50 protein-coding genes and 1 tRNA gene (1 of these 51 running past the window's edge) are annotated in these 57671 nt (G+C 33.0%); 18 read left to right on the forward strand and 33 right to left on the reverse strand.

Going from position 1 to position 57671, the window contains the following annotated elements; genetic code table 11:
* The first annotated feature begins 166 nt into the window (after positions 1-166).
* The gene (locus tag ACYSNM_RS07885; RefSeq protein ID WP_461756393.1) at positions 167-844 is read left to right on the forward strand and encodes a transposase; all 678 of its coding nucleotides are present in this window, start codon (positions 167-169) and stop codon (positions 842-844) included.
* A 22-nt stretch (positions 845-866) separates the two neighbouring features.
* On the forward strand, positions 867-1397 hold the full coding sequence (locus tag ACYSNM_RS07890) for a hypothetical protein (RefSeq protein ID WP_461756394.1): 531 nt from the start codon (positions 867-869) through the stop codon (positions 1395-1397).
* Between the two features lie 130 nt (positions 1398-1527).
* Here ACYSNM_RS07890 and ACYSNM_RS07895 read toward each other — a convergent pair whose 3' ends face one another.
* Positions 1528-2718: a S41 family peptidase gene (locus ACYSNM_RS07895; protein WP_461756395.1), complete on the reverse strand. Its 1191-nt coding sequence runs from the start codon at positions 2716-2718 to the stop codon at positions 1528-1530.
* Between the two features lie 325 nt (positions 2719-3043).
* On the opposite strand from ACYSNM_RS07895, the gene ACYSNM_RS07900 reads away from it, so the two are divergent.
* Positions 3044-3268, forward strand: a complete 225-nt coding sequence (locus tag ACYSNM_RS07900; protein ID WP_461756396.1) for a hypothetical protein — start codon at positions 3044-3046, stop codon at positions 3266-3268.
* Positions 3269-4975: 1707 nt separating this feature from the next.
* Here the strand turns inward: ACYSNM_RS07900 and ACYSNM_RS07905 are convergent.
* From ACYSNM_RS07905 to ACYSNM_RS07940, 8 genes are all read right to left on the reverse strand, one after another.
* Positions 4976-5527, reverse strand: coding sequence for a DUF6934 family protein (locus tag ACYSNM_RS07905; protein WP_461756397.1), 552 nt, complete (start codon positions 5525-5527; stop codon positions 4976-4978).
* A 1073-nt stretch (positions 5528-6600) separates the two neighbouring features.
* Positions 6601-7542, reverse strand: coding sequence for a hypothetical protein (locus ACYSNM_RS07910; RefSeq protein WP_461756398.1), 942 nt, complete (start codon positions 7540-7542; stop codon positions 6601-6603).
* A gap of 613 nt (positions 7543-8155) precedes the next feature.
* A complete protein-coding gene (locus ACYSNM_RS07915; protein WP_461756399.1) occupies positions 8156-9295 on the reverse strand; it encodes a zinc-dependent alcohol dehydrogenase family protein in 1140 nt (379 codons plus the stop codon).
* A 12-nt stretch (positions 9296-9307) separates the two neighbouring features.
* A complete protein-coding gene (attM, locus tag ACYSNM_RS07920) occupies positions 9308-10102 on the reverse strand; it encodes an AttM family quorum-quenching N-acyl homoserine lactonase (RefSeq protein ID WP_461756400.1) in 795 nt (264 codons plus the stop codon).
* A 549-nt stretch (positions 10103-10651) separates the two neighbouring features.
* Positions 10652-11113, reverse strand: coding sequence for a hypothetical protein (locus tag ACYSNM_RS07925; RefSeq protein WP_461756401.1), 462 nt, complete (start codon positions 11111-11113; stop codon positions 10652-10654).
* On the reverse strand, positions 11113-11601 hold the full coding sequence (locus ACYSNM_RS07930) for a helix-turn-helix transcriptional regulator (RefSeq protein WP_461756402.1): 489 nt from the start codon (positions 11599-11601) through the stop codon (positions 11113-11115). Before ACYSNM_RS07930 ends, ACYSNM_RS07925 begins: the two co-directional genes overlap by 1 nt.
* A gap of 154 nt (positions 11602-11755) precedes the next feature.
* Positions 11756-12358: a hypothetical protein gene (locus ACYSNM_RS07935; RefSeq protein WP_461756403.1), complete on the reverse strand. Its 603-nt coding sequence runs from the start codon at positions 12356-12358 to the stop codon at positions 11756-11758.
* Positions 12359-12989: 631 nt separating this feature from the next.
* Positions 12990-13074: transfer RNA gene (locus ACYSNM_RS07940), tRNA-Ser, on the reverse strand.
* A gap of 490 nt (positions 13075-13564) precedes the next feature.
* On the opposite strand from ACYSNM_RS07940, the gene ACYSNM_RS07945 reads away from it, so the two are divergent.
* Entirely contained in the window at positions 13565-13858 is a 294-nt protein-coding gene (locus ACYSNM_RS07945; protein ID WP_461753432.1) for a VF530 family protein, read from the forward strand.
* Positions 13859-13988: 130 nt separating this feature from the next.
* Here the strand turns inward: ACYSNM_RS07945 and ACYSNM_RS07950 are convergent, their stop codons facing one another.
* The 3 genes from ACYSNM_RS07950 to ACYSNM_RS07960 form a co-directional block, all read right to left on the reverse strand.
* Positions 13989-14651, reverse strand: coding sequence for an ankyrin repeat domain-containing protein (locus ACYSNM_RS07950; RefSeq protein ID WP_461756404.1), 663 nt, complete (start codon positions 14649-14651; stop codon positions 13989-13991).
* 22 nt (positions 14652-14673) lie between these two features.
* Positions 14674-16023, reverse strand: a complete 1350-nt coding sequence (locus ACYSNM_RS07955) for an amidohydrolase (RefSeq protein WP_461756405.1) — start codon at positions 16021-16023, stop codon at positions 14674-14676.
* Positions 16024-16102: 79 nt separating this feature from the next.
* On the reverse strand, positions 16103-16972 hold the full coding sequence (locus tag ACYSNM_RS07960; RefSeq protein WP_461756406.1) for a helix-turn-helix domain-containing protein: 870 nt from the start codon (positions 16970-16972) through the stop codon (positions 16103-16105).
* 291 nt (positions 16973-17263) lie between these two features.
* Here ACYSNM_RS07960 and ACYSNM_RS07965 point away from each other — a divergent pair, with 291 nt between their 5' ends.
* The gene (locus tag ACYSNM_RS07965; protein ID WP_461756407.1) at positions 17264-17599 is read left to right on the forward strand and encodes a hypothetical protein; all 336 of its coding nucleotides are present in this window, start codon (positions 17264-17266) and stop codon (positions 17597-17599) included.
* Between the two features lie 58 nt (positions 17600-17657).
* Complete coding sequence (locus ACYSNM_RS07970; protein ID WP_461756408.1) at positions 17658-17951, forward strand: cupin domain-containing protein; 294 nt, start codon at positions 17658-17660, stop codon at positions 17949-17951.
* Positions 17952-18155: 204 nt separating this feature from the next.
* Here ACYSNM_RS07970 and ACYSNM_RS07975 read toward each other — a convergent pair whose 3' ends face one another.
* From ACYSNM_RS07975 to ACYSNM_RS08020, 10 genes are all read right to left on the reverse strand, one after another.
* A complete protein-coding gene (locus ACYSNM_RS07975; RefSeq protein WP_461756409.1) occupies positions 18156-19613 on the reverse strand; it encodes an amino acid permease in 1458 nt (485 codons plus the stop codon).
* Between the two features lie 551 nt (positions 19614-20164).
* Positions 20165-21592 carry an amino acid permease gene (locus ACYSNM_RS07980; RefSeq protein ID WP_461756410.1) on the reverse strand — a complete coding sequence of 476 codons (1428 nt, stop codon included), beginning with the start codon at positions 21590-21592 and terminating at the stop codon, positions 20165-20167.
* A gap of 182 nt (positions 21593-21774) precedes the next feature.
* Complete coding sequence (locus ACYSNM_RS07985; protein WP_461756411.1) at positions 21775-23049, reverse strand: ABC transporter permease; 1275 nt, start codon at positions 23047-23049, stop codon at positions 21775-21777.
* Entirely contained in the window at positions 23039-24208 is a 1170-nt protein-coding gene (locus ACYSNM_RS07990) for an ABC transporter permease (RefSeq protein WP_461756412.1), read from the reverse strand. Before ACYSNM_RS07990 ends, ACYSNM_RS07985 begins: the two co-directional genes overlap by 11 nt.
* A gap of 12 nt (positions 24209-24220) precedes the next feature.
* Positions 24221-25207: an HlyD family secretion protein gene (locus tag ACYSNM_RS07995; RefSeq protein WP_461756413.1), complete on the reverse strand. Its 987-nt coding sequence runs from the start codon at positions 25205-25207 to the stop codon at positions 24221-24223.
* A 10-nt stretch (positions 25208-25217) separates the two neighbouring features.
* Positions 25218-26612: a TolC family protein gene (locus tag ACYSNM_RS08000; RefSeq protein WP_461756414.1), complete on the reverse strand. Its 1395-nt coding sequence runs from the start codon at positions 26610-26612 to the stop codon at positions 25218-25220.
* A 170-nt stretch (positions 26613-26782) separates the two neighbouring features.
* The gene (locus ACYSNM_RS08005; protein WP_461756415.1) at positions 26783-27871 is read right to left on the reverse strand and encodes a porin; all 1089 of its coding nucleotides are present in this window, start codon (positions 27869-27871) and stop codon (positions 26783-26785) included.
* A 97-nt stretch (positions 27872-27968) separates the two neighbouring features.
* Positions 27969-29363: a glutamate decarboxylase gene (locus ACYSNM_RS08010; protein WP_461756416.1), complete on the reverse strand. Its 1395-nt coding sequence runs from the start codon at positions 29361-29363 to the stop codon at positions 27969-27971.
* Between the two features lie 388 nt (positions 29364-29751).
* The gene (locus ACYSNM_RS08015) at positions 29752-30885 is read right to left on the reverse strand and encodes a linear amide C-N hydrolase (protein WP_461756417.1); all 1134 of its coding nucleotides are present in this window, start codon (positions 30883-30885) and stop codon (positions 29752-29754) included.
* A 19-nt stretch (positions 30886-30904) separates the two neighbouring features.
* The gene (locus tag ACYSNM_RS08020; protein WP_461756418.1) at positions 30905-31957 is read right to left on the reverse strand and encodes a linear amide C-N hydrolase; all 1053 of its coding nucleotides are present in this window, start codon (positions 31955-31957) and stop codon (positions 30905-30907) included.
* 470 nt (positions 31958-32427) lie between these two features.
* Between ACYSNM_RS08020 and ACYSNM_RS08025 the strand changes: the two genes are divergently transcribed.
* The 3 genes from ACYSNM_RS08025 to ACYSNM_RS08035 all read left to right on the forward strand — a co-directional run bounded on the left by ACYSNM_RS08025 (position 32428) and on the right by ACYSNM_RS08035 (position 35217).
* A complete protein-coding gene (locus tag ACYSNM_RS08025; RefSeq protein WP_461756419.1) occupies positions 32428-33321 on the forward strand; it encodes an ion transporter in 894 nt (297 codons plus the stop codon).
* A 384-nt stretch (positions 33322-33705) separates the two neighbouring features.
* Positions 33706-34278, forward strand: coding sequence for a DUF4136 domain-containing protein (locus ACYSNM_RS08030; protein ID WP_461756420.1), 573 nt, complete (start codon positions 33706-33708; stop codon positions 34276-34278).
* A gap of 243 nt (positions 34279-34521) precedes the next feature.
* Positions 34522-35217 (forward strand): hypothetical protein, encoded by a 696-nt coding sequence (locus ACYSNM_RS08035; RefSeq protein ID WP_461756421.1) that lies wholly within the window; start codon positions 34522-34524, stop codon positions 35215-35217.
* A 63-nt stretch (positions 35218-35280) separates the two neighbouring features.
* Here the strand turns inward: ACYSNM_RS08035 and ACYSNM_RS08040 are convergent, their stop codons facing one another.
* From ACYSNM_RS08040 to ACYSNM_RS08085, 10 genes are all read right to left on the reverse strand, one after another.
* On the reverse strand, positions 35281-35946 hold the full coding sequence (locus ACYSNM_RS08040; protein ID WP_461756422.1) for a DUF421 domain-containing protein: 666 nt from the start codon (positions 35944-35946) through the stop codon (positions 35281-35283).
* Between the two features lie 215 nt (positions 35947-36161).
* Positions 36162-37862: an alpha/beta hydrolase-fold protein gene (locus ACYSNM_RS08045; RefSeq protein ID WP_461756423.1), complete on the reverse strand. Its 1701-nt coding sequence runs from the start codon at positions 37860-37862 to the stop codon at positions 36162-36164.
* Between the two features lie 85 nt (positions 37863-37947).
* On the reverse strand, positions 37948-38763 hold the full coding sequence (locus ACYSNM_RS08050; protein WP_461756424.1) for a helix-turn-helix domain-containing protein: 816 nt from the start codon (positions 38761-38763) through the stop codon (positions 37948-37950).
* Between the two features lie 403 nt (positions 38764-39166).
* Positions 39167-40978, reverse strand: coding sequence for a carbohydrate binding domain-containing protein (locus tag ACYSNM_RS08055; protein ID WP_461756425.1), 1812 nt, complete (start codon positions 40976-40978; stop codon positions 39167-39169).
* Between the two features lie 556 nt (positions 40979-41534).
* Positions 41535-42803 (reverse strand): hypothetical protein, encoded by a 1269-nt coding sequence (locus ACYSNM_RS08060; protein WP_461756426.1) that lies wholly within the window; start codon positions 42801-42803, stop codon positions 41535-41537.
* A 24-nt stretch (positions 42804-42827) separates the two neighbouring features.
* Positions 42828-44855, reverse strand: a complete 2028-nt coding sequence (locus ACYSNM_RS08065) for a hypothetical protein (protein WP_461756427.1) — start codon at positions 44853-44855, stop codon at positions 42828-42830.
* Positions 44856-44860: 5 nt separating this feature from the next.
* The gene (locus tag ACYSNM_RS08070) at positions 44861-45550 is read right to left on the reverse strand and encodes a hypothetical protein (RefSeq protein WP_461756428.1); all 690 of its coding nucleotides are present in this window, start codon (positions 45548-45550) and stop codon (positions 44861-44863) included.
* 167 nt (positions 45551-45717) lie between these two features.
* A complete protein-coding gene (locus ACYSNM_RS08075; protein ID WP_461756429.1) occupies positions 45718-46344 on the reverse strand; it encodes a response regulator in 627 nt (208 codons plus the stop codon).
* A gap of 11 nt (positions 46345-46355) precedes the next feature.
* Entirely contained in the window at positions 46356-48572 is a 2217-nt protein-coding gene (locus ACYSNM_RS08080; protein WP_461756430.1) for a sensor histidine kinase, read from the reverse strand.
* Positions 48573-49055: 483 nt separating this feature from the next.
* Positions 49056-49292 carry a hypothetical protein gene (locus ACYSNM_RS08085; protein WP_461756431.1) on the reverse strand — a complete coding sequence of 79 codons (237 nt, stop codon included), beginning with the start codon at positions 49290-49292 and terminating at the stop codon, positions 49056-49058.
* Between the two features lie 1097 nt (positions 49293-50389).
* Between ACYSNM_RS08085 and ACYSNM_RS08090 the strand changes: the two genes are divergently transcribed.
* The 4 genes from ACYSNM_RS08090 (at position 50390) to ACYSNM_RS08105 (ending at position 52341) form a co-directional block, all read left to right on the forward strand.
* Positions 50390-50518 (forward strand): hypothetical protein, encoded by a 129-nt coding sequence (locus ACYSNM_RS08090; protein ID WP_461756432.1) that lies wholly within the window; start codon positions 50390-50392, stop codon positions 50516-50518.
* Positions 50519-50697: 179 nt separating this feature from the next.
* Positions 50698-51042: a DUF4870 domain-containing protein gene (locus ACYSNM_RS08095; protein WP_461756433.1), complete on the forward strand. Its 345-nt coding sequence runs from the start codon at positions 50698-50700 to the stop codon at positions 51040-51042.
* Between the two features lie 557 nt (positions 51043-51599).
* On the forward strand, positions 51600-51893 hold the full coding sequence (locus ACYSNM_RS08100) for a hypothetical protein (RefSeq protein ID WP_461756434.1): 294 nt from the start codon (positions 51600-51602) through the stop codon (positions 51891-51893).
* A 157-nt stretch (positions 51894-52050) separates the two neighbouring features.
* On the forward strand, positions 52051-52341 hold the full coding sequence (locus ACYSNM_RS08105) for a cyclic-phosphate processing receiver domain-containing protein (RefSeq protein ID WP_461756435.1): 291 nt from the start codon (positions 52051-52053) through the stop codon (positions 52339-52341).
* A gap of 258 nt (positions 52342-52599) precedes the next feature.
* Here the strand turns inward: ACYSNM_RS08105 and ACYSNM_RS08110 are convergent, their stop codons facing one another.
* The gene (locus ACYSNM_RS08110; RefSeq protein WP_461756436.1) at positions 52600-53664 is read right to left on the reverse strand and encodes a 2,3-butanediol dehydrogenase; all 1065 of its coding nucleotides are present in this window, start codon (positions 53662-53664) and stop codon (positions 52600-52602) included.
* Positions 53665-54075: 411 nt separating this feature from the next.
* On the opposite strand from ACYSNM_RS08110, the gene ACYSNM_RS08115 reads away from it, so the two are divergent.
* The 5 genes from ACYSNM_RS08115 to ACYSNM_RS08135 form a co-directional block, all read left to right on the forward strand.
* Positions 54076-54777, forward strand: coding sequence for a phosphatase PAP2 family protein (locus tag ACYSNM_RS08115; protein WP_461756437.1), 702 nt, complete (start codon positions 54076-54078; stop codon positions 54775-54777).
* A 384-nt stretch (positions 54778-55161) separates the two neighbouring features.
* Positions 55162-55863 carry a uracil-DNA glycosylase family protein gene (locus tag ACYSNM_RS08120; protein ID WP_461756438.1) on the forward strand — a complete coding sequence of 234 codons (702 nt, stop codon included), beginning with the start codon at positions 55162-55164 and terminating at the stop codon, positions 55861-55863.
* A gap of 29 nt (positions 55864-55892) precedes the next feature.
* Positions 55893-56429 (forward strand): DUF488 domain-containing protein, encoded by a 537-nt coding sequence (locus ACYSNM_RS08125; protein ID WP_461756439.1) that lies wholly within the window; start codon positions 55893-55895, stop codon positions 56427-56429.
* Positions 56430-56449: 20 nt separating this feature from the next.
* Positions 56450-56659 carry a hypervirulence associated TUDOR domain-containing protein gene (locus ACYSNM_RS08130; RefSeq protein WP_461756440.1) on the forward strand — a complete coding sequence of 70 codons (210 nt, stop codon included), beginning with the start codon at positions 56450-56452 and terminating at the stop codon, positions 56657-56659.
* Positions 56660-56987: 328 nt separating this feature from the next.
* Positions 56988-57671, forward strand: partial view of an AAA family ATPase gene (locus tag ACYSNM_RS08135; protein WP_461756441.1) — the 5' portion only. It continues 432 nt past the right edge of the window; only the first 684 of its 1116 coding nucleotides appear in the window; the start codon lies at positions 56988-56990; its stop codon lies beyond the right edge, outside the window.

The following is a 57671-nucleotide window of genomic DNA, read 5'->3' on the forward strand; positions in this document are numbered from 1 at the left end:
TGTAATCGGTAAATAAGAATACACAATTTTTGGCAATTAGAAATGCAGCATTTTTGGCAACAAGACTGCACAACTTTTGCAAGAATAATTACATAGTTCATCTTTTGGGGCTTACGCCCCAAAAGAAAATATAATCTTTGTTTTAAACCAAAAAGACAAAGAAAATATGAACCAATATTATTCTAAAATTATTATGTACAAAGAAGTTCATCAAATGAAACGAGAAGGATTTTCCATCCGTTTCATTGCAAAACACTTAGAGCTCAATTGGCGTACTACCAAACGATTACTAACTCTAAATGAACAAGAGTTTGAGCACGAATTAGAAAACTCTAAAAATCGAAAGAGATCTTTAGAAGTTTACACTGAGTTCGTAAAAGAAAAACTCACTACTTTTAGTGATACTTCTGCTGCTCAAATGCATGACTGGCTCAAAGAGCATTATAGCGACTTTCCTAAAGTAAATCAAAAAACAGTCTACAATTTTATAATGTGGGTTCGCGCCACTTATAATATTCCAAAAGTAAAAATAATTAGACAATATACAATGGTCCAAGAAGTATCTTATGGATCTCAAGCACAAGTTGATTTTGGATTTTATAATATGAGAACTACTAGTGGAAGAGTTGTAAAAGTACAGTTCTTCTGCATGGTATTATCGAGATCGCGTTATAAGTATATAGAGTTTAGCGACATACCTTATAACTGCACTAGAGTTATTCAGGCTCATGAAAACGCCTTTTCTTTCTTTGAAGGAATCCCAGGTCAAATAGTTTATGATCAAGATAGGCTATTTATGGTAGATGAAAATTACGGCGAACCTAATATTGACCAAAGAATTTAGTTCTAATGTGAAGTCCCGTAAAATGGATACTCATTTTTGTCGCAAAGCAGATCCAGAAAGTAAAGGTAAAATCGAAAATGTAGTGAAGTATGTAAAACAAAACTTCTTGTACAACCGCATGTTTACTACCTTAAATGATTTAAATAAAGCAGCCTTACTATGGTTAGAACGCACTGCTAATGCAAATGAACACGGTACAACAAAAAAATCACCACAAGATGAATTTGTTATAGAGAAGGAATTTCTCTTTCCTTGGTATGCTTTAGAATTACTAGTTAAAGCTCAATACCCGAGTTATACTGTTCACAAAGACAATAAGATATCTTACAAAAGCAACTTATATAGTCTTCCAATTGGAACTTACCAAGGTCCTCAAACGAAAGTTCTTGTCAAGATAGATAATGAATATTTAGTCCTTTTAACTTTAGAAGAACAGGAAATATGCAGACACGTTTTATCCGCCTTAAGAGGGCAGAAAATTATAGCTAGGAACCACAAAAGAGATCTGCGCTATACTCTGGAGCAAATGATGGAGAGCTTTGTCAAGTCCTGAAATAACGATACAGGATTAATATTATAAAAACACTAAAAAATGGTAGTAGACATCTTAATTTACTACCATTTTTTTTAGGTTTTAAACTTTATTTACACAACTTTATTCATCTAATGTCATTCCATTTCTACTAGATTTCATTTGTCTTTTGTATAGTTTGCTCGATATTTTCTGTTAATATTTCGGGTAGAAAGTTTTCTCTCGGTGTTCCGTTTACATGATACAGTCTTTCACCCGGAAACTGAAAACCTATTTTAGTTTGGGAAAGCTGAAAACTCCAAATTGCTCCAATAAGTCCAGCCATTTGAGTTCCGATAATTCTCCCCCGATTCATCCCGTCAAATCCGATAGCAATCCCCTCCCCCATACTGCCAGTCCAACGTCCGACAAGTATGTAAACATTCCCTTTATAAGTCTCATTTCTTGATGTTACATATTCAACCCAATGTCTTTTAGTTTGATATTCTTCTTCGTCAAACTCGTGCACTTGATACGGCAAAGGTTTATCGATAAATCTTCCCATTATTGCCCTAGCAACAGTTGTATTTCCACCTCCAGGTGTTTCTGTCAAGTCAATAACTATATTTTCATATTGAAACAAACTATCTAATGTTTTGTCAAACTCCGCGATTAAATGATTATTTCCTAAAGAATTATTGATCTTAATGTAAGCTGTTTTTTTGTTCAATACTTCACTATGAAGTAATTCATTGCTGTTTTGGCAAGCTACTGGGAAATAAGTTTTCTCTTTTCCGTTTTCAATAACTGTTATTTCTCTTTTTCTATCGTGAGTTCCTGCAAACAACATATTAAGAGCATATTGATACATTTTTTGGTTTGGATTATTAGTATACTTTGGCAGAAATTCTTTTAGTTGACTTTCAATAGCCTGTCCGTTGAAAAGCTTTACTTCCATTCCTATTTCTAATCCCGATAAATCTGCTCCAAACCCCTTTCGTAAATCTTTAATATAGAATGCATTGTTGGATTTTTCAACATACAAGTCTAAACCGGAAGGAATCAATCGATTTGATGAGTCTAAGTTAGTATTTAAAGAAGAATGCCCATTATGAAGTTCATTTAATACGTTTTCGAGGAATTGAATAAATTCATCATCGCTTGATATTTTTTCAGTCCTCGGCTCATAAATTTCTCTTACTTTCTCCCAATCAATATCTTGCTGTTCTAAATAGGCATAATGATTATTTAAATTTGTCCAAAATTCTATAAAGTCCTTTTGGTATTTAGTTTGAGCAACAACAGTATTTCCAGCGAGAAACAAGATAAGTAAAACTGTTCTTATAAAAATTTTAATATTCATAGTAGAATTGAGTTCCGAAAGAGCCATTAATACAGATATTTCACGAAACAAAACACAATATAGTTTCATAAAAAACACCTATGAAGGGCTTTCATTTAATTTGCTCCTAATATAATTATTCTTATTTAACATACAGATAATTACAAGGTTATTTTTTATGGACAGTGAAATAGATTAAGATAAAGTCATTGTATTCAAGTATAAATAGCTGGAAAAAGATATTGAAGTTAAACCTACGATTAATAAACAGGGGAATATTCAAGGGTATCGTTTTATTCATTTACCAACACATACAAATTTAAAAGCAAGTGAAATTGACAGAAATATGAAGTTGAATGATTTATTTAAAAATACAGTAAGTACAGATTCTAAGGATGAAGTAAACAAGCTATTTAAAAGTCAAGAATCATCCGATTCACAAATGCACAATTGGAAAACAGATGTGTCTGTTTTATTTAGTATGTTATCTGCCTTACAGTTTAGTGGTAACGATGAAGACTATGAACAAAAAAAACGCAAACGAAGAACATTAAAAAGTAAACAATGGTAATAAATAAACCTAAACTAACCGATATAACAGAAATATTACTTCAACAAGTCATACATAAGTATTCCGGTCCAAAGTGAACCTTAAGAAAAAAGATGAGAAAATAACCTAATTTTTTGCTATATTTATACTACTAAAAACAAACCTCACAAACTGTTCAGTTTGCCACCGGAATTACCTGTCCACTTTCACCGGAATACATAATATTATAAAAAATATTAATCAAAATCATATTTAACATTACAGGCAAAAGCGTTAACACACCTAATAAAAGAGTACGTCTAAATAATAAAAAAACACTGCCAATTATTTGGAAAAATGCCACAATCACAGATAGTCCATAGGAGAACCCATAATATTTCCACGTTAGTTCTTGTCCCGTTAATACGCTTGCTAAAGAATCATTGATATGCTAGGAATAATTGAAATTAACTTCAAATATTTTTTGAAATCCAAAATCCAAGAGTAAAAATGCAATCCAATAACGCAATAAGACAGAAAGCCAAGCCATACATTTTATCGAATTAAAGGTCTTGTTCTTCTCCTTTTTATGCCAATAAAAAGAAAATCCTATACAGAAAAGAACAGACAAAGCTAAAGCCGAAAAGCCCAAAGGAAGTATAAGCTGTGAAAGCTTATAAGGTAAAAGGGGGGCAATGATAAAAAGTGCTGTATTTATACTACCGACGATCGCTAAGAAGGATAACGAAAATTTAGAAAACCAGTTGGTGGTGTTTCATTCTTCCATTGTACGCATAAGTTTAATTCATTAAGATTTACTTTTTCTGCTTGTACAATAGAATACTCAGCAGTGTTTTATTATAAAATAAAAGACGTAAGAGTTTCATTAAAACACTTGTATTCGTACGACGTTAGATTTGATGCTAATATAGATTATTTTTTGTCTAATTGTATACTTAGTGAAAACATAAAAAAAAGTCAGACTAATAAATACAGAACTTCAATTCTCATATATTGCTGTTGGAATACACCTTGGAATAAATGACTTATAGCTTATATAATTATTCAGTGACTTGAGAATTTAAATGAAAGGTAAAAGCCTAAGATCTTAAAAGATAAAGTTAAGCACCAGGAAGAGTTTTTGAACATGGTAATACACGCAAAGAGCTTTTAACGTAGAAGAAGGTATATATTTATTAAAGCATAAGTAAAAAAGTTATTCCCTTAGACTATGGAAGCTTTAGATATTCTAATCTAACAGGGGAAAATACGTGCTGATGGAGTAAGTAACTGCAACTTGAAACAAGTCAAAGAAGCGAAAGTATAACATACAAGCAAGTATAATAATTCAACTATAAATATATCTTGTATCACAATTAATTGCTTAACATAGATCCAATTCATCAGTATCACCACCTATAAGTTAACTTTAAACTATATCTAATATTTTCACTTCTTTCTGTAAATAACTTCCTACCATAAGACGTTGTCACAAAATTATTTTTATTTATGGAAGTAGAATTTGAGTAAAAAAATAATGCCATATTTCTATGGCACTATTATATTCTTTTCTAAAACTCACATAGTTTTAGATTATAATTTATTCAAAAAATTTTTTGCAGACTCTACTTTTTTAGGAAATAAAACTCTTTCCTTCAATTTAGAAGAAACTAATGATAAAAGTGTAGTTTCACTAACTTTTACATATTTACTGTTTTTATTTTTTTTGTTTTCCATAGTACAAATATATTACTTTTTCTGCACAACTACACAAAAATAATCCTTAAATTTCTCGTAACACTCTAAATATGAGTTACCATCATCATCTTTCATACCCCCGAAAAAAATGTATTCCTTAATCAAATCATCATAATTTTTATCAACATAACTTTTGTAAATTCTTAAGCGTTGATTATATTTTCGACAATTTCCATTTTTACATTTTGCACAATTTGCTTTGCATTCTTCTAAAAATTCATCTCTACTATCACTTCCTTGAATAATAACTTTATCGTTAGGAAACTTTTTAAAAAAAAGCGGTATACTACTCAAAACCGTATTAAAAACTTGATATGGGTCACCATTATTCGAGTTTGCATCATCAATAATTGAGTCCTCATCTAGATCATAGTTACCAAAAGCAAGGTTATATATATCGTGATCTTGAAATTCTTGTAAATATTGGAAATCAATAACTTTAATGATTTTCTCTTGACCATTACTAATAAATAAAAACCTCAAATACTTATCATCTTCAGAGTCGCTTTCTTCTAAATTATAAACGTTTGTATTTAAATTCATTAAAATATTTTATTATTTACTTATATTTTCAGTTTTGGTTTTATTACAATTACCACTAACAACTCTCTTATTAACTATAATCACAGTTTAAAATGTAAAAATCTCCATTTACACCAACTTTGACATTTCGTAATATTTGTATTTACTAATATATGAAAAAAGAGAATATAAAAACTTTTAAGAGAAAAAAACACTCTTTCAAAATCCCTTTAACCTGAAATTTCGTCACTTTGATATTGAAAAATACCTACAGCAGCCTTCTTTGCAATGATCTTCTACCTTTAAACGATCTAAAAATTATTACACCCAAGATAATGATACTTCTATTTTCTAAACGTAGCCATGTGAATAGGTATATATAGCTTTTTCCTGACCTTTGCTAAAATAAAAAAATGATACGCCATGAGCTATTCCATCTTTAAAGCTTCGTTCATGTTCAATAACCCCATTATACCCATAAGTGAAACCAACACCAGTGAAAGGTCATTATTATAGTAAATAATCCCATTTTCTAATGAAAGATCATCAAAATTTATTACTTGCGAGAGAACAGCTAAAGGAGGTAATAAGGATAAGAATTGTATAGTACTAAAAAACACTCTTCTTCATATAGATTTTTGTTAATTATTGAAAACAAATTTAGTTCTTATTTTTGCAAGATCTACATATAGATAAAACAACTTTTACTAAAGACCGCATGGACGCCACTGTTTTGTACCACTCAAAATCCCTTAAATAGCTTATACCATTTTAAAATCTTCTAATGCATCTAAATCACTATACTACTTGACACATACCCTTCATTTTCTATGGTTTTCAACTATAAAAAGGTTTTTGTTTTATTTATTCAGAAGTAAAAATCTTTATAAATAAAAAAACCGATAACTCTAGTTATCGGTTTCTTAGCCAAGAAAGAGCATTACTTCCTTTTATTTTGTATGCTTATAAACGATGATGGTTCCCGTTTTGAATTGTTTTGGATAGTTTATTAGAAAAATTTCATGTTTCCTTTAAAAACGGATGTAATTGATTTTGCAATTAAATCCACTTTTTTAAATTAGAACGAAACAGTATTAGTATGTATTAGTATAGTGTAGTTTCTCTGTACTAATCAACTTATTGTTGTGGTCGTATTTTCTACGTTCTTGTTCTTGATTATCCTGTACTTCATAATAATCTAACTTTCCGTTTGTGTAATAATACTCGATATCTTGTATTCGATTGGTACATTCTTTTTTCCTAATAAGCCCTTCGCTATAATATTCTCTACACCATGAATTCTCTTCAAAAGGGTAAGAATGATAAGTTTTTACTCCTTGCTCATCATAATCAATAGCTTCGCGAGTTATTGTCTGTGTATAGGATCTCAGTATTCCATTTTCATAAAACATCTTTTCAGATTTGTTTTCCCCATCTCTTTCTACCTTAATATTTCCGTTTTCGTAATATTCGCTTACCACAGAATTGTGCCAATCTCCACCTTTTTTAATGATACGCTGTGTAATTATACTCCCACTTTTTGGATTAAAATCCTGAATTACGGAACGCTCATCATTAGCTTCAATTTTCGTTGAAGGATTATCATCTCCCTCCAAAGTTACACTCACAGCAGATACATTTCCGTTCTCAAACTCCAAATTCCAAATCTCTTTTTGACCTTGTTCAGAGTTTTCAAAATAGGCAGTGTCCGTAAATTGTCCGTCTTGATCAATGGTAAACCAAAAATTTTGATAGTTATTTTTTAAATAATATTTTCCTTCTTTGGGTGTGAATTTTATGTTTTCTAGTGATTTTCTATAATCTTCTACAGAAGGTCTCATCCCTCTTATATTTATTTTATCCCAAACTACCCAGTATAAAGAACTATTAACGAGTTCTAGTATTTCCAGAGATTGTGAACCGTTACGCAACTGATTAGCTTGAAGAATATATTTATCCTCTAGTGTGATTTCTTCTTGCCCAAAGGCAAAAACGCAGACAAAAAGAAGCGCTGAAAGTGTAAGTAATTTTTTCATATAATTTAATAGGATTTTTTTAACGCGAAATACTGCTTTTTGTCGATCCTACAACTCAAATTACCTTGACCAAATAGCCAATAAAATAGCACAAGCTTCAAAATTCGCCAAAAAAAGGAATAACGCTTTTTTATTTTAGCAAACTTATAAAATTATAATAGAGATTACTATAAAAAAACATAGGTAATATTTTACCTTAAGAGGGCGTTTTAAAAAGCCCGATGATAAACTAAATCACTGATAGAATACCTTGCTATTTGCAATGAAGACAATACAGCGCAACAGCCCACTTGATAATTTTTGGCTTTATACTCTGCCCAGTGATAAGTTGCTAACTACCTGATTTGCCATGGTGTATAAATACCTGCTTATTTATACCTCTATGGAAAACCAGAGACTAAAATCTACTTATTTTACACAATCATTTTCCTAATAGTAGTAGTTAAAACAGGCTATGCTTAAATACAATACTCCAATTATATTACAAACTAAAGCAGAATGTATTTTGCACGCGTAGCAAAAAGGGTTGTTTTTTAAAGAACTGGAAGTATAGACTATTAAAAACCCCTTAGTTAACTATATTCTAGTTAACTAAGGGGCGTTTATGTAGAGGTTAATCAAATACAATTATTTGCCTGATAGCTTCTCCACTTGCTAATCTTTCAAAGCCTTCATTGATATCTTCTAATTTAAGTCGATGGGTTATTAATTTATCCACTGGTAAACTTCCATTTTTATATAATTCAAGAAAGTTTGGAATATCAATTTTAGGTACGCAGCTACCTAAATAACATCCTTTCAACGTTTTTTCTTGGCCTACTAAAGTAAGTGGATTTAAACTTAATCTTGCCTTTGGATTAGGAAGAGCACCTGTCACGGTAACACCACCTTTTTTTGTTGCATTAAAAGCGAAATCTAATGCTGGCATTGCCCCAGCGAATTCAATGGATTTATCCACTCCCTCAGATGGTTTTACCTGATCTTTTAAATCATTTAGAGCATCTTCACTGCCGGAGTTCAAAATATGAGTTGCCCCAAAGTCTTTAGCCATAGCTAGTTTAGAATCGCTTATATCTGCGGCAATAATCTTAGAAGCCCCCGCTGCTTTAGCTCCTAAAATAGCAGATAACCCTACCCCTCCTAAGCCAACAACAAGTAAAGATTCTCCTGCTTGTAGTTTAGCAGTATGTACTACAGCACCAACACCAGTCATCACAGCGCAACCAAATAAAGCAGCTATCTCAAAGCTATATGCTTTATCTATTTTGACTAGAGAGTAAATAGAGGCAATACTATACTGTGCAAAACCTGAAACCCCTAAGTGATGATAATATTTCTCTCCTTTGTCGTTTACTATTTTTCGTGTACCATTTAATAATACCCCTTCGTTATTGGCTTTTGCACCTTCGGAGCAAAGTGCAGCCCTGCCAGAGACACAATATTCACAATGTCCACAAGAGGGTAAAAAAGCAAAAACCACATGATCTCCCACTTCAAATCCTTTTACATCCTGTCCAAGCTTTACAATGATACCTGAGGCTTCATGTCCTAGAACCATAGGGGTTTGTCTTGGGCGATTACCATCAATGACTGACAAATCCGAATGACATAACCCAGCTGCTTTTATTTGAACTATAACTTCCTCCTTTCCAGGCTCTCTGAGAGTTACCTCTTCTATCTTTAAAGGTTTAGAAGTTGTATATGGCCTTTGATGACCACCTATTTGATGAAGTACTGCTGCTTTAGTTTTCATAACAAATACGATTTAATTATAAAATTCATTAGGTCCCTTTTTAAACTCTTTCCATTTTTCAGGGTCATGTCCCGTAACAACAAGAGAGTTATGTTTATCGGCAAGCTCACGCAACTTTTTAACTGAGCGAACTGCATCTACTGTGGAGGCTAAGAAACCTGGAAGAGCTTTTTCATCCCAATGATCGGTTGTATAAGCAGCATCTACAGCTAAAATTATACTACCAGTATTGGGTAAATTAATTAAAAAGCTGCAATGCCCAGGTGAATGTCCAGGAGTTGGGATCATTTGAATTACTCCATCCCCATAGACATCAAAACTATCATTATAATTAAGTTCTAAAAATTGCCATTTTAATCCTGGCTTGTCAAAATCCTTTCTAATATATCCTCCATCTGCAAACCAATCTGGAGTAAAAGCATATTCATATTCTTTTCTCTGCACAATATGAGTTGCATTTGGGAAATGTCCTATGGCTCCTGTATGGTCTAGATGTAAATGAGATTGTAAAACATATCTAATACTTGAGGGATCTACTCCTAGGCTTTTAATTACGTTCAAACAACCTTCTGACTCTTGCATCACTGGCCAGTATACCTCTGTAATACCTCCCCAGTGAGCCACAGGATCCTTGGCACAAAGCACAGAGTTTCCTCCATCTATAATAATGTTTCCTTTAGGGTGAATTAGTAAATACCAAGGCACAGGTATTTCATAAGGGTCCAAAGAAGCATTCATTTTAATGTTGTTTTCCTTACATTTCAAAACTCCTGTTTGGAACATAAAAAGCTTAATTTGATTCTCCATAATTACTTGATTTTTGGTTAGTTGCTGTAATTTATGGATTTTTTTTCATAGAATAGGGAACTTGTTTTTTTTTAACAACTAATACAAATAGTAAAAATTACTATAAAAACATTTGAATAATGTAAGATAACTTTGTCTAAGTTTTGGGGTGCAGTCTAGAATAGTGGCGCACATTCATCGGAATGTCCAATTTTTAATGTATTAGATATTTATCTCAATAATACCTATCAATTAATAAGACAAGATCATAAAAATGGAAAGAGGATTACACCTTGGATCATCCTCATAAGGTATTAGAAAATAATCCAGATTTGATAAAAGTTTTAAACTCTTCATCAAATCTGAACATAATGAGTATTATTTGCCGAATTTAGAAGTGTCCTAAAATGGGGAAGCCTACAAAAGCTCAACACAAAAAAGTGAAAGAACACTTATGCCTAAATTTACTTTGACGTGATCTTCTATGTAAGTACAACCTATGTATTTAGTTACAAATAAAATGCTCTAAAGGATAAATTGCTTAGCTTAGAAAAGTAAAAAACAACCTACTTAGGTTGTTTTTAAAATTGTATCATTTGTCTTTATAACAATATCCTCTTTCACTAATTCAATAACATTAATGGTAGGCAAAATAAACATGTTAAAAGGCGTATTTTCTACTTTGGCATGCAAAACTCCTCTCAAGGTGCCCACAGCAAGTACTACAAAATGTCTTGCAACTTCAATAGGAAGATTAATTTCCCCTAAGTCAGCAGTACATATACTTTTCCAATGCTCTTCAGAAATTTCAAAATGACATCCTATTTCTAATATAAGAAAAGGTCCTTTGTCTTGACTGAAATTTACTGCTAACAACACAGTAATTCTTCTTTGTTCTAAATTATATCCGAAACGTAAGCTATTGTTTAATTCTACATTTTCAATGCTTTTGTTAAAGGCACTTTCAATTATCGCAAACTGTTCAGTTGTAATAGAACGTAGTGCAAATTTAATTTGATTTATATTTTCCATTATGCAGCTGATGCGTAATTATTTCCAACACCTGTTTTAATCTCTAAGTTAGCATATAAATTATGACTATAAGCAACTGGACTAGATAAAATTACAGGTGATGATATTGTATTTTCTACTGTAATAAAACTACTTATAACATCATAAGAAATTGTTTGTCTTAATTCAACTTCAGGTACCTCAATCAATTTAGTTGCTAGTATCTTACTAATTTTACAAATAGTATCAATCTGAAGATTCTCCTCCCCTTTCAACAATTTGTTTACATATTGAGGTGAACAGTCCATTAACTCTGCTAATTCAACTTGAGTTTTCGGATAAGTATTTGTTTTTTTGTTCGCACTTAAAATAGATCCAATTTTAACAGCTATGTTAAAAGAAATATCTAACCAATGTTCATTCTCTTTACGCCATTTAGCTTTTTCAAGCCATTTAGAATCTTTGATAGAGTTTTGAACTAATTTTTGTTTTATTTTATTTATACTCATAATAACATTTTTTTGTGTAACTAGAGACTATGATAGGCAAAAATATAAGTATAGCCCTAACATAAAATAAGCTAGTCGAAATATCCTTCTATAGCTATATCCTCTACTGCAAGTAATTATTTCTAAAATCATTGCAAGTCATACATTTCAAATTTTAATGACTTATTTCATATAGATCAAATGTATCCGTACTATCATCTTTTAGGTAATTACAAGTTATATCTAATTTTTTTAATTCTTTCAATAAATACTCCCTGTCATTAAGCGTTTCACGAAGTTTAATAGCTCCTCCACAAACTACAAAAAAATTGACATCTACTCTAATAGCATATAATCTCAACCAAGTTTTCCTACCTTTCACCTTTACTTTATCTTTTTCAAATTCTTTGTCAAACCTGCCGTTTGATAAAGGTTTAAAAAGTGTAGATAAAGTTTCAAAGCGATTGGTTTTACCTGCTTCTGCATACTCTAAAAGAATTGCTTCTAATTGTTTTGCTTCTTCTCTAGTCTTCTCAATAGCTTGATCTATTGTGATACCCTCCCAATAATTGTCTTCTAAATCCTGCTGATGTTCTTCAAAAAATAAACGTAATTGAAATGGGTCATTCCAAAAATCAAACAATCTTCTGAATTCGTGTAATTGCTCTCCTACTATATGAAGCCTAGAATTACTATATCCAATAGTTTTAAACTCTTCTTCAAATAAAACAGAAAACAAACTTCCTTCTACGACTTCAAATATATCAACTATTCGCATATAATCAACCTACAGGTTTATTTTTTAATTTACTTTTAATCATACCGAGGTTATCAATAACTACTTAGAAGTTATATTTTTTTATTTCTATTCTCATAAAGACTTCTATAAAGATACGTTTTTCTTTTCAAAAATCAACCTGTAAGTTTATTTTCAACATTACTTAGAGTATTTAAATGCTTGCTATAAATAAAAAATCTCGAAATACCCACTGATCCATTAAATAGAACAATTCCAGTATTAAAAATATGAAATTATTAATCGGTCTTTTTTTACAAAACCTTAAACAAAAAGTTTCTTAAACACAGTTTTAAACCCTATTCCAGCCTTTACACAGCTGACAGGTGTACACTACTTGGATATTTTAGGTATACTTAGTCTGACTAGCCTTTCAATGCTAAAATCAAAGCTTTGCGAACACAGTTTAGAGAAGTAAGCGAAGTGAATATCTTTCTTATTGATTAACCAAATTATTTGCATAAAGAAAGGTTTAGAGGTTAATCCAAACTAATCCCGAATCTTCAATAGAATAATAGGATATCCCTAAAAAAGAAAAAACCTATGACTTATAATAAGTCATAGGTTTTTTCTTTTCTTAATAACTTTTTAAAAGTTATTATTTATAATTTCGCGGAGAAAGAGGGATTCGAACCCCCGGACCTGTTACAGTCAATAGTTTTCAAGACTACCGCAATCGACCACTCTGCCATTTCTCCAAGGCTATACCTTTGGTATTGCGAGTGCAAAAATACAATTATTACTTATACTTCCAAACGATTTTTATCCTTTTTTTACTGTATTTTACAAACCAACTATTATCTACCTACAACTCAATACCTTATATTACAAAAAAAAATATAACCTTTTTACACTCCCCTATCTCAAACTACTATTGAACTGAAGAGAACTTCTTCAGACCTAAAAACAAAAGAGGTAGAAGTTTTCGAATTTAAAAGAAACGACTCAACCAAACTGGTAAACTCAGCTTTAGGCAGAGTGCGGTATAATAAAGAATTTTGGGATAATTATACGCCAGATCCTAGTCTAGAAGTCATCTTCAATTAATTTGCCTATTAAACTAAAGAATAAAACGGATCCAAATAGCTTATAAAATATAGACAAAAAGAATATTTTCTGTAAATTACATATAGATTACTACATTTGCTAACTTGTTATATCCATAGCAAAATAAACAAATAACTTCTTATGCAAAGCAACAACCCATTACACGGAAAAAAACTAGTAGATATTTTAGAAGAACTAGTAGACTATTACCAAGGTTTTGAGCAATTGTCTCAGCAAATAAATATTCGCTGTTTTACCCATGATCCTAGTATAAAATCAAGCTTAACCTTCTTGAGAAGAACTCCTTGGGCAAGGGAAAAAACAGAAAGCTTATACCTTTATGTACTTCGTCAAAAAGCAAAAGAAGCTAAAAAACAAAACCTTTTACAACAGCAAAAAGACACTCTTGATTCACCAGAGGCTTCTAAGGAATAAACCCTCAGTGAAGACTTGTATAAAAAATAAAACTCTAGTTACAAGTTTTGTTTACCTTATAACTAGAGTTTTTTATTTTATTTATACAATTATTACTTACAAAAAGGCAAACAAGCCTACCTCTAAGTGCCTAATCCTCTAACATTTGAGCTATTTTAGTGTACCCCATTCTTTTGGCATGGGTTAAAGCGCTCACTCCCTTAGAGTCCGGAATATTTTTATCCGCAGATGCATCTAATAGAATTTGAATAACATCCTGGTATGTTTTTGAACCATCTCCTAAGACAACTGCCTCCATTAGCGCTGTCCATCCTAGACGATTAACGTGGTTCACTGGGTACCCTGGCCAATTTGCTAAAAGCTTTACGGTTTCTATATGTCCTTTTTCACTTGCGGGAATTAAAGCAGAGCCATTATAGCGATTAAAGACATCAAACTTAGCCCCATTGTTTAAATACAGTTCTACTAACTGGGTTTGTCCACTAGCTCCAGCGTACAAAAATGCGCTATCCAAATTATTGCCCTGTAAGTTGACATCTGCTTTATAGTCTACTAATAGATTAGCCATAGCATTATCTTTATTTAAGGTTGCTATAAGTATTAATGGGTTATTGCTGGAATCTGTACTATTAACATTAGCCCCTTGTTCTAAAGCGAGTTTAACCTTATCTAACTGTCTGTTTTTTACTAAACCAACTATATCCATATCTACCGTATTTTCTATTGTTTCATTTTGACTTTGACAACTAGTACTTATGAAGACTAGTGTAAACAAAAAGAGTAATTTTCTCATAATACAATCGTTTTAAACTTTATTAATACACTACTTTTCCTTTGTGAATCAAGCTCTTTACAGGCGATATTCTAGATACTGCCTCTGCAGAACAGCTTGCATCTAAAAAGGCAATATTTGCCTGTGAACCTTTTTGCGGCCATTGTACTTGTCCTTTATCATCTAATGGAGTAATCCCCTGTGTAGCCAAAGCAAGATTCCTGGACAATCCAAATTCATCTACCTGATTGTAAAGGGCGCTAGCTAAATTGGCTTTTTGCAACACACTTCCCGTTCCCATGGTATTCCAATGATCCACTATACTATCATTTCCAGCGCTCACTCTTACTCCATGCTCTTTCAACAGTGGAATTGGCATAATTAGTTTACCCATTGGAATAGTAGACATAATACCAATATCATTAGCCGCTAAGCCTTGGGCCAGCTCCTTTTGTTTCTCTGGGGAGGCAACTGCTAAAGCAAAAGCATGACTTAGATAGGTTCTTCCTTTTAATTCAGGGTTTTTATCTACTTGGTCTATTAAATATTCAATGGTCTTAATTCCTGAATCGCCTGTTTCATGTAAGTGGATATCTATTCCCTTATTGTAATCTAAGGCCAATTGCAAAGTTGCATCCATGCTCTTTTGTAAATCCCCATCGATGCTTGTGGGATCAAGACCTCCAATAAAATCGATATCCATTTTTGCAGCTTCCACCATATAAGGCATGGAATCGGTATAAAACAATCCATGTTGGGGGAAGGCTACTAATTCACTTGAAAAAACATCTTTATTGTTCTCTAGTACCTCTTGTAAATTAGTCAAGGACTTTAATTTAGAAGTAGGCTCAATATTGACATGACTACGCGCAAAATAACTCCCCTTACTATGTAAAAGCTCGATTAAGCTTTGAGCATTATCTTTAGAGTGCTCTAGCATTTGTCCTAGGGTCTGCTGCTCTAAAGCAATCATTTGCTTTACACCTCCCTTTCTTGGGCGAACAGCTTGCCACTTCTGGCCATAGAATGTTTTATCTAAGTGAATATGCATATCCTTAAAAGCTGGTAGGGCCAATAAGCCGTTGGCATCTATACAATCTTCACTTGGGTTATTTTCTCTCACATTTACAATCTGATCCCCTTGTATATCTAAGGTAAATAGATCTGTCTTTGTAGCAATTACCTGATTGTCTTCATACTCAAATCCCGTCTCTAAACGGACGTTTTTTATACTATAGTTCTCTGAGGAGTTTTTTGTTTGTACTTGAGTCATCGTTTTGCTATTACTATTATTACCCTTAGCATATAATAGACCTGGTGCAAGAGAAATACTTGCCATACCCAAGATAGAATTTCTTAAAAAATCTTTACGTGATATATTATCTTTATTCATATAAGTGTTTTATTGAAATACAAAATTGCAAAATAAAGAAAGAAACCATCTTTAGAAATCCATCTGAAATTTGTAATTTTTATCTATTTATGCGAAAATCACTTGGGGACATAGAGGTGTGGTTTTTAAATACATGGGAGAAATAGGCCTGATCTATAAACCCCAGCTCCTGAGAAATCTCTTTAATAGATAGATCTGTATTCTCTAATAAACGCTTTGCTTGAAGCACCACCCTATTGGTTATTAAACTATTAGCAGATAACTTTAAATGTTTTTTACAAAGCACATTTAAATAATTAGCTGTAATATGCAGCTCTTTGGCATAAAAGCCAACATTTTTATGCTCTTTGTAAAACTTATCGATTAGCATGTTAAACTCCGCCAAACGGGTATTACTCTGATAGACTTTAAATTCCGAAAAGCATCCTTGGGCTTGTTTGCTTAATATAGCGGCAATTACCCCAGCTCTAGCCCTTATTATATCCAATAGGATATCCCTATTTTCTAGTTCATTTAAAATAGCCTCAAACTCATAATGCAATAAGTCATAAGTAGATGGGTCTAACTTTATTACGGGATTATTTTGATAATTGGTAAAGGAAAAACGAAAATAAGGAGCAAAACGCTCAAAGAAACTTCTCTCTACCATAAGCTGATAGGCTTTAGTACAGGCGTTTATCTCCCATTTGTGTAACTGATCAGGGAAAAGTACATGTATCTCTTTATCGCCAATGGTATAATCCACTGCATCGATGGTGTGCACTCCACTTCCTTTATCAAAGAGAATGATAACGAAAAAATCATGGCTATGGGCTTTTTTAATACTTCTTTGCCCATCTAAAGTATTGAAAATAACCTGTTGATTACCCGCCTTTTGCTCCGAGCGAAACGCTTGCATTTGAAGTAATTCTTTGGAGGTTAAATCCATATTGCCTTGTTTGTTATTCATTCTATAAAAGTTTTAAATAGTTTGCTTGTCATTTGGGGCTATAACAAAGTAAAAATACAAAAACCTTGTGAGAAACCACTCTGCAAACCAATACTCTTATAAGCATTGCTTTACAAGATAAACTCCTACCTAGTAGGATTACCGCCTAAAGTGTATAGAGTATTTTTTGTTCTAAAAATGAACCAACAAAAGAAGGTAAAAGTGACTAAAGTGCGAACATTTAACCAAATATTTTTTTATAACCCGCTTAATATGCTTAAATTTAAGCAAGTAACCAAAAACCATACAATCATGATACACACAGAAAAAACCTTGTCTCAAGTGATTAATATCTTAAAGAAAAGAGGATACACAGCGGACTTTAACTTACTGGAGGTACAAGAAAGGGATCAAAACAACCATGACCTAGGAGAAATTAAAGACTTAGTGATTGATAAGATCTACCGTTTTGCACCACAAAATGATGCCGATGATGAGTCCATCTTGTATGCTATTACCAATAGAAAAAATAGCGTTAAAGGTGTATTTGTAAATGGTTATGGTATTTCCTCTAGCGATAGAGCCTCTGCAATTGTAGATCAGATCACTGTTGAGATTATTGACCAAAAAGATGATTGGACAAAATAACATCCAAAGATTAAAGGTTGTCCCATTATCGCATAACTATATACCTTATTAGATAACTATGGCTAAGAATTTAAAAGACTTCCATGAAAAAGAAAGCGAATTTTCAGCAAAACTTCTCTTTGAAGGACAAAGTGGTAAAACCGTTAGTATTTACCTGCAAAAAGACGCTATTATAAAAGAACATACTACTGCTGTAAAGGCGCTACTTATTTGTGTGCAGGGTCATTTGGTTTACCATCAAAAGGACCAATCCCCTATATCTTTACAGCAAGGACAATATGTAAATATACCACAGGATGTACCCCATTGGGTAGAAGCACTTAAAGATAGTGAGGCCCTATTATTGAAATAACATAGACACCAATAAAATTTCTAATTTTAAAGCAAAAGCTAGTACTAAAAGTAAAGAGTACTAGCTTTTGTTTTTTGTAGTCAACCCATTATACAAGCAGGACTATTACTTATTAAAAAACCCCTTTTAAGCTAGGTTAATAACTCAAAGGGGCTTTTGACTATAAAAAAATGAATTCGTTTACTTATTTGAAAAACTAAATATTTACATTTTAGAATCTTTTCCTTTATTAAATATCCAATAGATAATAAATGGCGCTATAATAGTACCTATAAAACTACATATTAGAATAACCATATAGGTTTCTCCTTCGGCTTTACTCATAGAAGAAGGTATAGAGAATGCTGCTGAAATAGCCAATACAGACATAATTAAACCGGCTCCACCAAATAGTATTTTACCTATTTTCCCACCTGGAACAGCATAAGCTCTTGGCGCATCACTATGCCAGAAAACAACTACAAAATAGGCAATGAAAAATAAGATATAAGCACTTAAATAAATTAGCACCGTTAAAGAGATGGCAGTTTGGAAAGAAATGTTGGCACTTTTATCTCCAGATCCAAAAGTAAGTACTGCAGCCCAAATAGTAACAATAACACCTTGAATAATAAGGATAAAAGTAGGTACACCTTTACTATTTTTTTGAGCAAAACGAGCTGGAAGATAACCTTGCTCTGCTACATATTGTAATCCAGAAGTAGGTCCAACTACCCAAGAGGAAACTTGTCCAAAAATTCCAAAACAAATCAATAACCCAATCAGTATTACAGCCCATGAGTTTTTCCCTGGAGAAATTAATACTCTAAATGCATCAATCAACCCCTCGTTAGAGGAAATATCTCCAGTAAGTACCATAGCTACAATACTTCCACCAAGCGTACATAAAACAACTCCAACTACCACACATCCAAGCATGATCAAAGGATATGTTTTCTGGAAGTTCTTTAAACCTGTTGCATGTGGAGCAGAGGCCTCAATTCCCATATAAGTTAGAACAAAAGCCGTCATTGCAGCAATGTTTCCATCTTTTGGAATAAAAGGAACGCCTGTGAAATCGGTAGATATCGTATGCCCATTATTAAAGTAGATGATAGCCAAAATAGTCAAAGCACCAACTGGTAAAACAATTCCCAAAGAGAAGGCGTATTTGGCAATTTTTGCGGTGAAATCAGTACCTCTAAACTGTATAAATGTGGTACACCAAAATAATACCAATACTACAGAGAATTTAACCCAAGGTACTTCATTAATAACGGGTACATCCAAAATAGAGGCAAGTACTCCAATAATAAAATAAAACATAGTTACAAAACCTACCGTTATTTGGAACCACTGAAAAAATATTGCAGCAAATCCAACAGGAGCACCCAAAGGTTTACCTACCCAAGAGAAGATTCCTCCATCTGAATAACCTTTGACTGTTGCTAATTCCCCAGCACATAGAGCTACGGGCAAAAACCAAAAAAGTCCACAAACGATAAGGTAAAAAATTAATGTCTGCCCACTTTGAGCAAAAGTAGGATACTCATAAACGGTTAAAAATAAAGAAGCCGTCATTGCAAAGAATGCGAACTTCCCCATAGAACCAGGTACTGCTAAGGAGCTAGATGCTGCTGAAGCAGGTGCTGAGCTAGCACTTGAATTACTTGTTTCTGCCATTGCGTATAATTATAGTTAATAAAATGTTTCATCGTTATACCAAAAATACCTTAAGTAAATTCAAAGAGAGATTTGGTCATAGAGCACTTGTGAAATAATGGTTGAAGCTAAATAGTAAAAGAAAATAACCTTGAAAACAATCAAGGTTATTTTCTAACTCAACACTTAACCTTAAAAAATACATAATTTATAAAGAGCACAGCCCCTCATGACAATAACCAAATATAATAATTTTTAACATTCTTTTATACACAAAAGCCTATTATTTTTATAATTAATTCACAATACTAGATTTACATTAACAATATTAACTATACAATTTCTCAAAAAACGATAAAACCCCCACATATAGTAGTAAACCTACTACATGTGCGACTAAATCCAAAAGAGCAATCTTTAAACAAAGTAGTATGCCTTTAAAAATTTACTCAAAGTCATAGTACACAAACACACCGCCCCCTAGTTTATTTGACTACAAAGAATAAAAAAAGCTTCCAAAAACAAGCAAATGTTTCTGGAAGCTTTTTAATTAATAAACTACTTATTAATTACTAATTCCATTTTTTATTATAAATATAAAAAAGAATCAAGGGAGCTAGTAAAGTGATGGCAAAACAAACAAGTAGTAAACCAATATAAGTCTTTGCTTCAACTGGGGACATAGTGCTAGGAACAACAAAAGCACATACTAAAGCCACTAAAGATAATAATAACCCTATAGAAGCGATAGTTACTTTCCCAAACATTCCTCCTGGTACTTCATATGCCCTTGGGATATCCTTATGGCGAAATAACACCGCAAAATAGGATATAAAAAATATAATATAAGCGCTTAAATAAATTAACACGGTTAATGAAATCGCAGTTTCGAAGGACATATTACTTCCATTACCACTAGATCCAAAGGTTAAAATAGCAGCCCAAGCCGTAACAACTAAACCTTGAACAAATAAAATATAGGTAGGTACGCCATTCTTATTTTGTCTTTGGAATCGCTTAGGTAATAATCCCTTACTGGCCACATACTGCAAGCCTGCTGTTGGACTAACAATCCAAGAACACACCTGGCCTATGATACCAAAGCAAATTAAACCTCCTAATAGCATTACCATCCAAGACATTTCACCTGGAGATATAAGAGCGCTAAAAGCATCTATTAATCCCTCATTAGAAGAAATTGGTCCTACTAGTACCATAGAGACTATACTCCCTCCAATAGTGCTTAAACTAATTCCAACTACCACAAGGGCAATCATAATTAGTGGATAACTCTTTTTAAAGTTGTTTAAAGAAGTAGCATGTGGAGCAGAGGCCTCTACCCCCATATACGCAAGAACAAAGGCAGTAATAGCCGAGAAATCGCTCCATTTAGGAAGTAGATTACTCCTAGTAAAATCGGGAGACACTGGATGTCCTTTACCAATGTAGATAAATGCCAATACCAACATAACACCAACAGGTAAAATAATACCTATTGTAAAGGCGTACTTAGCAAAGCCAGCAGTAAAGCTTGTCCCTTTAAATTGCAATAAGGTAAAGAGCCAAAACATCCCAACTACCATGGAGAACTTTATCCATGGATTATCATTTAAAGCAGGAATATCAAAAATTGCCGATAGAGTACCTATAACAAAATAAAGCATCGTTACAAAACCTACCGTAACTTGGAACCACTGGAAAAACAAGGCTGCAAATCCAGCTTTTGTCCCTAGGGTATTACCTACCCAGGAGAAAATCCCTCCGCTTTGATCGCCTTTCAAAGTCGCCATCTCTGCTGAGCATAATGCCACTGGTAAAAACCAAAAGAGTCCACAAGTTACTAAAAAGAAAATCAGTGTTTTTCCACTTTGTGCGAAGGTAGGATATTCATAAACCGTTACGAACAAGGAAGCAGTCATGGCGAAAAAAGCAAACTTACTAATGTTCTTAACCCCAATTACCCTAATGGGTAAATTATTATTATTTGGCTTATCAATCATATGATTCTATGGATTATTTATAAAAATAAAAAATGTTAAAGCTCAGTGCAATACCATTCCAATATACTAAATTAAAGCGAATTACAATAAATTTTTGTTAAAAAAAAGTCCAAAACAATCTTATGTTTTGGACTTTTGAATTTTCATTAAACTTTTTGATACCCTAAAAGTATACGTCTATTCTAATACCCATCTTGCGAAGCTTGGGCTTGATCTTCTTTGGTTATTTCTTGAGTATGCTCATTAGCCTGTATTACTGTTGTATCTCCTTTATCATCATCTTGTAATAAACGACGGTTGGTCCAACAAGCTAAGATAAAATAAAAGATAGCTAATGCCCATATTTGAAAATACAATTCTTTTATTTCACTTAATTTAGCACCAAATTGAGACAAGGCCACAAAACCTTGCACCCCAAAGGTGGTTGGAACAAACTTAGCTAAAATAGCCAGCCAAGCTGGAAAGGAAATCGTTGGCCAAGAAAGCCCACATAAAGCTAAGCTTGGAATAGAGAATATGGTTATAGTCATAATAGCATCCTCTCTTCGTCTAAACCAATTGGTTAAAAACATACCTAAAAAGGTAATAGCTAAAATAATTGGAGTAGCGAAGACCATTATCTCCCATAAATTACCTCGTTGTGGAAATCGGTTAATATGCGTTACCACCAATAATTCAAATAATAATACAGCTGAGGAAAGGATTAAATAAGGTATTGCTCTTCCTAAGGTAAGGAAAATACTACCAAACCTTCTTCTAGCAAAACTAAAAGTAGAGGCAAAAATACCCTTCTCCCTTAAAGTTCCATATAAAATTCCTTGCCCTGTTAATTGAAGAGTTTGAATAGCAATAATAAATACTACTGGTAAAACAAAAGTTCCATAACCATCAGCAATATTAAAAAGTGGAATTGCATTTACATCAAATGGCCTACGGGTGGCAACTGCCTGTGATTCAGGAATACCACTACTCATCATTTTACTTAATTCAAGCCCCCCTCCATAGGTTTGTACAACGGTCATAATGGTGGCTAAACTCTCTTTATAATATAAAATATTGGCTGTATCCAAATAACTTACAACAGTAGGAATATTTCCATTTTGAATATCTCTTGTAAATCCTTTTTCTATAACAACAATCGCCCTTACCTTTTCTTGATTAAAAAGCTGTCGTGCTTCTACTAAAGAAGTACTTTGAGCATGAACTTCTAATTCTTGAGAAGCATCTAACATTCTAGTTACTTGCCTACTCATAGAAGTCTGATCGTTATCAACCACTGCAATCGGGAGGTTGACAAAAATCTCATTGGTATAAATATAGGAATACAAAAGAGAAACCGCCATAATAGCAAGTATATAAATACTATATACAGCAAAATCTCTAAAAATTAACTTTGTTTCAACTATAGCTGCAGTTATCACTGAAGCCCAGTTTTCTATTATTCTTTTAATAAGCATTATAACCTCCTCTTTGTAATTTTTTTACGTAAAATGGTATTCCAATCATACCAAAACAAGTAAAGATAGCAAAAGCTATAGCATAATTATATTGATTGGAATCAAACATAATTCCCCTTAGAGAATAATCTACAATAAACCTCATGTACGAGGTAAAAGGAAAGATGTAATTAATAGCCTGGATAAAACCACTCATACCATTTGCTGGGAAAGTATAACCTGCGAAAGAGAAAGCTAAAGCAGCGTAATCCGCCCCTACTTCCATTCCAAGCCTTAAACTATTCATAGTGGAAGCCAAGAAAAAGGCCATAGACTGAATAGCTATCACAAAACTTATAAAAATAAGATTTACTACCAAGAAATTACCATTTAAGGTTACTTCAATACCATAGTATAATAACAAATTCATTAAAAAACCAAGAATAGAAAATATAATGGTATAAGGCAACAAAGTTCCAAGCATTGCCACAACTGCATTGCCATTTGCTTTATCCAATAACTCTTTACCTCTTTGGTATTTTAAAGTTCTTCCAATTGCATATACACTTACAATCATGATTATGATTTGAAAAGCCATAGGCATAAAGGACAAATTCAGGTAAATAGCATAACTGGTATAGGGATTAAATAAAATATGAAAATTTGTATTTATGGGATTAACCATGGCCATGGCTTGATCAGGAGTTAATCCTCCTTGCTCTAAAGTTTGAATTCTAGCCCCAGCTGCAAACATCATTCCAAGGGTCTGAAATTTTTCCATGATCAAACCTCCAGGTAAAATATACTCCCCGTTATAATAACAAGTTACACTTGTATAATCATTCTTTTGTATCTTCTTTTGAAAATCTTTAGGTATAATTACAAAAGCATATGCATCTCCTTTTCTCACTAGTTTTTCCCCTGCCAATTCATCATTTACCTCCTCTAGTATAGTTAAGGTAGAGGTAGATTCAATCATCATTTTAAATTGGCGGGAAAGCTGACTCTTATCACTATCTAGTACAACTATAGGTAAATTGGAAGGTACACCTTGATTAAATAAAGAGGCATAAAAAATAAAAAGAAATAAAGGTACCCCAAAGGTTAATAAAACTAACCTAGGAGTTTTAAAGAGCCTATAAATTTCATCTTTAAAAATTGCTAAAAATCCTTTTTTCACTATAGTATCCTTTTACTTCAAATTTTTTTGATCCACTAAAGCGCTCATCCCCGGGCGTAAACCTTCAACTTTAGTTGTAGGATAAGCTTTAATTAGAAAAGTCTTCATATCAAAGTCTCCTAGTGTTTTAGTAGCACTCCATGTAGCATAATCTCCTTGAGCTGCAATATAACGCACCTCTAACATAACCTCTTGATTACCCAATCCAGGAATAATAGCAGGTAATTGTGTATGCATTTTAAAATGTGGCATCAAATCCTCTCTTACATTAAAAAACACCCATACATCATCTAAATCTACTAAATTCACAAGAGGATAACCAGAGTTAACAATCTCTCCAGCATTTGGCATAATAGTAAGTACTTGACCATCACGAGGAGCCTTAACTTGTCCTTCTGACTTATAAAGATCCGCTTCTTTTACTGCCCCTTGTGTTTGTTGAACAATTGCTAATGCAGCTTGTTTATCTTCCTCTCTAGCACCTTCTTTAACCATAGTATAATTGGATAAAGCTACTTTCTCCATCTCCATGGAAGCTTTATACTGTGCATAAGCTTCGTCCCTTTTTTGAGCTGGAATAACTTTTTCATCATATAAATTTTGTACTCTATCGTAAGTACTTTTTGCTAAATCCATACCAGTTTTAGCTTGTTGCCACATATTATAAGCTGCCTGTACCTCTTCTTTTCTAGCTCCAGCCTTTACTTTGTTATCTACCGCTTGAGCAGCTCTTTCCAAAGCCTCGGCCTGAGATAACTGAGCATCAATTTCTGGTGTACCAATTTGCATTAAGATATCTCCCTTTTTTACATCTTGCCCTTCGATAACGAAAATCTCATCCACTCTTCCAGGAATTTTTGAAGCTACATTAATTTGAGTTGCATCTACTTGACCTTGCATATAAGACTGATCCGGAGCTGCCATATACCATAAAGTAACACCTAAAACTACTCCTATTATTAGTATACCGATTAATGCATTTATAATATTATTTTTCATTGTCTTGAATTTAATTTGTGTATTGTAAAAAGTTCTTACTCATTCCAGCTAATTCTAATAAAGCAGCTAATTCTACTGCATATTGAAAATGAGACTCAAGGGTTAAAAGTTGTACTACAGATAAAGCAACTTCAGCGTCTACTACATCGGAAGATGTAGCAAATCCTTCTGCAAAGGCTCTTGTTCTAACGCGTACAAACTCTTGGGCTAAATCTAACTGTACTTTAAGGTTAGTGATTTGCTCTTGTTGCTTTTCTAAATCTTGGTATAATTTAGCTACAAGCATTCTAACATCACTAATAGCCTTTGTTTGCAAGTATTCTACTCCTTCAACAGTTGCTTTAGCAGCTTTTATTTCGTTTTTAGTTTTGAATCCTTCAAATAAAGAGTAACTCACCCCTACACCAATGGTCCAAGGTTTATTGTTATTATATAAAATGTCTAAACCGCTTATTGGATTATTATGTGCTAAAATAGTCTGACCAAAAGCAACAACAGTGGGTAGCCTACCACTTCTTGCTACTTTAACCCCTTGTTGAGCTAACTGTTTTTCTAATTCAATTTTTTGAAGTAAAGGATAGTTCTCTTGAGCAGCATTACGGTAGAACTCCATTGTCTCAAGGTTATCTACTTGAAAAAATTCACTAGATAAATCTTCTTCTACACTATCTACCTCTAGAGTATTAGCTAAAGCAATACGAGCCAAGCTAGCATCTTTTATACCTGCTTCCAATTCTCTATTAGCCTCGGAAACGGCAACCTCAGCTACTAATTTCTCTACAGGAGCAATCATTCCATGTGCTTCTAATTTTGTAGCATCTGAAAGGTGTTTTTCCATAGCTTTAAGCACTTGTCTTTTCACCTGCACAGCTTGCTCGGCTAGCTTAACCATAAAGTAACGTTCAGCTAGTTCGGTTACTAAAGCACTTTGCACATTGTCTAATTCGGTTGCCGCAATTTCACTTTGGATTTTCTCTGCATCAATAGCTGCGTTTATTTTACCACCCGTATAAAGTGGCATTGTAGCTAAAAAGCCTCCTAAAACCATATCGCGTTTATTGAAATCCATTTTCCAATCCCCTAGCGCATTAGCATCTGGAATTTGGATAAAATCTGCTACGCCATTGCGAAGCCCATTTAAATTGATTCCTAAAGAACGGTCCGTCCAAAGGCCCATACCATAAGCTTTGATACTTGGATAGCGCAAACCTTTAACGGCTTTTTCCTTAAAACTTTGTACTTGCTCCATTTTCTCCGAAGCCTTCAAACTACTATTATCCTTATTCATTTGCTGATAAGCCTGTGAAAAGGTCATACTTTGGCTATAGGCAGTACTCGAGAAAAACAAACAAGTAGCCCCTATTATTGTGAATAAAAGGTAGCTCCTTAACTCTAAAATTTTCATTAAATTAAATTCTTGTTTATAGTTTCAAATATAAGTACTTTTTAACAATTAAACTCTATTAAATTCCAGTATTTTTAACTTATCGTTACCATAATTAATGTAAAAAGCACCATTATTAGTGGTGCTTTTTATATTTTTTAAACTTCATTATAGTACAAATAATCCCTTAACTATTTAACTTTAAACAGCCAACGAATCCCCACTAGTATTCGAGTTTCGTTTTTAGTAGGTAAACTTTCATACTCATTTTTGAACTCCGTTGCCGTATAAGAATAAGCAGTGTGAAAACGCAAGTCTTTCAATAGCTCACTAGTAAATGGATAAAACTCCACTACAGCTTCCCCTCCTTTTACGTTATAAGCTTGGGCATTTAACTCTTTATCAAAACGTTGGCTATACACACCTTTGATAAATGGACGCCATTTTCCAAAATTATATTCGAATTTGGCAGATACTGCTTGATCTTCTACTAAACGCAACTCATTAGGAGCTATAGAAACAATAGAATTATAATCCATTTGTCTATCTCCTATATAGTAATCTAATTCGGTTGTGAATTTCCCAACGTTTATTTGATTACCAACGGTAAACCAATTGTAGAACTGACTATCTGTATGCTCAAAAAGTCCATATCCCCAACGCGTTTTATAGACTCCATCAAAAAGACTTCCTACCCATAAAACATTATATGCTAAAGTTTTATCCTCGTCCTTTTTATCAGAGAATTCACTATATGGAGAGTTGATAATTTGAGCGTTGAACACTTGATTCTTCCATTGATAGGATACATTAACCCCTACAGCCGAAGAAGTTAAGTCATTGTAAATAGTAGTTGGAGTATATACATCAGCAGAGTTGTAATTATACTCAAAGGTTCCAAACTGAATGGATTGCATCCCTACTTTAACATTCCAATTCGGGGCAAAATCAAAACTAATCCAAGCCTGATCTGTAGCCGAAGATAATCCATCGCGGTTATCTGGTGATTGGTCTTTATTTAAACGCTGGCGAAGGCGATAATGTACCTTAGGTGTAATATCCCCAACAAAGAGCACCTTTAATATATCGGCATGAAACCCTTTATTATCATTTTTACCATTATCTAAGATATAGCGAAAATCATAACGAGTATCTAGCATAATATTTAGCATCTCATCGTCCCACTGCAGTTTTTTATTTAAATCTTCGTCTTCCCTATGTTGAGCATATCCTGCTGTGGAAAGACAGATAAAAGCAACAAAAAATATTATTTTTCTCATAGGCCTAGTTTAAAATTTGCAATTAAAAAGCCAAGCTATTTTAAAAACAACTTGGCTTTTATGTTTACATTAATTCATTACAATAACAAACTTCTTCCTAGTGGTGGAAACTTGATCCTTCATCAGAAGTTAAGGGAACCGAAATTGGATGCTTCTCAAAATATTCGATACAACGTTTAAGATCACTTAAAAGTAAATCCGCCATATCCCTTGAGAATCCATGACGTACTAAAACACGTTGAACCACCATATCCTCACAGTCACTTGGTAAGCTATAAGAAGCAACTTGCCAACCGCGTGAACGCATACGATCAGTTAAATCAAAGAGAGAAAACCCTGGGTTTACACCTTTTTTCATTACCCAACATGCACCAGGAACACCTCCTTTTCCATCGTAAATGATATCAAAAAGTCCTATTTTAGCGATTTCTTGTGCAATATATTGTCCGTGATCAGCACAAGCTTGCTGAATTTTTCTATATCCTTCATGTCCGTGTGTTAAAAAATTATGGTATTGAGCCATAATTTGCCCACCTGGACGAGAGAAGTTAAGTGCAAAAGTTGGCATATTCCCTCCTAAGTAGTTTACATTGAAAATTAAATCTTCTGGAAGATCTGATTTTTCACGCCAAATAACCCATCCAATACCAATAGGCGAAAGTCCAAATTTATGACCTGAAGTATTAATAGACTTGACTCTTGGAAGTCTAAAGTCCCATACTAAGTCCCTATGAATAAAAGGCGCTAAGAAACCTCCCGAAGCTCCATCCACGTGCATTGGGATATCTAAACCTGTATCTTTTTGTAACTTATCTAAGCAATCATGGATAAGCTTAACATCCTCATATTGTAAAGTAAAAGTAACTCCTAAAGTAGGTACTACCCCAATAGTATTTTCATCCACTCTTTTTAAAACCTCCTCTGGAGTCATTAAAAGTCTTCCGTGCTCCATTGGAATCTGGCGAATTTCCACATCAAAATAACGTGCGAATTTTTCCCAACACACCTGCACTGGACCAGTGACAATATTTGGTTTGTCCGTTGGTTTACCAGCTTTTTTCATTTTTTCTCTCCACTTCCATTTCAAAGCTAATCCTCCAAGCATAGCTGCTTCTGAAGATCCTGTGGTAGAACAACCAATAGTTTCAGATGCCTCTGGAGAATTCCATAAATCTGCCAAAATATGTACGCAACGCTCTTCAATTTCAGCAGTTTGAGGGTATTCATCTTTATCAATAGCATTCTTATTGATACATTTATCCATGAGAATATGCAAATCCTCACTTACATCTGTCTGACAAAATGTACTAAGATTTTGTTTTGCATTTCCATCTAATAACATTTCATCTAAAATTAAATCGCGAACTGTAGCAGAATCATTTGATTTTTCATTCAATTTGTACTTTGCAAGTCCTTTTAGGGAAATCTCTTGAGAATATTCATCCGAATATTGTCCATCTTTTCCGCCAGGGTTAACAACGTGTAATGCCATAATTTTTTATTTTTTGTGTTAATTTACATACCTAATCAAGACCTAAATCTTAATTACAATACAATATAAAACTTTTTAACATAATTTCAAGATTAAATTACAACTATTTTAGATATTTTTTACTCTTTCTAGAAATAGCAAATCTTTAATAACATTACAGCTAATACATTTTTTACAAACTATACTCCTATCAAACTATACATATTGCCATATTTTCAACATTTAAACAGATTATACCTACAAAACGAAAGAAATAGTATCTACCTTATTATTCTTTTAGATTGTTTAAACTAAACAAGAATTTCAACGGAATGCGGTACAAAAAAAGCTCCTTGTTTAAAACAAAGAGCTTCTTTTATTTAAATTATTCTTGTTAACTATTGATCTATTAATATAATGGTACACTTACCATTTGAGTACTTTGAGCATATTGAGCAAAAGTAAACTTAGTATAGTTAATATCTGCATAAGATCTTACGTATAATTCCCCTTGACTTAAATCTGTTAGTACAGTCCAAATTGTAAATTCTGTCAAATAGGTTGTTTTAGTAGGGTCACCAGGTGTAGGAACATTCATTGCAGAGATGTTCTTTGGTCTATCAAAATTATTCATCACGTGAGCAAGTTCAACAACTTGTTTTTGTGGAGTATCTACTACATTGGCAAAAGTGGAAAAGAAGAATGCTTTAACAAAACGCCCTACTGAAGTACTTGAAGAAGGCAATACAGAAGTAGCTGTTCCACTATCCGGCTGCATTAAGGTCATTTTTCCAATCTTACTTGCATTAACCTCCATATTATTCATATTGGAATAGTTATTCAAGTTTGTAAGATGCCAAGGAAAAGCAGGACCGTTAGTCATCACCCCTGTAGGGTTATCATAGATAGTTAATGCTCCCTGACTTACCTCTACCACTACACTTTGTCCTGATTTATCGTATAAAGCAAAGTGGAAAGGAGCTTTTAATCCTCCAATTAAAGCAATAGACTCACTCCAAAAGCTAGCATTATTAATACCTTGCTTTAACTCTGTTATATTAGCAAAGCTTGCAATGGCCCATTCTCCAAAAGAAGTGAAAGGAACACTATTTGGATAAGCAGAACTTGGTAGGTCTTTTAAATCTGAATCTGTCATCATATTCAAGCTAAAAGACAACCCCTGGTCGTTCACTCCTTGCATAGCTCCCATTGGATCTATCTTGCTTACAGGCACTGTTAATGCCATCATTGGATATTTTGCCTGGTAGGCAAGACCTGGAGTATTATCTGGAGCTGGGTGTTGAAACTTCTGTCCTTTTGGGTAGTAAGTTAAATTAGTTACAATTTGATCGGTTGTAAATTCCATTGTTCTACCATGGTAGACATTATTTTGCTTATCCTTAATCATTAAAGAAGTACAAGCAAAAGGAATATTACATTGAATTTGCTCTTGGCTAAATGGTGTATACTCTACAAATTTAACTTCTTGCCCCTTTTGGGTATCTTGGTTTACATTGTTTGGTAAATGATTTGATGTATTCATCCTATTTTAAGGTTATTAGTTAGTCTAAATTAATATATACAGGTGTTGTACTTGAAGTGAAATCAGAAATACTGTGATCGACAAAGTTAAAACTGTTATAGCTGCGCACTAATAAACGACCATTTTTTAAATCCGTTAAACTCGTCCATAAAGTGTATTCACATATAATTTGTCCATTTGGACTTTTTGGATCACTTTCTGAAACGCTCATGTTTTTAGGTCTATCGAACTTATTCATAATATGAGAAAGCTCTAAAAGGGCACCTTGCGCGCTAGAGGCTTGCTTAGCGAAACTACTATAGAATGCAGCTCTAACAAATCGATCTACAGAGGTATCTGAAGAAGGTAAACTTGCTAAGGCAATACCTGAATCAGGTTGTTTTATAGTCATATTACCTAAAGAACCCTGATTTACATCTAAATTGGTTAAATGGGTATAATTATTAAGATTGGTCAAATGCCATGGAAGCTCAGGTCCATTGGTCATTACCCTTGTTGGGTTATCGTAAATGCAAACTTTACCAAAATTTATCTCCACCACTAAACACTCCCCTTTAGTATCGTAAAATGCAAAGTGAAATGGAGCGCTCATACCACCTACCTCATCTAATTCTCTACAGTAGAAAACTTGGTCTTTTACAGCTTCTTTGACTTGAGCTACATTGGCAAAACTAGCCAGAGCCCAATGTCCTAAACAATCAAAGGATACCACTTTGGAATAATCTGTTATTACCTGGGCATCTAACTCTGAATTAGTTTTCATATTTAAACTAAAAGATAACCCCTCGGAGTTAACTCCTTCTAGTAATTGTTTTTCAAGTCCTTTACCATTGTTTTCTACCGGCATACCCATACCAAGCATAGCGTACTTACACTCAAAGGCCATTAAAGATGTATGGTCCTTCGTAATGGGAGCGAAACTAGTGCCCTTTGGATAATAACAAATACTAGATGGAATTGCCGAGGTTGAAAATTCCAAGGTGCGTCCATGATAGATATTTTTATCTTGATCCGTTATTGCTAAAGAAGTACAATAAAAAAGCGTATTACTCATGGTGGGAGTTGTTTTCATACAAGTATAATTTTTAATGGATAGTTTTAATATAACATAAAGCCTAGGGAAAAAAATCAACCTTTATAATTTTTTATTCTAAATCTCAAATTAAACCATTAGACTTTAGTATAAAGATATAACAATTATATAAACTTTTATAAAAATGGCCAACAATCTTCCATAACCACTGATAAAAACCTTTAACACTTCTACTATCTGCTATTCTACCTTATACAAAGGCTTCCCTAATTAGACCTTGGTTATTACTTTTGACTACTTACTCTTGAGTATAAGTAGAATACAGCTTTTGGTTAAAACATGACTATAGACAAACAAAAAGACTAGCAAAATAAAAAAATTGCGACTAATTTTGATAAAATTTACAAAAAAGCTTTTACATTTGAAGGTAAAGGCTATTAACTTGTTTATTGGTATCTAAAAACTTAACATTCTGTGCATTTTTTGGAGACTTATAACAAAATAATGCCTTGACTTGTCGAATAATTGACCTAATTAATATGGACTCTTACAATCAAAAACATCCTATTAGGTATAAAATATATACCTTATTAAATATTGACTCTAAAACATTAGCTAGTAAAATAACAATGGGAATTATTGTTATAGTTATCTTGGCTAATGCAACTGTTTTAATCCTTCAATCGGTAAATAGTTTACAAGAAGAATTTGGAGACTTTTTCAATACCTTTTCTTTGTACTCTGTATTATTTTTTACCGTAGAGTATATATTACGCATGTGGAGTATTACCTGTGATCCAGCCTATAGAAAACCTATTATAGGTCGTTTGCGCTACGGAATCACTGCCATGCAAATTATTGACCTTTTGGCTATCGCTCCATTTTTTCTGTCCTTTGTTTATTTTGATTTACGCATCTTACGCCTTCTAAGAATCTTTAGATTATTGCGTATCTTTAAGGTAGCCCGTTATGTAACGGCATTAAATCTATTAGTTAGAGTACTTAGAAGAAAAAGAGATGAACTTATATTAACTTTTGTGATATTGATTTTTCTACTAATCATCTCCTCCACGGCTATGTATTATGCAGAAAACGCAGCACAACCAACAAAATTCTCAAGTATCCCTGAATCCATGTGGTGGGCTATTATCACCTTAACTACTGTTGGATATGGAGATGTTGTTCCTGTTACAGTGATAGGCCGTCTTTTAGGAGGCTTAATATCTGTTATAGGGGTAGGTTTCTTTGCTGTACCAACTGGGGTTTTAGCATCTGGGTTTTCAGAAGAGTTTTCACTAGCCCAGAACAATCTAAGTCAGTTAAATCCAAATGCAGTACCTCTGCAAGATAGCTTTGCAGGTAGCGCGCCAAAACCTAATCAAAGTCCACAGATTCCAAAATAATTCTCCTTTACTCTAGGGGATAATTTCCTATAAACAAAGAGGTGTTTTTTACTTAAAAAAGCACCTCTTTGTTCTTTATAAGCCTTTTGATAAGCTTTGCATCTATGGTTTCACTAAGAAAATATCTACCAAAAAACTTCTATGAAGTATTTTTTTGTTTGTTGATAGTGAAAATGACCTCAATAAAAAATCCTTGAAAAACCCTGAAAACAAAACACTTAGCAGTATAACTCCTACCTAATTACCCCCCTTTAAAACAAAGATAATTGGAAGAATTTCACTCTTAAAAAAAGGGGCAAAAAAAATACTTTAACTATACTTTATATAAAATATCTTTAGTACCTTAACATTAATTAAGAATCACTAATATTAAAACGTTAAATTATGAAATTATTTAAATTTTTACCCTTCTTAGCTCTTGTGCTTTTTATGGGATCTTGTGGAATTCAAGTATCCTCTAATTATGACCAAGCAGTAAACTTCAATCAATTTAAAACCTATAATTTCTTTGAAGAAGGAATTGAAAAATGTAAATTAGATGATATCACTAAACAAGCAGTATTAAGTGCTATTGAGGCAGATTTACAAAGTAAAGGATATACAAAATCAGCTACTAATCCACAGGTCTTAGTAAACATCTTTACTAAAACACAACAGGAGTTAGATGTTCAAAACAACTACAACTATCCTGATTTCTATGAGCCATACGGATACTATGGTGGATGGGGATATACTCCTTACTGGAATCCACAAGAAACAACAACAGTTACAACTGAACTAGAAGGAAAATTATATATCGATATCTTAAATCCTGCTACTAAGTCAATAGTTTGGCAAGGTGTTGGTACAGGTTTATTAGGTGGGGCAAATACCCAAGCTAAAGTGGAAGCATTAGTACAAAAATATGTAACAAGCATATTGGCGAACTATCCTCCAGGAGCTTCAAACAAAAAATAACAACAAAACTCCTTTTAAGTAAGATAGTGTGTTGTAAAGCCCCTATTAAGCCTTGTCTTAATAGGGGCTTTATATTTTAAATTAAAATAAAGACAAAGGTTTTTGCTAGAGTAAGCTATTCTATACTTATAAATTTAATAACATAGATTTAAAATGGAAATATCTTATAACCCTACTTGAACTGATAAACTTTATTATATTTGACCCGTTTTATTATTATTTATAACCCCTAAATTTTTTCAGATGGAGAGGTTAGTTACCATTATACCAGACTACATCTTACTTTTAACTATACTAATTTGTATTGTTAACCTAGTGATCTATTTAAAAGATCTCAACCAACAAAGTACTGCTTTACAATATGTTAATATATTAATACTGAGCCATTGTAGTTTTATTTTACTTCTACAATTCTTAATACGATATCCTATTGATTTAGAACTATATAGTCCATTTCTACTTTTTTATGGACCTTTTTCCTATTTGCTAATACGAGATTTAATTTCTAGCTATAAAAGCAAAAGAAAACTATTGCTATGGCAGTTTTTACCCACAACTATTATAGCTCTGGGTTACTTACTACTTCAAATCATTACAGAATACTCCCCTAAAGACAATTATGCACAACTCCTATGCTTCTTATTAATCGTTGGATTACAAATGATTACCTATGCCTTTGTAGGCTATTATACCCTTAGAAGTAAAAAGGCTTATATCCCACGAGCTTATAGATATAAATACCCATTAACCATTTATGGATTAATAGGGCTTTTGATTGTAGGGGTTACTCTAACAATGAGTTTTATTCTGCAATTAAACAGCCTTTATGATAAACAGGTTAACATTACCATTGTTTCGGTAGTACTTTTATTATCTTCTTTTTTCATCTATAAAACCTTAAGCTTGGATAAAAAGAAAAACCATAAACCCTTGGCTTAAACTATTTTAAAAACGGATACTTTTAAGCCTTCCTGTATTAACTTATGCTACTACAGGTATATATTAATACTTAATTTGCTTAAGTTCTCCATCTTGGCATAGAACAAAAAGCTTGTCTTCAAAGAGTTCTATTAAATACACCTTTTCTAAAGAATCTATACCAGCGGTTTTCAAACAGTGCATTACCCAGGCTTCATCTTTTTCTATTTGAGCTAGAAATTCTTGATCCAATACCCCATGTACATAAAAGATATAACCTGGTAAACAGCTTTCCTTGGTATTTGGTCTAACACTTAATTGCCCATTTGGCTCTATTTGTAGGAAGTTAACTTTGGAGAAGGTATCAAATCCTAGGATACGTAAATTACTTGCTAGACTTACCATATCTACTTTATTTTGTTTGTTCTTAATAGCATCCAAACAGAATTTACCATCCTTGACTAAAACAATAGGCTTACCAATGGCAAAAGAACGGAAGACATTGGTCTTTTTAACCAGTAGATTCAAACTATAAATTATGGCAATAGCCATAAATAAGCAGATAAGAAATTGCAGCATGGAAATATTAGGACTGTAAATCACCCCTCCTATAATACCCCCTAGAATAAAATTACCTATTAAATCAATGGCATTCATTTGAGAAACTTGGGTTTTCCCTGTAAAATTTAAATACAGGATAATGATTAAAAACCCAATTAACAACTTGAGTAATAAGTAAAGATAGTCCATTGTCTAAAAATTAGATGAGAAAATTGGTCTTTAAGTATAAAACTCCAAAGGCGGATACTTCAAAAGTACCCTTTTGCCTTTGGAGGTTTTACCTACTATAACCACTGTATTAAAGTTAGTTAATCCTAGTAAAACAAAAAAGCTTCTCAAGGTGCTAACACAACTTATATTCGTTGATTTACAGTGCTTTATCTATCTTTTTTACACTCTATCTCTTACTGCTTTAAAAGGTCTATACATATCTTATTAACCCAAAGTCTATCCTTGTCCTGATTCTTGCTAAAATTCTCTAGCATAAACTCTTTATTATACCCCACTACTTGATTAAATACAAGTCGATCATTGACATAAATCAAAACAGGCTCTTGCATATTTATTTGCTCTGGAGAAACTAAAACACACAAAGAAGCTACATTTTGACTAGTTAATTTAAAAGTATTTTGATTGTAGTTTGCCTGAATTCTAGCAGATTTACGAGCAAAGGAAAAAGCATGCCTTTGTACCTCTACCTCGATAAGATCATCTTCTTTTCCTTCTTGCTCACTATACTCTAGCCATTTATTAATTGGGAAGTTAATCCTAGGAATTGGTCTATAATCACTACTTAAGGTATCTAATTGCATTGTACTTAGCCAGTGTATATTTCCATTGGCATTATCATCCCATTGCCAGAGTATTTCTTTAGGTAAAGGATCCCTTTTTGTATTTTGAATGCTTGAGAAAAGTATCTCTACAGCAGGCCTAGCAGCTTTAAATTCTGGAAACCAATGTGGGTATCCATTATAGCGATAATCGCTATAATTGGCACCTAAAGAGTCCATTACTTTAGTTAAGGTATCATTTGCCCATGGCGGGTAGTAATAATCTAAATCTGTTGAAAAATTGGTAAAGGAGCTATTTTTAGCATTTTCTACAAAAGTACCTCCAGTGAAAACTTTAGGATACGTATTAAACCCCAAAAAACCAGCAAAATCACTTGGGTCTTTCATCCAATAGGAAAAGGATCCTGTTGCCCCATTAGAGTGCCCTGTCAGAAACACCCTATTATCATCTATGGACAAAGTTTTCTTAATCATCCTAACAATAGAAGGAACCATAAAGAAACCAGCATCACTTGTCATCCAGTTATAGTTTTTATCTGCGCTTGGAAACACTAAAATAACGTGCTTCAAATCGGCAATCTCCGTATAATAACGATGATAATCTCCCAATACAAAAGAAGGAACCTGAAAATCAGACAGTCGAGTATAACGAACTGCGCCATGTAACACCACAAGAACGGGATAACGCTTTGAAGGATTATAATTTGCAGGTAAATGCACTAAAAAAGAACTATTTAAGGTATCGTTGATGGCAAAAGAAAGGGAGTAGTTAATTTTTTCTTTATCCAAATAAGGAGTATAATTCTTTAACTGTTCATATAGCTCTCTTGCGCTTTTAGTGGAATCTATTGGAAGTTGATTAGTCTTATAGAATTCTTCTTGGGCTAAGTCCAATTCTTTATAGTAGCTTTTTTTATGGCCTTGAGCAATTTCTTCTACCTTACTCCATAAGGGCTTACTCATCAAAAAATCGAAATCCTCCTGGGCATCTGGTGCTAAAACCTCAGCAAAAGTAGGTATTCCATCATCATCTACTGTATTTTGCAATAGATCGAAGAGCATATTAAAGCCTAGGGTATCTTGTCCTACTTGATTTGCAACAGAAACCATTTCCCATCTATGTACGTCCATAATACTATCGGGATACAACCTTTTTAGATTCTCCCATTTATCCAAAGCTTGTTTAAGCTCCTCTTTGCTTTGGGCGTTATAGCTAAAATCTAATGTACTTTGACTTAACTCTTTAAAAGATTCTTGCCCATATAAGGAAAAGCAAAAAAAGGCGCAGCAAAATAGCAGGGATAATTCTCTCATAGTTATTACTTTTTACATTTTATACTCTAAAGCAAATTAAGAAAATCCCCTTTTAAACAATGGTAGATTTGGAAACTAACCTTGTTTATTTCTTTTCATGCCAAAAGGTATCCTCCTGGCCTATAAGAGTCCCTTTGTTTAAAAAGTCTACAGGAGTGTAACCTGTTATACTTTTATAGAGCTTATTTAAATGGGAAGGACAACTCAATCCATTTTGATAGGCCGCCGTGGTCCAATCTACTGTGTCCTTTGAAGACATTTTAGATTGCAAAGACTTTCTAAAGCGAACTATTTGCTGAAACCTTTTAGCACTAAGTCCTAGATGTTGAGTGAACAACCGGTTTAAATACTGCCTACTTACTTTTAAACTAGAAGCTAAATCATTTATAGGTAGTTCTAAATAATCCTCTAGTATAGCCTCTACCCCTTGACTTAGAAGCTTGTTTTCAAACTGCCTATATTTGTTGTGTAAAAAACCATCTAGTAGATGAGTTAAAACCTGTATATCCCTGTTTTGAAATAACTCTATTAATTCCTCTTTAGAAAATAAATCCACTATACTGCAAGTTGTTTTATGATCTAAATCAGCAAAAAATTGGTTCACTCCCAAAGGATGAAAAACAATTACAACACGGTTTACAGGCCCTTTTTGAGTAATTCTTAGGGTATCTTGTCGAATTGGAGTATATAACTGTAAAAAGCCTGCGTTATCATGGAATTCTACACCTGAATTATCTTCTAACCTATAATGACTTTGGTAAAGTGAGATAGAAGTATTGTAGTGAGCAAAACAATCGTATACACGAAGCTTATTACTAGGTCTACTATCTAAATAATAGTAGTCTACGTATTTTTTGATTATCTCACATTTTGGTTTAAAGGTGATAAAGATATTATCCATAAAGCTATCTTTTCTTATGTTAGATATAGAAGAGGGTTTTTCAAATATTAAAGCAAGGACTATGAAACTCCACTACTGTAATATACTATATTTCAGCACAATAATAAAAGAACAATTGTAAATAAAATAACACAAAACAGTAAGGCCCAATAGGAAGATTTTTACATAATCTCTTACTTAGTTAAGAAAAGCTAAGTGGCGTAGTTCCCTTCAAAGCTTTATCCTTTTGCGATAGCCTATGTTCAGGGCTTACTTAAACTCAAAACATAAAGAAGTTTGCTAGCATAACTTTTGATGTAATATATACCAAAAAAAATTGACTATCAGGTAAATAACCCAATAGTCAATTTTATTATATCTTATCTAGCACTTATTCAGCCAGTAAAGTCTTTATTTAAAATCCTTAGTCTACTCTTTGGTAAATCATAGGATTACTAATTAAAACGCTTTCTAAAGAAACGCTTGCCGAAGATGTATTATTAGTCTTATCTATGTCTTCTGTTCTAGTAGTAACTGTAGCAATATTTTCAACCACTTTCTGAGCTTCCATACGAACAGTTATAGTTAAAGTTTCTGTCTCGCCTACTTCTAAAGTGTCTAAAAACCACTTACCAGTAGATACATCAAAGGTTCCTTTACTAGCCTTTGCACTTAAAAATTCTAACCCTTGTGGTAAATTATCCGTAACTTCTACATCTACAGCTCTAAATGTTGTTTTTTCCTTTATTTCTAGGTTAGTAACTTCGATAGTAAAATCCACTAAGTCTTTAAAGTATACCTTTGACTTAGAAACAGTTTTTACAACAGCTACATCAGCAATACATTTTGGTTGTTCAACTACTTCTACACCATCACTAGAAATACTTTTAGTATAGGCATTATTTTGAAACACAAAAGGATAATAAGTTCCAGGACCTACCTCTGAATGATTATTTACCTTTGTATTAGGTTGTCTATCCACAGTAGTAAACCAATGTATTTCGGCATCTTGTGGTACGGATGAAGTATATAACTTCATTAAATTCATTGTTGAGACTCCTTGGTCACTACAATCTTCTAGAAGATAAATAAATGCAGTTTCACAAACTCCCAATAAGTTACATAAACTATACTCTAAAGGACGATTAGGTAAAGTAGCATTTGGACTGATTATAAGTTCTCCTGTTACTAAATCTAATTCAAAACCTTCTGGCCAATTACCAACTGGGGCAATTGTAGCGTTCTTATCTTTTCCATCTAGAACAACCTCTACTGGAGTTTCATCGCCATTAATAAAAACCTTATCGTTAGTAATAATATTTTTATTAGGCGCTGAGAATAAGAAAGTATTATCCGCTGGATTAACTGGAGATAAATATTCATCAAAATTTTCACATACCAATTCTGTATCAACTTTAGTATTATCTGGTAATTCAGTAATCATAATATCATCAATAAAGAAATCATTTCCGTCATCGTCTGATACTTGATTACGAAGGGCAATAGCGATGTATGCTACCTCGGGATTTAATTTTGGACAATTCACTCCACCTTCAGGTATAGAAAATGTCCAAGAAAACTCCTCCCATGCATCGGCTGCCTTAATCATATGAGTAGCTGATTCCCCTAATGCCTTTTCCGATAGAGTATTTTGTACCTCAAATTGGAAACCTACATTAGGCTTTTTATTTGCGTATATCCAAACAGAAAACTTATATTTTTTTCCTGGTTCAAGTTCTATACCACGACGATAAAACTGGTTTTTTACCATCCCACCATTAACAGCTAAGACTGCTCCATAATCTTTGGTCGTATCTTCTCGCTTACTTTGAGCATCTTTATCCCAGAACTTAGCCCATTGTGTCCATTTACCACCTAACCCTGCATAAATATTAGCCGGATTAATAATAGCGTAATATCCATCACTAATTACGTTTTGATATAAAGTAGAATTTTCAACATTAGGATCCCAGTCTTCTGTTGGCTCTCCAAAGAGATAAAACTTTCCTCCATGTGTCCCAAACCAATTATCTAACCCTGCATCATTTCCAGTTTGAGGAATATATTGAGAAGGAGTTCTTGTAGTATGATTTCCAAAATCCTCATGGAAAACCACTTTTTGTCCATAACTATACCCCATTGTAAATATAGATAGTAAAGCAATAAACCAATAACTCAAAGTTTGTTTATTCCTCTGTAAAACTTCAGAGGATAAAAATTGTGAATTTTTTGTCATGTAATAATTTTTCAAAAAAATAGTCGTTAATAGGAGTTAAAAATATAGGTGCAAAAAGAGTTGAAATCTCTCTAATTCACTGATCATTAAAAGGAAAAAGCACTGTTATAACCTGGTAAATAAACTTACCAAAAAGCTTAATAAACCAAATAAAACTGTTTTACAAAGCTCTGAAAACAAAGTCATTATAGTACTTTTCAACGCTAATAAACCCAAAAACTAGATTTGCTCCTAAATTTGAGCGCAAAGGTAGTCTTTATTCTAATTATTTAGAAATTTGCTATTATTTAAACAGTATATTTAACAAAAATTAGCCTAGTATTTAACAAATACAATCTTTTCTAGCCCTCTTCTATTTATAAAAATAGTTTTATAAAATCAAATTAGGCTATTTTTAGTTTACTACCCCTATTATAGTGGTACTTTTCACATACTACTAGTATAAGTATGAAAGTCTACACTTATAAAACAAAGAAAAACATTAAGGAGCATTAACGAAAAAAGGGTTTACTATATAACATAGTAAACCCTTTTAATATTATTTAAAAGCTGTAATCTAATTTCTATTTTTCCACGATATTTTACCCCATACTTTAATAGAGGTTAACGAGGTGGTTTCACTAGAAAATTCTACTACCACATTATTTTTTTGTAAGTCAGCTATTACCTCGTCTTTTGTAAAAGCGGGTAAATTAGCAAAGTCTATATACCCTTGTAGAGGTGAAATTGTTTCTACTTTTTCTAAAGAAAGATTATCACCAAGCTTTGCAGAAGCTACAACAAAATCATTTTCTTCTATAAGTTCAAAACCAGGGGACAGCGTCTTTTGCAAAACTTCAGAAGTTACATCTTCTTGTAAAAAGCTATAAGTAAGCCATGGAACCTCTTGAGTATACTCCACGGTAGACTCTACTTGATTAAAGTCCTGGTCATAATCCATTACTACCTTGGTGGTTGTAACTAGTGCAAGATCTTTAGCCACACTTACATCCATATAGTTAATTAGTGTAGGCTGTTCTAATCCAAGCAAATCACTAACCAAAGGATAAATACCTGGTATAAACTCTAAATCCATGGAATAAGTAAACCAAAGTGCTAAATTATCTTTCTTAAATTGCCTTTTCCACAGTTGAGTCTCAAGTAGTCTACCTAAGTCTCTATCTATTACAAAAGACAGCGTATTGTCTTTTACATCCGCTGCAATACTCAAGGTTTTATCTGCATTTAAAAAGCTGATATCCCCTACTGGCATTTGAGTATAGAAAGTATTTAAATCTTTAATCTTCACCCAGGAGTCTTTAGATTGAAGAATTTGCAGTAAATCTAAGTCAGTTATATTTTTATCCGCACTAATACTATACACTAGATACTCTTGGTTAAACACTATACTGGTATAAGGATTTACCCTTAGAGAAACCACCGATTTTTCCTTGTCTAAGAATTCCATTTCTTGATCATGATCTGTAGCAAAATAAGAGAAACAATTATCGTAGTTTTTTACTTTTAAGATCCCATAAAAACCATAGGGACTCGTTTCCTTAGTAAACATATATAGTTTAGATGGTATAGAAACTCCAGGTGTCTTCCATAAGTAGTCAGCCCATTCTTTAGCATCTGAGCTAGTAGAATCACTCTTTTCAGAGTCTAAAAGCAAAGTACTTAGATTGTTCCATACCATATCATCTACCGCAATGGCTAAAATGCTAGTGGCCTGAGGATCTACTAACTGATTTTTAGCTTGACTTTGTCGATATTTGTATCCTACAAATAAAGCAATAACCAATAAAACAACACCTATAACAAGGTACTTTGCGGCTTTTTTCATAATTAAACTATACTATTATTATACTTATTTATACAAATTAGTGATTTGTGTTAGTAGATAACTCAAAGCAGTAGCGTTTTTCTGACTTGGGAAAGAAACACTAAGTTCTGAGTATACTTTATTAGATCCCTTTAAAGAAGAATATAATTGGATATCTCCATAATTCTTTAAATCTGGAACTGCTTTTTCTATTGGTCCTTGTAAAGGAAGGTCTAGATTTTCTAGTACTTCACTTAACTTATTTGTATGAAGTACAATGTTTACAGGATGTCCTTTAGACAATTCTTTTCTGGTTGCATTTAAAGGATCCGCTTTAAAGGTTCCATTGGCAATACTTTGCATTTGTTTATAATCTGAACCAACAAACATTAAATCGCCCTTAAAATACATGTGAACCTCCATTAAATCCGATGTATCAGGAAGAGTGTATATACCAGTATTGGAATCAAAAGTACAATCATTTTTATTGATTCCGATTTGTAAAAGAGCTTTAAATAGTCTTTGATCCTTTGAAGTTCCTATGGCTAAAAACTGAGCCTGGTTAACTTGCTTTGTCTTTTCCTCTTCCACTAAGTTATAGTCTTCATCCCACTCATAAGAAGTATATTGCTTGGTTACTTCTTGTACGTCATTTATGAAAACAACCATATCTCCAGGTAGCATATTAGAAATCCCCTTACTATCTAAGGTAACTTCTAAAGCTGTAGTTACTGCTAGTACAATATCATCTGACCCAGGTATGAACTTGCCATACTGCTTATAAAACATCCCTGGTGTTCTTTGGATATATTCCTGCATGTTCACATTCAAGCTCATAAAACCAAGGTGCTCAGAAGGGATATACTGCTTGATTTTAGGATTCATCTTATGTTTTAAAACTTTCTTAGTATAAGTTGCAAAATCCTTATCCATGGTTGCTTCCGCTGTAAGTTTCAGTACATTTCCTTGAATTACTAAATCTGCTTGTAACTGGCTATATCCCGATTTAAAAGCATTTAGATTCAATCCAAATGGGTCTAGAGCATCTGATGTACCAAGTAAGTTGGAGTAGAACGCATTGAAATCATTTGCCCAAAAACGCACTAAAGTAGAATTGTCCTTTAAAATAACCTCTTTATTTTGGCTAAGTACACTTTGCGGAGTAACAATTCCAGGTAAAGCTTGGACTAACCATTCTTTAGATAAGCTATCTAAAATAACCTCATTTTTTGATTTTTCATATAACCCTGGAAGTAAAACCCCAGCAGTAGTTTGATAAGCATCATAAGCTCCCTGGTAGTCTACACCATAATACTCATCGGCCTGTTGGTATTCATCCATTGCAACACCAGTTTTAGGCTCTTGACTTGGGTCGTAAGCCTGCGTACTTTCAATTTCTTCAACACCAGCTACATACTCTACTTCAGGCTCTTTGTAGTGCTCACAACCTGGCGCATGCTCCTGGGCTTGTTCAGAATCATAAGCCTCCCATTCCTGATCTTGCTCATCCTCATCCTCATCATAAGAATAATCATAGTCCCAATAATTTTGCACTGCGTCTGGCTCTAAACCATAATGCTCCCTGACATCTTCGCTTTCAAAATAGGAATCTTTCAAGGAAGGATAAATAATCATTAAGGTGTTATTATCATATGCCACAGCAGATTGTAAATTATCTATGTAGTTTACTTGAAAACCATCCACTTGTGGTAAATTACCTACCTTTGGAAAAATTTCTTCTGGTAAGAAATTACTGTTTTTCAAAGGCAATAAAGCAACCATATAAGAAACACTATCGGTTACTGTATTATACATATAAGCATTTCTTTGTAGATCCAATGCCAATTTATCCAAAGAATGTACCTCTTGGTTATTAGAAAGCTCTTTATATATTCCTGTTTTTTCCAAAAACTCATTTACTAACTCAGGTGTTCCATTTTGTAAAATAGCCTTATTGTTTACAGTTAAAACAAACTCAGGATTACTTGGTATTTTACTTGATAAATCTTGGGCCTGAACCTTAAATGCAGCTATAGCGCATAATAGGGTTAAACTAATGTGTTTTATTTTCATAGTGTTTATTGTTTATTCAGATTGATAGTATTAGATAAGCTAGTGTTTCCCTGGATAAAATCCACTACACTTACCTGGAGTAAGACACCCTTTTTATTAGGTGAAATCCGAGATAAAGGATGAGAAGTTTCCACGACATCTTGCTCAAATTTCAAAACCTGTGTATACTTGGCTTGTTTTAATGCATCGATATCTTTTTGACTAAACTTCTCTAATACCTTAGCATAACTAGGGTCATAGGTAAACTTTTTACTTACTAATTGATTTTTTTTATCGTAGCTGTAGGCAATATTTTTCGAAAACGTACTATTGAAGTGTTTAGCTAGTGTGGCGTTAAAGTGATTTAAATCTTCCACGGAAGCAAAATCGCAGGATAATTTAGCAATGTAATTTGTGAAGTCTAATGTATACTCCACATTGCTTATCCCCTTTGCATTTTCTAATATCTCCACTACTTCTTGTGTTTTCTGCCTTATTTGACTTTCACTTGGTATTTTATTACCTGCTACTTGATCTAATTTTAGCAAAGTTGCCATTTGGGTTTTACTTTGGCTTATATTCAGTGTAGCTTTTATATTTCCTGACCCATTCTGTGAAATATTAATCTCTTCTATAAAGTCAAAACAACTCATAAGTAGACTACTACTTAGAAACAGAAGTACCAGAATAATTTTAGAGGCAATCTTTTTTAACATAAATATACTTTTTACTACTACAACAGTAGTTAGCCATAAATAATAAGTTAAAAATACAAAATATTTTGCTTTTATATTATTAATATAGCATTGATTTTTATTCTATTACAAATATACTGTTTCTTGCAAGGTCATCCTATCCCCGAAACTAGTGGTTTATATCCTTTTTAGGAGATTAAACCATATTCAGTTGCCAATTTTATAGCAGAGCTTAAGTTCTTTGTTCCAAACTTCTCAATTAAATTCTTACGGTGGCTCTCTACAGTGTGAGGAGAAATAAATAGTTTTTCTGCCATTTCACTTGTTGTCAATCCTTGGGCAGCTTCCAAAAGGATCTCCTTTTCCCTTCTTGTCAATTTTGGAACGCTATTTAATGCTCCATCTGCCTTTTTTTGAATTACCTCTTGGGTTTGTGGGCATAAAAATGTTTCTCCTGCCATGATACTATGAATAGCCTCAATGATATACTCCACTGATGCATTCTTTTGAATATACCCTTTGGCTCCTTGCTGCATCACACTATTAATAACAGCATACTCATTGTGTACACTAATGATAATGATATTTAAGTCAGGGTATTTTTGTTTTAAAGGCTCAATAAGTTCAATGCTATTGGCATCTGGTAAGTTGATATCCAATAAAAGAACATCAACGCTAGTTTGAGCCAGTCCTTGGTGCATTTTTTGGGCATCAGCATAACATCCTACTACCTGAAAGTTTTCCTCTTTAGATAGTATGGTTGTAAGTCCCTCTAAAAGTAAAGGGTGATCATCTGTAATGGCTATATGTATCATAATATTTATCTTTAAAATGTAATTTCTATACTTGTTCCTATTCCTATTTGTGAGTCCACATGAAGGCTTCCTTTTAAAAAGTCGATCCTTGACTGAATATTGTGCATCCCCGCGGAGTTATTCCCCTTTATTTTATCTACCTCAAATCCTACCCCATCGTCTTCCACTGTTAGATGGTAACTTTGATTATCTTGGGCAAGCTGAATTAAGATAGAACTAGCCTTAGCATGTTTTAAAGCGTTATTGGTTAATTCCTGTATAATGCGGTAAACAATTAGCTCTTTGTCTTTTTCTAAAGAATTATCAAAGTTTAAAAACTGCACATCCACTTGTAAACCTTCACGACTCATTCTAGTGGCATAATCTTGCAAGGCTACTTTAAGGCCATAACGCTCTAATAAATCTGGCATCAAATTATGAGCAATACGCCTTAATTCTTCTACAGCTCCATCGAGCTGTGCCATACTTTTATCAAACTCCCCTTGCAATTCTTTAGGCACTTGATGTTGAACCACCGACAGACCAATTTTAGTACTAGATAGAGCTCCTCCTAATCCATCGTGTAAATCCCTTGAGATTCTTCCTCTTTCCTTTTCCTGCCCCTCTAAAATAGCCATAAGGGTTGCAATCTTTGCATCCTGCTTTTGCTGATCTAAAGTGGCCTTATACAATTCCTTATCCTTTCGCATACTCCTTACTCTTTGGCGTAAGGCATAGGAAAGTAAAACCAATACTAAAAAGAAAACCCCTATAAATACAATATAATAGGTGGTTAATTTTTCTTTATAGATTATTTCATTTTTATAGTTTTGAATATCTTCTATACGCGCCTTAGACTCTAGTTGAGCTAGCTTTAATTCTTGACTGTTTTTTTGACTTTCTAATTGGGTTAATTTAAGTTCCTTACTCTGATTCTCTTGACGAAGTTTTAAGTTCTCAAACTCCTGCTTTTGCTGCAGACTAATGGCTTGCATTAAAGTAAGCTCATGCTCCTTCTTTTGCATCTTTAAATTCAGCTCCCCTAGCTCCTTTTCTTGCTTTTGCTTATTGAATTGAGCCTCTAGACGTTTACTAAGCTCCATTTGGTCTTGCTTATAGAGCGTTTTAAAGGTATGCTGATAGGCTTTATAATACTCTAATGCCTCCTTGTAATTTCCTTGTTGCTCACTAATATCTGCTAAGGCCTCCAAGACACTAAGCATGATATTTAAGTCTCCTAAGGTATTTTTAGATACCTCAGTTAAAGAAAGTAATAGATATTGTTTGGCTTTTTCTACCTCTCCTTTACTTAAAGCGATTTCTGCCAAAATACCATAACCTGAGGCTAAGTGGGTATATTGCTGGGTTTGGGTAGCTACCTCAATGGCTAAATTAGCGTAATACTCCACCTTGGACTGATAAGACTCCGGGTAAGCGCTCAAATATAAAGAGGCTAAATTAATAGCCACAAAAGATAAATGAGAAGCAAAAGGAATCTCACTCTTATGATCGTAAAAGGTCTGAATCGCCTCTAAATAATACTTCTGTGCTAAGTCTCTTTTATCTTCTTGCCTAGGATCCTGGGCATACTGGGTTTCATACATATTACCCATTAGCATATAGGCATTAAAGATACCCAAAGCGTCTACTTGTTCTTTAGCTAGTTCTAAAGCAAGCAGACTGTATTTTTCTTGTAATTCATACTCTTGCCAATTGGCATAAATAGCAGCTAACTCTTTATAAACAGTGGATTTTCTACCAGCTAAAGTAGAAGAGTTTTCTGCCTTATTGAAGTGCTCAATAGCCTTTACAAAGCTTCGTACTCCCTCTGCCTCTTGACCATTTCTAACTTGAAGCCAACCAGTGGTATAACTAATGTAACCTTTTGCTTCTTGATCTAATGTAGATGCCACAGAACTAATAGCAGATTGTAAACTCTGTGCAGAGGCAATATAATTCTGAGATAACCTTTGATTCATTGCATCTATAGCATAAAGATTGGCTGCATATTTACCATCTTTTTCCTTAAGTGCTAATGCAATATTTTCTTGAAAAACTTCATGGGCTAATTCTTCTTGTTGATTAAAAAAAAGAGCACTGATGTATTGCCCAGCGGCATAATACCTTTGTGTTCCCAACTTACTTTTGGCCTCATACTTAACTTTAAGCGAATCCAATACCTCTTGGGATTGCACACTGATATTGCATAAAAATAAAGCCAATAAGGTGAGAAATATTCTTTTTATCATTTTATCTGTTTTTTGCCCTGTCTTTACTATAAACTATAGTAGACATAAGACCTATATGCAAAGTCCATTCCTACAAAAGTAAGAGTTACTTTGAAATTCTTCGCTTTTTTAAGCCACATAATAACTGGATTTAGGTCCAATTGATACTTTTTAGCTTATTACAAAAGTAACACACCCCAACTTACTAGCCAATCCCTATTTTCAGCTATAAAAACTGACTAAGAGCATTAGATTGATAAAGGCATAAATATAAAAGAATAAAAAAAGCTATCTAAAAACTCCAAACTGTAATTTTTTAGATAACCTTTCTATATGTAAAAAAAAATCAGTCCAATTTTGAAACCCTTAGAAAAGGAGCTTCACTAGAAATAGAAGAAGTAAGATTACCACTGAAAGAAGATTTTCTAAATATAATTCCTAGAAACAAAAATACCATTATATAAGATAATGGTATTAAAAGCTATACTTAAATTCAATATCTCTCTATTTTACTGAAACTGTTATCTCCCTTCCATTGGAAAGTTTGATTGTTTCTGATTCTTTATTATTATTTTTTAAGTCATTGATTGTTTTATCAAACAATAAAACATCTTCTTTATTACTCAATATCTCGTCAAACGTAGAAGAATCGTTGCATTGAATAAAAATATTCTTAAGCCTAGAAATTAACGAATCTTCGTTTTTATTCGAGAAAAGAACATTCATTAACTGAGTTGCCATGGCTATAAACTTTTAATATATTGATTATAAATATAGTTGTTTTTTTATTACACTACAAATAATTTAAAATGCATATGTTTTAAAAACAAAAGACTTATACCTTGAAAATCAATGATTAGCAAAACACTATCTACTATCATCTATAGAGGGAAACAGATTTTTAAAATAGTCAGTAAGCTTATTCCTTCTTCTTTGTAAATATCTTTCAAACCAAGTCTATAAAAACTAGTATTGACTTAAAAATAGAAGTGCCATCTCCCAAAGTTTTTGCTTATAAACTTGATAAAAACAACTCTTCTACAAAGTTTATTTTCTTAACATAAGTAGAAAAAAAAGAAATCTCAATACAAGGATCTACTTTCTCTTAACATAAGAGAACTTATAAAGTCCCAGAAAAACCTCATCATTTATTAGGTAAGGTTAGTACTTCTTGAAAGAGAAACAGAAACAGAAAATTCTATAAAAAGAAACAAAACCCTCTATTAAGAGAAACGAAAATCTCCATAAAGAGAAACAAAACCCTCCATTAAGAGAAACAGAAACTTCTATAAAAGGAAGCAAACCCCTCCCTAAAGAGAAACCAATACTTCCATAAAGAGAAACGAAAACCTCTATAAAGAGAAACAAAACTCTCCATTAAGAGAAACAGAAACTTCCATAAAAGGAAACAAAACTCTCCATTAAGAGAAACAAAACCCTCCATTAAGAGAAACAGAAAATTCTATAAAAAGAAACAAAACCCTCCCTAAAGAGAAACCAATACTTCCATAAAGAGAAACGAAAACCTCTATAAAGAGAAACAAAACTCTCCATTAAGAGAAACAGAAACTTCCATAAAAGGAAACAAAACTCTCCATTAAGAGAAACAGAAACTTCCATAAAAGGAAACAAATCTCTCCATTAAGAGAAACAGAAACTTCCATAAAAGGAAACAAAACTCTCCATTAAGAGAAACAGAAACTTCCATAAAAGGAAACGAAAATCTCCATAATGAGCAATGAAAACTTCCATAAAGAGAAACAAATACTTCCATAAAGAGAAACGAAAACTTCTATAAAGAGAAACGAAAACCTCTATAAAGAGAAACAAAACCCTCCATGAAAAGAAACAGAAACTTCCATAAAGGCAAACAAAGACTACTTTTAAAAATACGTATTACACCTGGTAATCCCTTAAGGTTTAAAAGTAAAATCATAACAGCAGTAGAAATAAGCTTATTGGAGTAAGGAGTTTGTCTAAGAAAAAACTTCTTTATTTTGAAAAAAGAGCTCTAACAATTAGAAAAAAAGCCATCCACATCAAATATCCCTAATTTCAGCTATTGTACCAAAAGCCAACTGCTACTACTTTTGTCTTGTTAGAATTAGTAATTAAAACACATATAAATAAAATAAATTCCATTATTATGAAAAATCAAGCTCACACAGCACTTACAGCAGATCAAGGAAAAACAACTGCAATTATTTCTTACTTAACTCTTATTGGGTTAATAATTGCCTACTTTATGAATAAAAATAATCCTTCAAAACTAGCAAGTTTTCACATTCGTCAAAGTTTAGGTTTGAATATTGTTTGTTTCCTAGCAGGGTTTTTAGGTTATATTCCAGTAGTAGGAGGAATTCTTTCAGCAATTATTGGAATTGCTTCTTTAGTAGCAGTAATCTACTGTATTATAGCGGCTTTTAAATCAGAAGAAAAACAATTACCTATTGTTGGAGGAATGTTCCAAGATTGGTTTTCTAAAATATAATCTATTCCATTTTTGGAAAAGAGAATCTTTTTAAACTTTATTTTTCAAATTTTCATTAGTAGATAACCTTTACTTGACTTAAACCTATAACAACAAGTTTATCCTACTTTTTTCATAAAAGTTCAAGTATCGGTTATCTTTTTTAAAAGCTAACTTTAAGGCAAAAGGTTTAACAAAAAGCATATAAGTAAAATCAACTAAATGCACAGAACTACCAAAGTATTTAATATATTTTTAGTTAGAATACCTTGGAAAATAACCTCAACCTCAAAGTATCCCTATAACTAGGGTGGCTATTCAACAAAAAAGGGACCTATATGGTCCCTTTTTTTATACATTTTATTAAACAGGCATAATAGTCATCAAGTACATTCCCCTCGAAAATTTGCTGCCTCGTATGGTCTTCAGAATAAAATAACAATCCCACCTAAAAAACGAAGCAGTACACTCTAACTGATAAGATAATGGATAGATTTTCAATATTATTTTTTTAATTTAGCGAACGACACCTTTTGGCAGAGTCACTACTTATTTTTGCTATAGAAAATTAGAAAAAGATGAAAACTTGGATCGTAAGTATAATTATAACAGTACAGACTATGGCAAATTATTATTGTGAATATTGTGGAACAAAGTATTCCAGTGTATCGACTCTAACTAGCGCTTCTTGTATGCGACACCCTAATGGCTCTTATAAGGGAAAACATAAACTATATGAAGGAAATGAAAAATCTCAATATACTTGTAAACATTGTGGAACAAAGTATGCTACACTTTCCACTCTAACAAGCGCTTCTTGTATGAGACATCCAAATGGCGCATATAAAGGAAAACATGCGCCTGCTTTGTAAATAGCAAAACTATGTAATAATGGATTCTAAAACTTTAGAAGACCTAATTACAGAGCATAGACTATCTTAGGTTTGCTAGTAGCCGTAATGGTTATTATTGTCCCTAACACCTAGCATTTTATATAGATATTAAACATAACTTCTTATCTCCTTTACTATGAAACTCTATCTGGATGATCTTCGCCCTATCCCACAAGGGCATATAGGGTTACGCTCTTATACGGAGTTTGTAACTTACATTACTAAAAACGGTTTACCCGATTTTATTTCATTCGACCACGATTTAGGTCTTCAAGAGAGCGGATTTGATTGCGCTAAATGGTTAGTAAATTATTGTTTAGATAATAATCTATTATTACCTGCATTTAATGTACATAGCCAGAATCCTGTGGGTAAACAAAACATATATTCTTTGTTAGAAAACTTTAAAAAGAATATGGAGCAATAATACCAATATATCTGACTTTGTCTTGCCTTGTTGAAACTACTTATTATTAAATAAAGATAGAAGTAGTAGGAAGACTAAAAACAGATAAAGTTCTCAAAATTATAAACCGTTTAAATTAAAATAGCTCCTATTTAAAACAATAGGAGCTATTTTTAATTCTTATATTCTTTTTACTTATATCCTTAATAACAAGATAATAGTAGCTTGAAATTCAAGGCATACATCGCTAATTTTTTAATAGAGTAAACAAATAACTATCTATTTATCTATTTCCACTAAGATCTTCACTTGCGTAGGATTAGACACTAATACCTCAAAACCTTTATCTACAATATGATCTAAGTTTATTTTACTAGTTACCAATTTTTCTACTGGCATTCTACCACTGCTAATTAAGGCCATTGTTTCTGGAAAGTTATTGCGATAAGCGATAACCCCTTTAATAGTTATCTCTCTAAGTACTAGATCTAAGGCATCCATTTGTACAGGTTTACCAAATAACGCTACTAAAACAGCCCTCCCTCCATTGCGAAGAGCCTTAATACCTTGGTCAAAGGAAGCTTGTACTCCAGCACAATCTAAAAACACATCTACACCCAATCCATCTGTTAAATCCTTTATTTTCTTATCTAATTCAGGATCTAGTGCATTGAATACCGTAGTTGCTCCAATTTGAGTGGCTTTTTCTAAGCGTTTCTCTGCAACATCGGTAACTATAACTTGGCTAGCACCTCTTGCTATGGCAGCTTGAGCAGCTAATAAACCAATAGGTCCTGCCCCACTAACAAGGACAGTCTGACCCAATTCTAGGTTACTTTGACTTACTGCATATACAGCTACTGCTGCAGGCTCCACTAAAGCACCTTGTTCAAAACTCATATTCTCTGGCATCTTATGTACCATATAATCCTCTACGATGACATAAGTTGCGAATCCTCCATCACTAGTTAATCCTACAAATCCCAAGTGTTCACCTAAGTTGTACTCTCCTCTCTCTACAAAAGGACTATCTGGATTTCTAAAAATTGGCTCAACAACTACTCTATCTCCTTTTTTAAGATGTTTAACATTGCTTCCTACTTCCTCTACTACACCAGAGAACTCATGGCCTAAAGTAGTTACACCTTTATGGTTGTTTAATGGATAAGGAGCATCCCATGGAATAAGCTGTGGACCATGGTTATATTCATGAAGATCCGAACCGCAAATTCCAGCAAATTTTACTGCAATTTTCACTTGATTCTCTCCTGCTTTTGGGATACTTACCTGTTCTACACGAATATCTTTAATTCCATACCATCTGGCTGCTTTCATTGTTGACATAATTTTTTACTTTTTTTGGTTAGTCTCTAATTTAAGCTATTCCTCGCTTATTTCCAAGTAATTAACCCAAAAACAAGACAGTTAAAAACATCATTATCAACAATATAAAAATAATCTAATAGAACTTATTTCATGAGCTGACTTTCTCTATTTCTATGGCAGTGCCCACTCTATAAAACAAATAAATCTTTACAGACAGTTTTACTATACATTTGAAAATATTCACGCACTGCGTGCACAATTGAGTTGAAGACAATACAAATTACCTTTAAGTACTGACAGTCAACACAAAGGAGAATTATAGATTGTTAAATCCTTTAAAAACGACCTTTCCCTAAAAAAACCTTAGTTTTGTAGAGATTCGTTCCTATGGTTTTGTATAGAAAAAACCATAGAAAGATTATTACATTTATGAAACACCCCATAAGCGTTCCTACTTTTAAACAAAGAAGCAAAGCCATGCTTTTATGTTATTTGGTTTTCATTTTCTTTTATATGCTAGCCCAATACTATAGCGTATATATTGGCTCTGACTACTCTTTTACAATGCGCATAGATAATTATATTCCCTTTTGGCAATGGATGATTATTCCATATAGTACTAGTGGCTTATTTTTCTTATGTAGTTTCTATTGGGTGAATAATACCTATGAGCTTAGGCTTTTCACAAAGAGAATGCTAGTATTAAGTCTTATAGCTTTCTTATGTTTTCTAGCTTTCCCTATCAAATATAGTATAGATAAACCGGTTCATACCTTTACTTTATTTAATCCTTTATTTGATTTTATACAAGCATGGGACACCCCATATAACCAGGCTCCTTCCCTACATGTTGGGTATTCAGTTCTAATAATGAACGTGGTGGCAAGCACTAAGGTATTTTCTAGAGCTATAAAGATTCTATTACAAGGATGGCTTATTCTTATTTGCGTATCGACCTTATTTGTTTTTCAACACCATAGCATAGATGTATTTACAGCCCTTGTTATTTGCCTGGGGATATTCTACTTCCTACCAAATAAACAAAACCCTTATTTAGCCAAAGAAAAAAAGCATATACTCTATGGCTTATTGGCTACTTTGGTAGTTTTGATTTTTAATATTTTGCTTTAAAAGTAGGTAAGGTAAATTGTTAGCCTTAGTATATCCCGTGTAACTAAGATCCTGAAAATTTAGGCAAAACATAACCAACTCCTAGAGCTTTTAAAAAAAGCTATTCTCCCTGGCCAAACTCTTGGCAATAGACAATTAAGCAGTTATATACTAACCTACTTAACAACAGGTATCCACATAATAACAACCAAATAAAGCATATTTTATTTTTCTTAAAAGGCACCTTTTTCTTTATAAAATATCGTAACTTTAGGAGTCTAACTTACTTTAAATCAAAATGGTTGCATAATCTTACAAACCATTACAAAGCTTAGTCTACAAACTAGCTTTGGAGAAAAGTGTAGATAAACAATAGATAAATACTAACGCTTTATACCTATTATTATGTCACTACTCACTTTTGCAGATCGCGTAATCCAAACCAATCAACAAATGGATTACCCAGATGATTTACCTGGAAACTTTAAACTACTACAGCCTTTTAAAGACAATAAGGAAGTGGTAGAAATAACAAAAGAGTTCTATCATAAATACTATAACGACAATAATAAACGCAGCTTTATTATTGATATCAACCCAAGTCGAAACGGAGGGGGTGTAACTGGTATCCCACTTACAGATACTAAACACCTGGCTGAGTTTTGCGGTATAGATATGAAATCTGCTCACTCAAATGAACTATCCTCTGTATTTTTCTATGAAATGATACAGGGCTTTGGCGGGGTAGATAAGTTCTACTCTAAGTTTTATGTCAATGCAGCCTTTCCTTTAGCTATTGTAGAGCCCTCCCCTAGTGGTAATTGGGTGAATGCTTCCTATTATAGCCAAGAGAATTTACTAACGACTTTACAGCCCTATATTGTAAAATGGCTAAAAGAGCAAATTACTCTTGGTATCAATACCAGTGAAGTGTTTGTATTGGGAAAAGAAAACTACGAGGTCTTAGAGAAAATAAATAAAGAGCATAGCCTATTTAAAACCATGACGGCTTTAGAGCATCCACGCTACATACAGCAGTATAAATCGGCTCAAGAAAAACTCTATATTGACAAGTATATATTAACCCTAAGTGGGCATAAAAGTTAGTTTGCCCTCTACTTTAATATTTTGTTTATATGTTAAGTAATGATCCTGCTCTTATTTATACCATTGGTCATTCTACCCATAGCATAGAGGAGTTTCTAACTATGCTTAAAAATTTTCATGTACAAACCCTAGTAGATGTAAGAGCTCTTCCTGGGTCTAGAAAATTCCCTCAGTTTGATCAAGATTCTTTAAAAGAATCTTTAGAGCATAATGGTATGGAGTATGTCTACTTAAAAGACTTAGGAGGAAGAAGAAAAGTCCATAAAGACTCTAAAAACACCCTATGGCATAATGCTTCTTTTCGGGCATATGCAGATTATATGCAAAGTGAAAGCTTCCTGCAAGCCATGGAACAATTAGAGCAAATTGCTCTTAAATCCACTACTGCAATAATGTGTGCAGAGGCCCTTTGGTATAGATGTCATCGCTCTATGATAGCTGATTACCTCAAAGCTAAAGGTTGGATGGTTCTGCATATAATGTCTAAGACAAAAGCCCAAGAACATCCTTATACTTCCCCGGCAATTATAGTTGGAGACAAAGTCATTTACACCCCTGAACATTAATATTTTAAAAACTACTTATTATGGAAGCTACCTTTAAAATTGGAGATAAAGTAAAATGGCATTCCGAGGCTGGAATCTCCAGTGGAACTATCATCAAAATCCATACAAGCAATTTTGATTATAAAGGCTATACCCATCATGCAAGCGAGCAGGAACCACAATACGAAATACAAAGTGATAAAACCACTCACATAGCTGCTCATAAAGCAAGTGCACTAACTAAGATTTAAAAATTATACCTACTAATTACAGTAAAAAATCATTTTATGAAATAGAGACAATTTAGGCACGACTTAAATAATAGAAATTACAATTTATTTCTCTCTTAAGCTTAGCATTATAGTTGATACCCTCAATAGAAATGCTAACTATTTAAAAGACCACGTTTTTAATAAGAGTAAAAATTTTCTATAAAACTCATCTATTTTATCCTAAAAAATAAAAAAACTCTACTATAACTGAATTGAATTCAAGAAAATCGTCCTTTCTCCACGAAAACCTTCATCATTATAATTGTATTTTTTTATATATTTACAAAGAATTTATAGAAGATAAAAAATGCCAATTAACAGAATAAATATAAAAAACTTTAAATCAATCAGGGATTCCGGAGATATTGAAATTAAATCAATAAATATCTTGATTGGACCAAATGGCGTTGGAAAATCTAACTTTATAAATTTTTTTAAGTTATTAAATAGTATTTATAATCAAAGGTTAAGAGCATTTGTAGCAGAAAATGGATATTCTGATAAATTGCTTTATTTTGGAAGAAAAGTGTCTGATTTTATTGAAGGTAGCATTGTGTTTAATCCAGAAAATAAAAACGTAAATAATAGATACGATTTTAAAATGGTTGCACAAAAATCTGGATCGGATTTCTATTTAGAGAAAGATGAAGGGGGATTCAATAATTATTCTATAGGATATAATGAAAAATGGGATTTCATCGAATTTGGGGGGGCATTTAAACAAGAAAGCGAATTACCACATAGTCCTTTAAAACGAGCGGATTATTTGAAAGATTACTTTCAAGAGTTTAAAGTATTTCATTTCCATGATACTGGAAATAATTCTCCATTAAAACAACCATCGAAAGTGAATGACAATAGACATTTAAAAGAAAATGGTAGTAATCTAGCAGCATTTCTATATGCTATACATAAAACTAATCCAAGACACTTTAAAATTATTGAAAAAACAATAAAGTCTGTTGCTCCATTTTTTGACAGATTGGTTTTA

The sequence above is a fragment of the Myroides sp. LJL116 genome (assembly GCF_054871685.1).

Excerpts from the sequence above, each read along its gene's own strand:
- ACYSNM_RS07885 (WP_461756393.1), top strand. The coding sequence starts at position 167 with ATGAACCAATATTATTCTAAAATTATTATGTACAAAGAAGTTCATCAA.
- ACYSNM_RS07890 (WP_461756394.1), top strand. The coding sequence starts at position 867 with ATGGATACTCATTTTTGTCGCAAAGCAGATCCAGAAAGTAAAGGTAAA.
- ACYSNM_RS07895 (WP_461756395.1), bottom strand. The coding sequence starts at position 2,718 with ATGAATATTAAAATTTTTATAAGAACAGTTTTACTTATCTTGTTTCTC.
- ACYSNM_RS07900 (WP_461756396.1), top strand. The coding sequence starts at position 3,044 with ATGAAGTTGAATGATTTATTTAAAAATACAGTAAGTACAGATTCTAAG.
- ACYSNM_RS07905 (WP_461756397.1), bottom strand. The coding sequence starts at position 5,527 with ATGAATTTAAATACAAACGTTTATAATTTAGAAGAAAGCGACTCTGAA.
- ACYSNM_RS07910 (WP_461756398.1), bottom strand. The coding sequence starts at position 7,542 with ATGAAAAAATTACTTACACTTTCAGCGCTTCTTTTTGTCTGCGTTTTT.
- ACYSNM_RS07915 (WP_461756399.1), bottom strand. The coding sequence starts at position 9,295 with ATGAAAACTAAAGCAGCAGTACTTCATCAAATAGGTGGTCATCAAAGG.
- attM (WP_461756400.1), bottom strand. The coding sequence starts at position 10,102 with ATGGAGAATCAAATTAAGCTTTTTATGTTCCAAACAGGAGTTTTGAAA.
- ACYSNM_RS07925 (WP_461756401.1), bottom strand. The coding sequence starts at position 11,113 with ATGGAAAATATAAATCAAATTAAATTTGCACTACGTTCTATTACAACT.
- ACYSNM_RS07930 (WP_461756402.1), bottom strand. The coding sequence starts at position 11,601 with ATGAGTATAAATAAAATAAAACAAAAATTAGTTCAAAACTCTATCAAA.
- ACYSNM_RS07935 (WP_461756403.1), bottom strand. The coding sequence starts at position 12,358 with ATGCGAATAGTTGATATATTTGAAGTCGTAGAAGGAAGTTTGTTTTCT.
- ACYSNM_RS07945 (WP_461753432.1), top strand. The coding sequence starts at position 13,565 with ATGCAAAGCAACAACCCATTACACGGAAAAAAACTAGTAGATATTTTA.
- ACYSNM_RS07950 (WP_461756404.1), bottom strand. The coding sequence starts at position 14,651 with ATGAGAAAATTACTCTTTTTGTTTACACTAGTCTTCATAAGTACTAGT.
- ACYSNM_RS07955 (WP_461756405.1), bottom strand. The coding sequence starts at position 16,023 with ATGAATAAAGATAATATATCACGTAAAGATTTTTTAAGAAATTCTATC.
- ACYSNM_RS07960 (WP_461756406.1), bottom strand. The coding sequence starts at position 16,972 with ATGAATAACAAACAAGGCAATATGGATTTAACCTCCAAAGAATTACTT.
- ACYSNM_RS07965 (WP_461756407.1), top strand. The coding sequence starts at position 17,264 with ATGATACACACAGAAAAAACCTTGTCTCAAGTGATTAATATCTTAAAG.
- ACYSNM_RS07970 (WP_461756408.1), top strand. The coding sequence starts at position 17,658 with ATGGCTAAGAATTTAAAAGACTTCCATGAAAAAGAAAGCGAATTTTCA.
- ACYSNM_RS07975 (WP_461756409.1), bottom strand. The coding sequence starts at position 19,613 with ATGGCAGAAACAAGTAATTCAAGTGCTAGCTCAGCACCTGCTTCAGCA.
- ACYSNM_RS07980 (WP_461756410.1), bottom strand. The coding sequence starts at position 21,592 with ATGATTGATAAGCCAAATAATAATAATTTACCCATTAGGGTAATTGGG.
- ACYSNM_RS07985 (WP_461756411.1), bottom strand. The coding sequence starts at position 23,049 with ATGCTTATTAAAAGAATAATAGAAAACTGGGCTTCAGTGATAACTGCA.
- ACYSNM_RS07995 (WP_461756413.1), bottom strand. The coding sequence starts at position 25,207 with ATGAAAAATAATATTATAAATGCATTAATCGGTATACTAATAATAGGA.
- ACYSNM_RS08000 (WP_461756414.1), bottom strand. The coding sequence starts at position 26,612 with ATGAAAATTTTAGAGTTAAGGAGCTACCTTTTATTCACAATAATAGGG.
- ACYSNM_RS08005 (WP_461756415.1), bottom strand. The coding sequence starts at position 27,871 with ATGAGAAAAATAATATTTTTTGTTGCTTTTATCTGTCTTTCCACAGCA.
- ACYSNM_RS08010 (WP_461756416.1), bottom strand. The coding sequence starts at position 29,363 with ATGGCATTACACGTTGTTAACCCTGGCGGAAAAGATGGACAATATTCG.
- ACYSNM_RS08015 (WP_461756417.1), bottom strand. The coding sequence starts at position 30,885 with ATGAATACATCAAATCATTTACCAAACAATGTAAACCAAGATACCCAA.
- ACYSNM_RS08020 (WP_461756418.1), bottom strand. The coding sequence starts at position 31,957 with ATGAAAACAACTCCCACCATGAGTAATACGCTTTTTTATTGTACTTCT.
- ACYSNM_RS08030 (WP_461756420.1), top strand. The coding sequence starts at position 33,706 with ATGAAATTATTTAAATTTTTACCCTTCTTAGCTCTTGTGCTTTTTATG.
- ACYSNM_RS08035 (WP_461756421.1), top strand. The coding sequence starts at position 34,522 with ATGGAGAGGTTAGTTACCATTATACCAGACTACATCTTACTTTTAACT.
- ACYSNM_RS08040 (WP_461756422.1), bottom strand. The coding sequence starts at position 35,946 with ATGGACTATCTTTACTTATTACTCAAGTTGTTAATTGGGTTTTTAATC.
- ACYSNM_RS08045 (WP_461756423.1), bottom strand. The coding sequence starts at position 37,862 with ATGAGAGAATTATCCCTGCTATTTTGCTGCGCCTTTTTTTGCTTTTCC.
- ACYSNM_RS08050 (WP_461756424.1), bottom strand. The coding sequence starts at position 38,763 with ATGGATAATATCTTTATCACCTTTAAACCAAAATGTGAGATAATCAAA.
- ACYSNM_RS08055 (WP_461756425.1), bottom strand. The coding sequence starts at position 40,978 with ATGACAAAAAATTCACAATTTTTATCCTCTGAAGTTTTACAGAGGAAT.
- ACYSNM_RS08060 (WP_461756426.1), bottom strand. The coding sequence starts at position 42,803 with ATGAAAAAAGCCGCAAAGTACCTTGTTATAGGTGTTGTTTTATTGGTT.
- ACYSNM_RS08065 (WP_461756427.1), bottom strand. The coding sequence starts at position 44,855 with ATGAAAATAAAACACATTAGTTTAACCCTATTATGCGCTATAGCTGCA.
- ACYSNM_RS08070 (WP_461756428.1), bottom strand. The coding sequence starts at position 45,550 with ATGTTAAAAAAGATTGCCTCTAAAATTATTCTGGTACTTCTGTTTCTA.
- ACYSNM_RS08075 (WP_461756429.1), bottom strand. The coding sequence starts at position 46,344 with ATGATACATATAGCCATTACAGATGATCACCCTTTACTTTTAGAGGGA.
- ACYSNM_RS08080 (WP_461756430.1), bottom strand. The coding sequence starts at position 48,572 with ATGATAAAAAGAATATTTCTCACCTTATTGGCTTTATTTTTATGCAAT.
- ACYSNM_RS08085 (WP_461756431.1), bottom strand. The coding sequence starts at position 49,292 with ATGGCAACTCAGTTAATGAATGTTCTTTTCTCGAATAAAAACGAAGAT.
- ACYSNM_RS08090 (WP_461756432.1), top strand. The coding sequence starts at position 50,390 with ATGAAAAGAAACAGAAACTTCCATAAAGGCAAACAAAGACTACTTTTA.
- ACYSNM_RS08095 (WP_461756433.1), top strand. The coding sequence starts at position 50,698 with ATGAAAAATCAAGCTCACACAGCACTTACAGCAGATCAAGGAAAAACA.
- ACYSNM_RS08100 (WP_461756434.1), top strand. The coding sequence starts at position 51,600 with ATGAAAACTTGGATCGTAAGTATAATTATAACAGTACAGACTATGGCA.
- ACYSNM_RS08105 (WP_461756435.1), top strand. The coding sequence starts at position 52,051 with ATGAAACTCTATCTGGATGATCTTCGCCCTATCCCACAAGGGCATATA.
- ACYSNM_RS08110 (WP_461756436.1), bottom strand. The coding sequence starts at position 53,664 with ATGTCAACAATGAAAGCAGCCAGATGGTATGGAATTAAAGATATTCGT.
- ACYSNM_RS08115 (WP_461756437.1), top strand. The coding sequence starts at position 54,076 with ATGAAACACCCCATAAGCGTTCCTACTTTTAAACAAAGAAGCAAAGCC.
- ACYSNM_RS08120 (WP_461756438.1), top strand. The coding sequence starts at position 55,162 with ATGTCACTACTCACTTTTGCAGATCGCGTAATCCAAACCAATCAACAA.
- ACYSNM_RS08125 (WP_461756439.1), top strand. The coding sequence starts at position 55,893 with ATGTTAAGTAATGATCCTGCTCTTATTTATACCATTGGTCATTCTACC.
- ACYSNM_RS08130 (WP_461756440.1), top strand. The coding sequence starts at position 56,450 with ATGGAAGCTACCTTTAAAATTGGAGATAAAGTAAAATGGCATTCCGAG.